49 protein-coding genes (2 of these 49 cut by a window edge) are annotated in these 57671 nt (G+C 35.0%); 3 read left to right on the top strand and 46 right to left on the bottom strand.

Annotated features, from left to right (window positions below; genetic code table 11):
* Both phnC and phnD read right to left on the bottom strand, forming a co-directional pair.
* Window positions 1–466, bottom strand: the 5' portion of a protein-coding gene (gene phnC, locus DFR79_RS05115; RefSeq protein ID WP_133514432.1) for a phosphonate ABC transporter ATP-binding protein. Its footprint begins 383 nt before the window's first position; only the first 466 of its 849 coding nucleotides appear in the window; its start codon is at window positions 464–466; the stop codon falls past the left edge of the window.
* 150 nt (window positions 467–616) lie between these two features.
* Window positions 617–1573, bottom strand: a complete 957-nt coding sequence (gene phnD, locus DFR79_RS05110) for a phosphate/phosphite/phosphonate ABC transporter substrate-binding protein (protein WP_133514431.1) — start codon at window positions 1571–1573, stop codon at window positions 617–619.
* A gap of 331 nt (window positions 1574–1904) precedes the next feature.
* Here phnD and DFR79_RS05105 point away from each other — a divergent pair, with 331 nt between their 5' ends.
* Window positions 1905–3719, top strand: coding sequence for a heme NO-binding domain-containing protein (locus tag DFR79_RS05105; RefSeq protein ID WP_133514430.1), 1815 nt, complete (start codon window positions 1905–1907; stop codon window positions 3717–3719).
* A 111-nt stretch (window positions 3720–3830) separates the two neighbouring features.
* Here the strand turns inward: DFR79_RS05105 and DFR79_RS05100 are convergent, their stop codons facing one another.
* From DFR79_RS05100 to DFR79_RS05045, 12 genes are all read right to left on the bottom strand, one after another.
* Window positions 3831–4289, bottom strand: coding sequence for a hypothetical protein (locus DFR79_RS05100; protein ID WP_133514429.1), 459 nt, complete (start codon window positions 4287–4289; stop codon window positions 3831–3833).
* 70 nt (window positions 4290–4359) lie between these two features.
* Window positions 4360–5160: a fumarylacetoacetate hydrolase family protein gene (locus DFR79_RS05095; RefSeq protein WP_133514428.1), complete on the bottom strand. Its 801-nt coding sequence runs from the start codon at window positions 5158–5160 to the stop codon at window positions 4360–4362.
* A 26-nt stretch (window positions 5161–5186) separates the two neighbouring features.
* A complete protein-coding gene (locus DFR79_RS05090) occupies window positions 5187–5969 on the bottom strand; it encodes an inositol monophosphatase family protein (protein ID WP_133514427.1) in 783 nt (260 codons plus the stop codon).
* Window positions 5970–6030: 61 nt separating this feature from the next.
* Window positions 6031–6474 (bottom strand): GNAT family N-acetyltransferase, encoded by a 444-nt coding sequence (locus tag DFR79_RS05085; RefSeq protein WP_133514426.1) that lies wholly within the window; start codon window positions 6472–6474, stop codon window positions 6031–6033.
* A 38-nt stretch (window positions 6475–6512) separates the two neighbouring features.
* The gene (locus DFR79_RS05080) at window positions 6513–8636 is read right to left on the bottom strand and encodes an EAL domain-containing protein (RefSeq protein WP_133514425.1); all 2124 of its coding nucleotides are present in this window, start codon (window positions 8634–8636) and stop codon (window positions 6513–6515) included.
* A gap of 209 nt (window positions 8637–8845) precedes the next feature.
* Window positions 8846–9130 (bottom strand): hypothetical protein, encoded by a 285-nt coding sequence (locus DFR79_RS05075; protein ID WP_133514424.1) that lies wholly within the window; start codon window positions 9128–9130, stop codon window positions 8846–8848.
* 99 nt (window positions 9131–9229) lie between these two features.
* Complete coding sequence (ahbB, locus tag DFR79_RS05070) at window positions 9230–9751, bottom strand: siroheme decarboxylase subunit beta (protein ID WP_133514423.1); 522 nt, start codon at window positions 9749–9751, stop codon at window positions 9230–9232.
* Window positions 9738–10211: a siroheme decarboxylase subunit alpha gene (gene ahbA, locus DFR79_RS05065; RefSeq protein ID WP_133514422.1), complete on the bottom strand. Its 474-nt coding sequence runs from the start codon at window positions 10209–10211 to the stop codon at window positions 9738–9740. The genes ahbB and ahbA overlap by 14 nt, the downstream gene beginning before the upstream one ends.
* A gap of 93 nt (window positions 10212–10304) precedes the next feature.
* Window positions 10305–10958, bottom strand: coding sequence for a hypothetical protein (locus tag DFR79_RS05060; RefSeq protein ID WP_133514421.1), 654 nt, complete (start codon window positions 10956–10958; stop codon window positions 10305–10307).
* Between the two features lie 106 nt (window positions 10959–11064).
* Complete coding sequence (locus DFR79_RS05055; RefSeq protein WP_133514420.1) at window positions 11065–12057, bottom strand: radical SAM/SPASM domain-containing protein; 993 nt, start codon at window positions 12055–12057, stop codon at window positions 11065–11067.
* A complete protein-coding gene (locus tag DFR79_RS05050) occupies window positions 12058–13233 on the bottom strand; it encodes a radical SAM/SPASM domain-containing protein (RefSeq protein WP_133514419.1) in 1176 nt (391 codons plus the stop codon).
* Between the two features lie 124 nt (window positions 13234–13357).
* Window positions 13358–14230 carry an aldose 1-epimerase family protein gene (locus tag DFR79_RS05045; protein ID WP_133514418.1) on the bottom strand — a complete coding sequence of 291 codons (873 nt, stop codon included), beginning with the start codon at window positions 14228–14230 and terminating at the stop codon, window positions 13358–13360.
* A 304-nt stretch (window positions 14231–14534) separates the two neighbouring features.
* On the opposite strand from DFR79_RS05045, the gene DFR79_RS05040 reads away from it, so the two are divergent.
* Entirely contained in the window at window positions 14535–16967 is a 2433-nt protein-coding gene (locus tag DFR79_RS05040; RefSeq protein WP_133514417.1) for a GH36-type glycosyl hydrolase domain-containing protein, read from the top strand.
* A gap of 140 nt (window positions 16968–17107) precedes the next feature.
* Here the strand turns inward: DFR79_RS05040 and DFR79_RS05035 are convergent, their stop codons facing one another.
* The 17 genes from DFR79_RS05035 to DFR79_RS04955 all read right to left on the bottom strand — a co-directional run bounded on the left by DFR79_RS05035 (window position 17108) and on the right by DFR79_RS04955 (window position 38429).
* Window positions 17108–19105, bottom strand: coding sequence for an FAD-dependent oxidoreductase (locus DFR79_RS05035; RefSeq protein WP_133514416.1), 1998 nt, complete (start codon window positions 19103–19105; stop codon window positions 17108–17110).
* A 51-nt stretch (window positions 19106–19156) separates the two neighbouring features.
* On the bottom strand, window positions 19157–20518 hold the full coding sequence (locus tag DFR79_RS05030; RefSeq protein WP_133514415.1) for a hypothetical protein: 1362 nt from the start codon (window positions 20516–20518) through the stop codon (window positions 19157–19159).
* A gap of 45 nt (window positions 20519–20563) precedes the next feature.
* Window positions 20564–20998 carry a hypothetical protein gene (locus DFR79_RS05025; protein ID WP_243727713.1) on the bottom strand — a complete coding sequence of 145 codons (435 nt, stop codon included), beginning with the start codon at window positions 20996–20998 and terminating at the stop codon, window positions 20564–20566.
* The gene (locus DFR79_RS05020) at window positions 20998–22380 is read right to left on the bottom strand and encodes a glycosyl hydrolase family 28 protein (protein WP_279512865.1); all 1383 of its coding nucleotides are present in this window, start codon (window positions 22378–22380) and stop codon (window positions 20998–21000) included. The genes DFR79_RS05025 and DFR79_RS05020 overlap by 1 nt, the downstream gene beginning before the upstream one ends.
* Before the next feature lie 91 nt (window positions 22381–22471).
* Window positions 22472–22717, bottom strand: coding sequence for a glycosyl hydrolase family 28-related protein (locus DFR79_RS05015; RefSeq protein ID WP_133514412.1), 246 nt, complete (start codon window positions 22715–22717; stop codon window positions 22472–22474).
* Window positions 22718–22798: 81 nt separating this feature from the next.
* Window positions 22799–23785, bottom strand: coding sequence for a Gfo/Idh/MocA family protein (locus DFR79_RS05010; protein ID WP_133514411.1), 987 nt, complete (start codon window positions 23783–23785; stop codon window positions 22799–22801).
* Between the two features lie 152 nt (window positions 23786–23937).
* Entirely contained in the window at window positions 23938–25443 is a 1506-nt protein-coding gene (locus DFR79_RS05005) for a UxaA family hydrolase (protein WP_133514410.1), read from the bottom strand.
* Between the two features lie 78 nt (window positions 25444–25521).
* Window positions 25522–26895, bottom strand: a complete 1374-nt coding sequence (gene uxaC / locus DFR79_RS05000; RefSeq protein WP_133514409.1) for a glucuronate isomerase — start codon at window positions 26893–26895, stop codon at window positions 25522–25524.
* Between the two features lie 97 nt (window positions 26896–26992).
* Window positions 26993–28516 (bottom strand): tagaturonate epimerase family protein, encoded by a 1524-nt coding sequence (locus DFR79_RS04995; protein ID WP_133514408.1) that lies wholly within the window; start codon window positions 28514–28516, stop codon window positions 26993–26995.
* An 80-nt stretch (window positions 28517–28596) separates the two neighbouring features.
* The gene (locus tag DFR79_RS04990; protein WP_133514407.1) at window positions 28597–30135 is read right to left on the bottom strand and encodes a tagaturonate reductase; all 1539 of its coding nucleotides are present in this window, start codon (window positions 30133–30135) and stop codon (window positions 28597–28599) included.
* A gap of 221 nt (window positions 30136–30356) precedes the next feature.
* Window positions 30357–31646 carry an NADH:flavin oxidoreductase gene (locus DFR79_RS04985; RefSeq protein WP_133514406.1) on the bottom strand — a complete coding sequence of 430 codons (1290 nt, stop codon included), beginning with the start codon at window positions 31644–31646 and terminating at the stop codon, window positions 30357–30359.
* A 16-nt stretch (window positions 31647–31662) separates the two neighbouring features.
* On the bottom strand, window positions 31663–32889 hold the full coding sequence (locus tag DFR79_RS04980; RefSeq protein ID WP_133514405.1) for a Gfo/Idh/MocA family protein: 1227 nt from the start codon (window positions 32887–32889) through the stop codon (window positions 31663–31665).
* 21 nt (window positions 32890–32910) lie between these two features.
* Entirely contained in the window at window positions 32911–33738 is an 828-nt protein-coding gene (locus tag DFR79_RS04975; protein ID WP_133514404.1) for a sugar phosphate isomerase/epimerase family protein, read from the bottom strand.
* Window positions 33739–33778: 40 nt separating this feature from the next.
* A complete protein-coding gene (locus DFR79_RS04970) occupies window positions 33779–34603 on the bottom strand; it encodes a carbohydrate ABC transporter permease (RefSeq protein ID WP_133514403.1) in 825 nt (274 codons plus the stop codon).
* Window positions 34604–34620: 17 nt separating this feature from the next.
* Entirely contained in the window at window positions 34621–35481 is an 861-nt protein-coding gene (locus DFR79_RS04965) for a carbohydrate ABC transporter permease (protein WP_133514402.1), read from the bottom strand.
* A gap of 61 nt (window positions 35482–35542) precedes the next feature.
* The gene (locus tag DFR79_RS04960) at window positions 35543–36895 is read right to left on the bottom strand and encodes an ABC transporter substrate-binding protein (protein WP_133514401.1); all 1353 of its coding nucleotides are present in this window, start codon (window positions 36893–36895) and stop codon (window positions 35543–35545) included.
* A gap of 502 nt (window positions 36896–37397) precedes the next feature.
* Complete coding sequence (locus DFR79_RS04955; protein WP_166637974.1) at window positions 37398–38429, bottom strand: LacI family DNA-binding transcriptional regulator; 1032 nt, start codon at window positions 38427–38429, stop codon at window positions 37398–37400.
* A gap of 244 nt (window positions 38430–38673) precedes the next feature.
* Here DFR79_RS04955 and DFR79_RS04950 point away from each other — a divergent pair, with 244 nt between their 5' ends.
* Complete coding sequence (locus DFR79_RS04950; RefSeq protein ID WP_076546212.1) at window positions 38674–38829, top strand: XapX domain-containing protein; 156 nt, start codon at window positions 38674–38676, stop codon at window positions 38827–38829.
* 99 nt (window positions 38830–38928) lie between these two features.
* Here DFR79_RS04950 and DFR79_RS04945 read toward each other — a convergent pair whose 3' ends face one another.
* The 15 genes from DFR79_RS04945 to DFR79_RS04875 all read right to left on the bottom strand — a co-directional run.
* A complete protein-coding gene (locus DFR79_RS04945; RefSeq protein ID WP_133514399.1) occupies window positions 38929–39474 on the bottom strand; it encodes an outer membrane beta-barrel protein in 546 nt (181 codons plus the stop codon).
* Window positions 39475–39639: 165 nt separating this feature from the next.
* On the bottom strand, window positions 39640–40719 hold the full coding sequence (locus DFR79_RS04940; RefSeq protein WP_133514398.1) for an aldose epimerase family protein: 1080 nt from the start codon (window positions 40717–40719) through the stop codon (window positions 39640–39642).
* A 128-nt stretch (window positions 40720–40847) separates the two neighbouring features.
* Window positions 40848–43031, bottom strand: a complete 2184-nt coding sequence (locus tag DFR79_RS04935; protein WP_133514397.1) for a glycoside hydrolase family 3 C-terminal domain-containing protein — start codon at window positions 43029–43031, stop codon at window positions 40848–40850.
* 15 nt (window positions 43032–43046) lie between these two features.
* Window positions 43047–45131, bottom strand: coding sequence for an alpha-glucuronidase family glycosyl hydrolase (locus DFR79_RS04930; protein ID WP_133514454.1), 2085 nt, complete (start codon window positions 45129–45131; stop codon window positions 43047–43049).
* Window positions 45132–45181: 50 nt separating this feature from the next.
* Window positions 45182–46249: a mannonate dehydratase gene (gene uxuA, locus DFR79_RS04925; RefSeq protein ID WP_133514396.1), complete on the bottom strand. Its 1068-nt coding sequence runs from the start codon at window positions 46247–46249 to the stop codon at window positions 45182–45184.
* A gap of 32 nt (window positions 46250–46281) precedes the next feature.
* Complete coding sequence (locus DFR79_RS04920; RefSeq protein ID WP_133514395.1) at window positions 46282–47304, bottom strand: ABC transporter ATP-binding protein; 1023 nt, start codon at window positions 47302–47304, stop codon at window positions 46282–46284.
* Window positions 47304–48311, bottom strand: a complete 1008-nt coding sequence (locus DFR79_RS04915) for an ABC transporter ATP-binding protein (RefSeq protein WP_133514394.1) — start codon at window positions 48309–48311, stop codon at window positions 47304–47306. Before DFR79_RS04915 ends, DFR79_RS04920 begins: the two co-directional genes overlap by 1 nt.
* A 32-nt stretch (window positions 48312–48343) precedes the next feature.
* The gene (locus DFR79_RS04910; protein WP_133514393.1) at window positions 48344–49468 is read right to left on the bottom strand and encodes an ABC transporter permease; all 1125 of its coding nucleotides are present in this window, start codon (window positions 49466–49468) and stop codon (window positions 48344–48346) included.
* Between the two features lie 13 nt (window positions 49469–49481).
* A complete protein-coding gene (locus tag DFR79_RS04905) occupies window positions 49482–50465 on the bottom strand; it encodes an ABC transporter permease (RefSeq protein ID WP_133514392.1) in 984 nt (327 codons plus the stop codon).
* Window positions 50466–50532: 67 nt separating this feature from the next.
* A complete protein-coding gene (locus tag DFR79_RS04900) occupies window positions 50533–52521 on the bottom strand; it encodes an ABC transporter substrate-binding protein (RefSeq protein WP_133514391.1) in 1989 nt (662 codons plus the stop codon).
* A gap of 306 nt (window positions 52522–52827) precedes the next feature.
* On the bottom strand, window positions 52828–53511 hold the full coding sequence (locus tag DFR79_RS04895; protein WP_133514390.1) for a GntR family transcriptional regulator: 684 nt from the start codon (window positions 53509–53511) through the stop codon (window positions 52828–52830).
* A 73-nt stretch (window positions 53512–53584) separates the two neighbouring features.
* Window positions 53585–55462 (bottom strand): sialate O-acetylesterase, encoded by a 1878-nt coding sequence (locus DFR79_RS04890; protein WP_133514389.1) that lies wholly within the window; start codon window positions 55460–55462, stop codon window positions 53585–53587.
* Window positions 55463–55529: 67 nt separating this feature from the next.
* Window positions 55530–56144, bottom strand: coding sequence for an aldo/keto reductase (locus DFR79_RS04885; RefSeq protein ID WP_279512864.1), 615 nt, complete (start codon window positions 56142–56144; stop codon window positions 55530–55532).
* A gap of 242 nt (window positions 56145–56386) precedes the next feature.
* Complete coding sequence (locus DFR79_RS04880; protein ID WP_279512863.1) at window positions 56387–56731, bottom strand: transposase; 345 nt, start codon at window positions 56729–56731, stop codon at window positions 56387–56389.
* A gap of 218 nt (window positions 56732–56949) precedes the next feature.
* Window positions 56950–57671 carry the 3' portion of a transposase gene (locus DFR79_RS04875; RefSeq protein ID WP_133514387.1) on the bottom strand. It continues 415 nt past the right edge of the window, so 722 of the gene's 1137 nt are visible here — the last part of the coding sequence; its start codon lies off the right edge, out of view; its stop codon occupies window positions 56950–56952.

Below are 57671 nucleotides of genomic sequence, written 5' to 3'. Positions count from 1 at the left end.
TTCCAACCCGCTGTCTCTGTCCCCCTGATAGATGGTCTGATCGTTTATAAACATGATCTTTTAAACCCAGCCTATCCAAAATCTGATAAGCCTGATTAATGTCTTTTTGGGGGAATTTGCGCAGCCAGGCTCTCCAGAAAGATAAATATCCCAGTCTACCTGAGAGAACATTTTCCATAACAGTTAATCTTTCAACCAGGGCATATTCCTGAAAAATCATACCCATTTTTCTTCTGGCATTTTTTAATTCTTTTTTATTAAGATTATTAATATTCTGATCTTGTAAAATTATTTCTCCTGCTGTTGACTCAACCAGACGGTTAATGCAGCGAATTAAAGTAGACTTTCCTGCTCCTGATGGACCGATCACTGCTGCAATTTCACCTTTTTTTAATTCAATATTGACTCCCTGAAGAGCTAAATCTCCCCCAGGGTATTCTTTATGCAAATTATTAATTTTAAGCATTTAACTTCACCTCTCTATATAGGTACCGGGTACCTGGATATTTTTTCCAGGTACCCGGTACTATTCTTAAAAGCAAAAGCGGCTCTTTTAACCGCTTCTGCCACCCCAGCATTATTAAGACAATCTATTTCAATTTAAAGTCAGTAATTTCTACTTATATTCAACTCCATTAGCTTTGTCAATTTTCCTAATAACTTCCCAGTATGTTTTATAATCAATTGGAATAAATTTATCATCTTCAAATTCTGCTGCTAAACTTGTTCCTGCCCAGTCAAAAGTAAAGAAAGCCTTTTTTATTTTCTGAGCCAGTCCAGGATGCAGATTATTTACATAAGAGTAAGCAGTTGTCGGGAAAGTTTGAGACTTATAAATTGTTTTAATCTTTGACATATCAATTACCCCACTGTCAGCCATTCTGTGCATTACAGAATTGGCAATAGCAGCAGCTTCGTAGTCACCATTATAAACACCCATAATCGAGTTATCATGACGGCCGCTAAATGTTGTCTGATAGTCTTCACCAGCTTCATAATCCATTTCGGATTTTAAAATTGCAGATGGAGCTTTGAAACCAGAGTTAGATGTTTGAGATACAAAAGCAACTGTTTTACCCTTTAAGTCTTCTAAACCTTCAAGTTTGCTATCCTGTTGAGTTATAATTTCCATTTCATAACCAAAACTTCCGTCTTCAGCTGCCATCATTGCAAAAGGTTTAACTCCTGCAGTATTTACTGCATAAGGAACACTACCAGTATTAATACCCGCAATATGAATTCTTCCTGCTCTTAAAGCTTCCAACTGAGCGGCATAGTTTTCAACTGCATAAAACATAACTTCTTTACCAGTCACTTCAGCCAGATGATCTAAAAAGTCTGACCAGGCCTTCTTATAGACTGAAGGCTCTTCGACAGGTGTATAGGAAAAAATCAGTGTATCAGGATTAATCCACTTTGATTCATCTGCAGGTAGGTCAGCAACTAAATCACCATCATAGTCCACAAATTCTTCTCCCAGGTCACCAAAGTTCATTTCGGCTGCCATCACAAATCCACTGAAAAGAAAAACTGAAAAAATTAGTACTGTCACAACTACTCCATATTTTTTCATTAATTATTACCTCCAAGTGATTTTTGTTTTCCTCTTGCAATTAATATAATGACACATCAAAGTTACGAGAGTATTTCTGAATTGTTAAAAAATTGTAACTAATTGTTAAGAGAACGTTAAGTGTTTTGTGAATTATTTCTTCTGTACCTGGTACCTAACGTTGGTACCTAACATTTTTTCATTTTAAAGAAGGTATTTATTACTTAACCACGAATTATTATTAATATAGCTTAATTTATTGAGCTATTTTTATATGAAATCTGTTTTTAAATAAAAACATAAAATTTTTTATTGAAACTTAGAAATTAAAATTATTACTGGAGGGAAGTATATGAAGGGAACAGTCGTTTCAACCTGGCTAAAAACTCTTACCAAAACTTATGGAGAAGAAGTAGTCAGCAGTGCAAAAAAGAAGGCAGGATTTAAAGAAGATTTAATCATCACACCAATGACAACAATTGAAGATCAAAAAACAAAGGATTTAATGAAATATGTAGGCCAGGAGGTAGGTAAAAAACCTGGAGAAATCTGGCATGATATGGGGAGGAAAAATATTGAAACTTTTTCAAACTGGTTTCCCTCGTATTTCAGCAATCGTACTTTAAAAAACTTTTTAATGCTGATGGATACAGTACATCTGCAGTTAACAGAAATGATTCCAGGAGCCAATCCCCCACGCCTGCGGGCCAAAGAATTAAATGATCATCAAATAGAAATGACTTATAAGTCTGAAAGAGGAATGTACGATTACTTTTTAGGGCTTTTAGAGGGTAGTTCTTCTTTTTTTAAAACTCCAATTGAAGTTGAAGAAATTGACAGAGGAACATTAGATGATGGTAGAGATTACTTAACCATTCATATTAGCTTTGAAAAATCGTTTAGAAATGAAAAAAAATACATATTCTCCAAAATTATAGGACTGGGCATATTCAAAAGTATTCCTGCTAAGATGGGGCTTACTGCTTTTGTTTTAAGCTTTGCCTTAACATCTCTACCTCAGTTTTCAGCCGGTTGGACAATTAATCTGGGTGCAGCTGCCGGACTGGGTATTGTATTAGCTTTAATCAGCAGACTTTTAATGTCTCCAGTTAAGGCAATTGATAATGAGTTAAGTAAAATAGAAGCACTTAATTTAGATGATGAAAATAGACTTAAAACTGCTGATGATTTTGAAAGACTGTTTAATAAACTACGTCAGATAAAAGCCAAATTGAGAGAGGACATCCTTTTCTTAAAAGGTGGAACTGATGATATGCACAACTTCACTAAAGATTTTGTTGAGCTGGCAGAGGATATGGGAGAAGTTTCTGACAGTATTTCAACCGTTGTAGATGAAGTTGCTCAGGGAGCTCAGGCTCAGGCCCAGGAAACTGAGGAATCAGCTTATATCGTCAATCAGAATGTAGAAGAAATTGAAAAACTGGTTGAAGCCGGACAGGACAGTCGTGAAAACTTAGAAAATGCGGTTTCAAATATTCGCTCATCTACTCAGGCAGTTGTGGATGTTAATCAGAGAATCAGTGGAGTTAGGGAAGCATTTGCCAATGTCAATCAGTTAGGAAAACAGCTTTCGGAAAAAATAGAGACCATCATGGAAATTGTAGATACAGTTGAAGATATTGCAGGTCAGACTAATCTACTTTCACTCAATGCTTCAATTGAAGCAGCCCGCTCTTCTGATAATGGTCGTGGTTTTACAGTAGTTGCAGAAGAAGTAAGAGAACTGGCGGAAGAATCTCAGCAGGCAGTAGAAACAATCAGAAAAAATCTGGGAGAGTTTACCGAACATGTTGAAACTCTTAGCTCCAGTATTAGTGAGCAGTTTACCAATCTTGAGGCAAGCAATCAGGCTCTAGAGGAAGTTGCTGAATCAAGTAATAGTGCCACCAATGATATTGAATCTGCTACTGACCAGGTTGTAGATATCGTCAGCAGCTTAAATACTGAGACCAAGAAAATTAGAGAAGTCATTGAAAACTTCAATAATCTGGCCGCAATTGCTCAGGAAAATTCAGCTTCCAGTGAAGAAATGAGTGCCAGTGTTAATAATTACTCTGAAAAGATTAAAGAAATGACAGGTTACATTGAGCAGATGGAAGACTTAACAGAAAACTTCCGCAAAAACCTTAAAGGTTACAATGTCTAAAAAAATATGATAGAATTAAATAAAAATAAATATGATAAGTAAAACAAATAAAAACCGCTCCCGGGATCTGCAGGCCTTATCCAGCCTCTAATCTTTAAGAGCGGTTTTATTTTATTCTTCCAAATTATCTTTTATTACCTGTTCCCAGGCGTGCATATTATCGAGAAGCCAGGCAGCTGAGTCTTTTTCTCCCTGCTGATTGCTGAATTCAACTTTTAATAGTTCTCTATTTTTACTCTTCCCCAGAAAAGAATTAACCCTCTCAACTTTTTCAATATTATCTAAAGGAATAACTATGTTCTTTTTGGGGACCCATTTTAAAAAATGAAGTTCATCAGGAGTCAATAACAGGGAACCATTACCCCGCAGCTGTGTTCTACCTTCTGATTTCTGACCAAAAAAATTAACCTCTTTGCTAAAGTAAATTATTCTATCTTTGTGGTAATTTGCAAATAGTTCTTCTGCCCTTTTTCTTTTAACAGCAGAAATTGTTCTGCTGATAATAAAATACAGGACAGCTAAGAGAACAGGGATTAATAAAATAAAGGTTTTCTGGTTGAAAAACTGCATAATAAACCTCCCTAAAGAGCTGATATAAATTTAATAAAAAAATGATTTTTAAATTTTTTGAATAACCCTCTTAATTAGAATTTTTTATTTCTTTTTTAACTGTATTTACTAGACTCCCTATCCCTTCAATTTCGATAGTAATTTGGTCCCCATCTTTTAAAAATACTTGATCCTCTCTTGCAAATCCAACTCCTTCTGGAGTTCCTGTCAAAATAACTGTTCCAGGCAGCAGAGTCATATTATGAGATAAATAACTAATCAGCTGCTCTATCTTAAAAATCATATCCGATGTCCTGGACTGCTGCATAATTTCTTCATTTAAAATAGATTTAATCTCTAAATCTCCAGCATCCAATTCAGTTTCAATCCACGGTCCAAGCGGGCAAAAAGTGTCAAATGATTTTCCTCTGGCCCACTGTTCATCTAATTTTTTCTGACAGTCCCGGGCGCTGACGTCATTGGCACAGCTATAGCCTAAAATATATTCATCAACCTCTACAGTTTCAATATTTTTAGCTTCTTTAGCGATAATAACGGCCAGTTCTGCTTCGTAATCAACCTCATCTGGAGCCAGTTTTGGTAAGGTTATCTCTGAATTTGGATCCGTTATACTGCTGGTAGCTTTCAAAAAAATCACCGGTCGCTCTGGTATTTCTGCCCCGGTTTCGACTGCATGCTGTCTGTAATTTAAACCGATAGCTATTATATTGGGCGGCACAATCGGTGCTAAAAGTTTAACCTCTTCCAGATCTGCTGTCTTTTTACCTCTGGAAAAATCAGAAAAAATATCTCCTACCAATTCGAATACCCTGTCATCTTCTAAAATACCTCTTTTAATCTCGTTATTCATTTGATATCTAATAATTTTCATCTACTGCTCACCTGCTTATTATATTTTTATAAATAAATACTTTCAATAATTTCTCTCAGCTCAGCAGCCAGTTCTCTGCTGCCGGCTATAAAAAGTGGTTCATCCTCTAACTCTGTCTGATAAACTTCTCCTCCTGCTTCCTTAACCAGTAATTCTCCTGCTGCATAATCCCATTCTTTAAGCTTAAACTCCCAGAAAGCATCAATCCGTCCTCCAGCCACAGCTACAAGATCAAAAGCAGCACTGCCGGAGCGCCTGATACCCCTTATCTCTTTTAAAATTTTATTAAAAGGAGCCAGATTATCAATTTTAGAATCTTTTTTATCATAGGGAAAACCTGTGGCAACCAGGGCAGAATTCAAGGCCGTTTTTTGAGATATATTAATTACTGTTCCTGATTTATAGGCACCTTTTCCCTTGATGGCGGAATAGATTTCATCTAATTCTGGGATATAAATAACCCCCATTACAACTTCAGATTCATATTTCAAGGCGATGGAAACACAATAAATTGGATATGAACTGGCATAATTATTGGTTCCATCCAGGGGATCAATAACCCAGGTATATTTACTATTTTTATCAGAGTAATCAGATTCTTCTCCCATAATATTATGTTCTGGATAATACTTTTCTATTTTTGCTCTAATCATATCTTCACTTAATAAATCAATTTCAGTTACAAGATCAGTCAATGTACTTTTAGTATCAATTTTAAAGCTTTCCTTTTTCAATTTTTCTTTCTGCATTTTCCCAACATTTAAAGCCCATTCTTTTGTCAGAACTGCTGCATCTACTAAACTTATCAAATTAAAAACACCTCCACTTATAAATTCTATTTAATATAATTTTATCAGATAAATTTTCTGATTACAATTTACAAATCATTTGATAGTGAGGAATATCGTCTTCTAAATAGCGATCTGAAACTACTTTAAATCCCAATTTCTGATAAAAGTTAAGTATATATTCCTGGGCAGAAATCCTGACTGCCTCTGAGTCAAAATTATTTTTTATAAAATCAACAGCAGCCTCCATCATTTTAAAACCCAAACCTTCTCGCCTGTATTCTTTTTTAACCAGCACCCTGCCAATAGAAGCTTCCTGATATGATATTCCGGGTGGAATGATTCTTAAATAAGCTGCAATCTTGTTTTGATCCAGATAAAATAAGTGAAAAGAATCCTGGTCCTTATTATCACATTCCTGATAGGGACAGTTTTGTTCCACCACAAAAACATTAATTCTGGCCTCAATAATCTTATATAATTCCTGTTTATTCAGTTCGGAAAAGCTTCTTATATTTAATTCCATAATCTACTCCTTTGTTAGATAAATCTCTTTAAGATATATTATTTACTAAAATATTTTTCAACATCAACACTTTTTTTGGCTCTGGAAAAATAATACCCCTGATAATAATTACAGCTATTTTTGATTAAAAATTCTAATTCTGCTTTAGTCTCTACACCTTCGGCTACTACCTCCAGATCTAAATTTCTGCCCATCATAATTATTGTCTTTACTATATTTAAATTGCTGCGGTTATGAACAAAAGATTTATCAATTTTTAATTTATCCAGAGCAAAACGATTTAAATATTCTAGAGAGGAATATCCCGTACCAAAATCATCAATAGAAATCCTGACACCTAACTTCTTAAGACTGTTTAAAATTTCTATAGTATATTCTATATCTTTAATTACTGTTCTCTCAGTTATCTCAAGCTCCAAATACTCTGAATCAAGCTGATGTTTTTTGAGTAATTTATCAATTTTCGAGACAAAATCATCCTCCTGAAACTGCTGAGGTGCAATATTAACAGCAGTGATTAAATTATCATAGCCTTTTTTATGCCAGATTTTGAGCTGACGTAGTGCTTCATTTAAGACCCAGTCTCCCAGTCTTAAAATCATTCCACTTTCCTCAGCCAGTGGTATAAATTCTGCCGGAGATATTCTCCCTTTTTCTGGATGCTGCCAGCGAATTAAGGCTTCTACTCCTATAACTTTATTTGTCTTAGTTTCAAGTTGGGGCTGATAGTGAAGTTCAAACTCTTCCTTTACTAAAGCCTTTCTTAACTGACTTTCTAAATTTAACCTACCCGAAAGTTGTCCCATCATTTCTTGATCAAAAAACTTAATATTATTTTTATCATCAACAAAATGCAGAGCCAGCCTAGATTTTCTGATTAATTCTGAACATCTTTCCCGGTCTTCATTGACGGCAATTCCGAGTTTCAATTTTAAATAAATTAGATTATTATTAACTTCGTAAGGTTCAGAGAGATTATTCAAAATTTCACCAGCATATTTTTTAATTTCTTCTCTGTCTTTTTCAGAGGCAAAGTAAAACACAAACTCTTCACTTTTACGGGCAATTGTCATTTCTTCAGATAAATTTTTGCCCAGCCGCTGATAAAGTTCCCGCAGGATTTCATTGCCTTTCTGATAACCATAATTACTGTTAATTAAAGTCATGTTGTCTGTAATCAGGGTAAATAAATAAATTTGTTTATCGTTTTCTATATTTTCCTTTAAACTTTCAGAAAGATTATTTTCCAGGAAATTTAAATTAGGGAGTCCAGTCAGTGGATCATTATAGGTTAGTTTTTTAATCCTTTTTAGCATTTGATTAAAGCCGGCTGAGAGACTGCCAAATTCATCTTTACTATTAATATTAAGTTGAAAATTAAGCTGTCCTTTTTCAACTCTTTTAAATGCTGAAACAATCTGTTTTAAATTTGAATTTATGTATTTTGAGATATCAAATATGATTAAAAATATAATTAAAATAATAATAGCAAAGGTAATTAAAAGAAGATATATAGTCTCATCTCTAATATCATTAATTTTAGCCAGAAGCCTATCTACAGTGCTGTAATAGCTGCTCTGATAACCGCCAGAACCTACAAACATATCAGTACCTTCAATTTTCTGGACATAACTATATTTAGTTTCCAGCATACCATTACGGGGATTATGATAAAGATAGCTCAGTCGACCACCCCCATCTTTTTGAATAATACTAATCATATTTTTTATTATCGAAACACCATTGATTTCTAAATTAAACCTATTTTTCCCTTCTAGAGCCTGTGTTGGTGGTAAAGAAACAGTATTACCCTCTAAATCATAGATATAAAAATAAACATCTTCAATATATATATCATCATTTAGTTCTGCCAGCAATGTTCTCATCTCTGATTCCGTTACTTCCTCACCGCTATCACTTTTTTCTTCAAGTCTTAAATGATAAAACTCAGATAAAATTTCTGCTCTGCTTTTAACAAGAGTCTCATATTTATCATATACTTTTTCTAATAATTCTTTTTCAATTAGCTTCTGATTTTCAGCCGCAAGATCTCCAAACTGAAAAACAATAATTGCCAGCAAAAAAATCATAGCTAAAATAAAGCTAAGCCCAATACCAAGTAATATTTTGTTTTGGATAGTTAAATCTTTTAGTATTTTCATTATTATCTCCTATTTATATATCCATTCGTTTATTTGAGAATTTTTATACGAATTAACTGATTTAATTATAACAGAAATAATTACTTATATCCATTGACAGGTTAGATTACTAAAACTTTCTACAAGTAAATAAGGGCTAAACTCCAATTTAATTTAAAATATTATATTTTTTATATATAAAAAACAGCCGCAGGGGCTGTTTAATAAACTTAATCATTTTTTTGATTTGAGTTTTCCTTGTTTTTCTCTTTAATTGCCTCTGACATCGTCTTTTTTAGTGTTTCCATCATATCTTCTTCACTATCAACACCCATAACTATAATATCCGGGCTGCCTCCAAAAAAATGATCGAAAATCTCAAATATTAAAATTCCAGCTAATAAAGCAGCAATTCCTAATTCTATTCCAAAATTTGTATATATCAGAGTAAAAGCCAGGGCCGAAAGAAAACCAATAATATATGACAGTTGATTTCTGTGCTGAGTAATAAACATTGAGAGAAGATCTTTTAAAACTGCTAATTTTTTCTTGATAATATCACTTCTCCTTTAAAAGTTTTTCCTTAGAGTACCTATATAATATCAATCTTAATTTTAATTGTCAAAATTAGAACCGAAATACTTCATACTGGTTTTCTTTAACTCTTCTGTTGAATATAAAACTTGATAATCTTCAATCTCATATTTTTCGACCAGCTGTTCAATCTTTGTTTCCAGTTCATCTTTATTTTTACCGTGCATCATCGCATAAAAATTATAGGGCCAATTTTGATAAGTCCTGCGCTGATAACAATGGCTTACTGTTTCCAGCTCCGAAATTTCTTTTCCCACTTCTTCAATTTTCTGTTTACTAAAATGACAGACAAACATTCCATTTGCCTGATAACCTGAATCCCTGTGGTGTAAAATAGCAGAAATCCTTTTTAAAATTTTTCTTTCTTTAAGTTTCTGCAGTCTTGTTAACAGTTCAGCTCGATCAATATTTAAATCCTCAGCTATTTTCTGATAGGGATTTAAGATCAAAGGTATCTCAGTTTCTAAAGCCTTAATGATCCTTTTATCAAGCTGATCTACAATTTCCCCAAATTCTTTATCGGAAATATTATTGATGGTCATCACCGGCTTCCTCTTCCATTTTAAAAAATACATTTAACTTAAAAAATTTTTCTTTTGGCAGTTGATAAAGTTCTTTTACTCCTGGTAAAGCTTTAATTTGTGCCAGAAAATTCTCTCGCTCAAGCTCACTGGCAGTTGAGAGGGTAAACCAGAGATTTAATTGATGATCTCTGCGGTAATTATGAGTTACACCTGAGTGCTGATTGATAATTTCAGCTACCTGATAAAAGTTTTCTTCCTCCACTTCTAAGGCTATAAGAGTACTTTTATAACCCAATCTTGAAGATCTAAAAACTCCTCCCAGTCGACGAATATAACCTTCTTTTTTAAGTTTTTTAATCCGCTGCAGCAGTTTCTCTGCTTCTATTCCCAGTTCTGCTGCCATTTTTTGAAAAGGTGAAGCTTCTAATTCTAAACCCATCTGCAGTCTATCTAGAATTTTCTTATCAATTTTTTCCATAAAAACAGCTCCTAAATAAAATAAGCTCAGCTTATGATTTTCTAAACTGAGCTTAATAATTATCAATTAAAGTATTTTAAACTAATTTATAATTTATGCTTTATTAGAGAAGATATCATTATAATAATCATTTTCTATCTCTCTTTTGTGAGCAAGAGATGGGTTTAGATTTTCAATAAATACTTCCAGCCATTTCGAATAAAGCTGGTGCATTATCCCCGGCTCAACATCGGTCTGCTGCCAGAATTCCTGATGCAGCCGACTCTGATGTTTCCAGATTATCTTTTTATCTTCTTTAACAGCTCCTGATAAGCGATCACAGGGCATTCTTTCTACAAAATGCTCATTTATAATTTCAAAAGCATCATCTAAATTAAACTCATCTACATTATCTCGTATTTTAGCCTTTTCTGCAAGTTCTTCTGCCTGTTCAGCATAAATATTTAAAAGTAAATCTTGATCATCATATTTATCAATTAAAGCTGCTGCAGCAGCTGCTTCTCTGCTCTGAGCATTACTAATTGCAGTTTCTAACCAGGGATGGATGTTACTGCCAGCAATTAATTCTGCCAGCGGCTTATCTTCCTTCAATTCTCCATACTGATCGCGGTAGGAAGAAATTAGATTATTAACCTCTTCTGGGGAATACTTGTCAGCAAACTGCTCAACAATTTTCGCTTCTCTTTTTTCTACTATCTGAATCTGATTATATAACCACATGTGGACTGGACCTAAAAATGCACTCATTATCAAAACTCCTTTTTTATTACTTGATTTATTAATATACTTGATTATTCTTCTCAAGTAATTATAGCATCTTTAAAAAGGAGTTTATATGATATGTATCACAGAACTACAGACCAGTGTTTTCTATTGAGCAGAAGGGATCTGCTTTCATGTAGTCACCGCTGTAATAATAAGCTCTGGCTCTACATCCTCTACAGCTGCTGCCATATCTGCAGCTGCCGCATTTTCCTTCCCAGTCTAGAGTTCTCATTTCATTTAAAATTTCATTATTTTCCCAGATAGATTTAAAGCTTTCTTCTTTAACATTTCCAACTTTAAGATCAAGATAGGCACAGGACTGAACATCTCCAACAGGATTGACAATACAGTAGCTTACTCCTGCCAGACAGCCGTTTCTAAAACGGGAGTTAATATCAAGCTGGTCAGCTGTGGCAATAAATTGCGGAGCACAGACAGGCTTAACTTCAATCTCTACCTCTTCCGATTTTCTCATAATTCTCTCTATAGCCAGCTGATATTCTTTTTTCGAAATCGCACTCTCTTCTATATAAGCTGCTCTTCCTGTGGGGACCATAAAGAAAATATGAGCTGCTTTGGCTCCAATTTGAGCTGAATAATCTATTACAGATTCTAACTCACCCAGATTCCAATCCATAACAGTCATGTGAGTCTGAAAAGGAATACCTACTTTTTTAAGTTCTCCAAATGCGTTTTCCACCCGTGCAAAAAGCCCTTCTTCTCCCCGGAATTGATTATGTTTTGCAGCATCGACACTATCTAAACTTATACCGGCTGCCAGAACACCGGCCTCTTTTAATTTATGAGCAGTCTCAGCATCAATCAAACCTCCACCTGTTCCCAGCACCGGCCTCAGTCCAATCTCTGAGGCATAGGCCATTAACTCAAAAATATCATTCCTCAAGAGTGGTTCACCACCAGAAAAAACCATTAAGTGAAAATTGGCAGCTTTTATCTGATCCAGCATTCTTTTGGCTTCAGCAGTATTTAATTCTTCCCCCATATCACTCCCTGCATCACGATAGCAGTGGGGACAGCTTAAATGACATTGATTTGTAGAATTCCAGGATATGATATTCATCTATAAATTACCTCCAGTTTCCTGCTCGTTTAAATAACAGCCGGGGTCTGCTCCCCATAAATCTCCCGCTGCATAAGCACGAGCTCTCAGATTACCATTGCAGATTTCTAAAAATCTGCAGTCCGCACAGCGCCCCTTAAGATATTTTTTTCTATTTCTCATCTTATTTAAAAATTCATTCTGCTGATCCTTCCAGATTTCAGAAAAACTATTCTCTCTAATATTACCAAGTGTTCTAAAACGGCTGAATTGGTCTACAAAAACATCCCCTTTATGATCAATATTGGCAATAGCACTGCCGCTGCGGTTACCTCCACTTTTTAAAAGCTGGCTGTAGATATATTCAGCCTGCTCCGGATCATTTTCCTCTGTTTTTAAATATAGATAGGCTCCATCAGCATGATTATCAACTGTTAATATTTCTCTGGGCTCTCCCTGGTCAATAAAATACTGAGCCCAGTTAATAATTTTATCAACTGTCATCTTTTTATCCTGATCACTTAATTCAGCTTCTTTAATATTTTCTCCTCGACCTGAGTAAACCAGATGATAAAAACAAATGCGTGGAATTTTTTCTGCTTCAATCAGCTGAAAAAGCTCATCAATTTGCTGATAATTTTCCTGATTTATGGTAAAACGAAGTCCTACTTTCTGCCCATATTTCTGACAGTTTTGGATACCCTCTAAAGCAGCATTGAAAGCTCCTTTTTTACCGCGGAATTGATCATTAACTGCTTCCAGGCCATCAAGGCTGATCCCGATATAGCTGACTCCGAGTGATTTGAATTCCTGAACCATTTTTTCTGTCAGCAGAGTTCCATTTGTAGAAATCACAACTCGTAAATTTCTGCTTTTTGCCTTCTTAATCAATTTAAATAAATCAGGACGCAAAAGCGGTTCTCCACCTGATAATAATAAGACCGGAACTTTAAAATCAGCCAGCTGATCAATTAAAGCAAAGGCCTCTTTAGTATTTAAAGTTTCGTCTTTTTTAGCTGCAGTAGAATTTGAATAGCAGTGTTTGCAGTTTAAATTACACTGAGAATTAATATTCCAGGCAGCAACAGGCCCCAGACCAGGCCGGGTACCAATTGGAGACTTGCTGCAGTCTTTATCATAACGCAGCTGATCTCCATAAGTATTAAATTCTGTTAACATCTTAGTTATATTAAACATATTTCACCTCTAAATTAGTATCTTCATAATTATTACTACTTATATATATTAAGGATAAAAGAAGCATTCCCTCTAATTTTAGAAAAAATGGCTCAGAATTAATATAATTTTTACCTGGTACCATTTACTTAATTGATATACTATAGCTGCAGCTGTGCATGTTATCAGGATTTAACTTAATTATTCCTTCTTTTTCTTCTATTTTACCGCTGCTATCAACAGAATCTGCAATTCCCTGCCAGGGTTCAATACAGATAAAAGGAGCCTCAGCCGATTGAGACCAGATTCCTAAATAGGGAAATTTATTAAATTCAACCTGAACTTCCCGCTTTGAGTTGCGGCTTTTTAAAGTTACTTTTTCTGATTTTAGATCCTTAAATACCAGAGCATCATCTTTAAAAATATCCGGCTGCAGTTCTAAAATGTTAGAATCACTAAGTATTTTTTCCTTCTCGTGATTTAACAGCCCGGACTCCAGTAAATATTTATTAACATTTTCTTCTTTTTCAAATTCTAAATAATAATCTTCCTTTTTTTCGTCGTCTTCCAGCGGCCAGTAAAAAGCGGGATGGGCTCCTATAGAAAAAAACATATCTTTTTGATCCTGATTAATAACTTGATAAGTAATTAGAAGAGAATTTGCTTGAATAGTATATTTAATCTCCAGTCTAAATTGAAATGGATATTTTTCTAATGTTTCTTTATTTTCTTCTAAAGTATAAGTTAAATAATTTTTTCCCTGGTCTACTAATTCAAACTCATTATCTCTGGCAAAACCATGCTGAGTCATTTTATATTTCTGTCCGTTGTATTGATATTCATCATTTTTTAAACGACCAACAATCGGAAATAAAACAGGTGCTCTTCTACCCCAGAATTTAGAATCACCGTGCCATAGATAATTTTTATCATCTTTTTTTAAAATTAATTTCTGCAGCTGTGCTCCCTGAGTATCTACTTCAATTTCAATTTCTTCATTTTCAAGCTTAGAAATCATAAATTATCCCTCCCTCTCTCACAAACGTTACGTCAAATCTAATATCAGTATATTAAAATTATATTATATCAATAGTAATTTGCAAGCTAATACATAAAATTTATCTATAATTTTAGGAATATAAGTTAATTATCAAGATTTTCTTCCAATCAGGCAGGAATTTTAACTTCTATGAGGAACTATATATAATAGCTAAAACGATTTCGAATAACTGATTTATTTTTCTGGCAAAACAATTTATAATTTTATAAGCAATTTTTAAAACTCAACTATTAATAGTATTTTTTTGAAAGGAGAATGAAAATTGAAATTTGGACATTTTGATGACAAAAACAAGGAATATGTAATTGAAAGACCTGACACTCCCTATCCCTGGATTAACTACCTGGGATCTGAAGAATTTTTTGGCTTAATTTCTAATACTGCTGGAGGTTACAGTTTTTATAAAGATGCCAGCAAACGCCGTCTAACTCGCTACCGCTATAATAATGTACCTACAGATGCTGGAGGCCGCTATTATTATATCTATGAAAACGATAACTATTTCTCACCCGGCTGGGCTCCCCAAAAATCTGAACTGGATAGTTATGAATGCAGACATGGAATGGGATATACTGTTATTAAATCTGAAAAGAATGATTTAAAAACTGAAATGAAATTTTTTGTGCCTCAGGGAGATAACACTGAACTGCATCAGATTAAAATTAAAAACCTAAATCAAAAGAAAAGAAAGCTTAAACTCTTTTCATTTTTAGAGTTCTGCCTCTATGATGCCGAGGATGACATGACAAATTTCCAGCGTAATTTTAATACAGGAGAAGTTGAAGTAGAAGGCTCAACAATCTATCATAAAACAGAATATAGAGAAAGAAGAAATCACTACACTTTCTTTACAGTTAATCAAAAAATTAGTGGTTTTGATACAGACCGGGAAAGTTTTTTAGGTTTATATAACAGTTTTGCTGAACCACAGGTTTTAGAGGCTGGAGAATCAAGTAATTCTATTGCCCACGGCTGGTCTCCAATCGCTTCTCACTCTTTAGAAATCGAACTGGAAGCAGGAGAAGAAAAAGAATTTATTTTTCAACTGGGTTATATAGAAAATAAAGATGAGGAAAAATGGGAAGACAAAAGTAAAGGGATCATCAATAAAGAAAAAGCAAAAAAATTAATGAAAAAATATAATACTTCTGAAAAAGTTGATCAGGCTTTTGTTCAATTAAAACAACACTGGGATAAACTGCTCTCTTCTTTTTCACTTGAACATCCGGACTCCAGATTAGAAAGAATGGTTAATACCTGGAATCAGTATCAGAATATGGTTACCTATAACTTAGCCCGTTCTGCCTCTTATTTTGAATCAGGTATCAGCCGGGGTATAGGATTTAGAGACTCCAATCAGGACCTCCTGGGTTCAGCTCATTTAATACCGGGGCGAGTTAAACAGAGAATCAAAGATCTGGCTGTAACTCAATTTGAAGACGGCAGTGCTTTTCATCAGTATCAACCGTTAACCAAAAAAGGAAATGACAAAATAGGCAGCGGTTTTAATGATGATCCCCTCTGGTTAATTTTTGCCGTTGCTGCATATATTAAAGAAACCGGAGATTATTCGATATTGGAAGAAGAAGTTCCATTTAACAGTGGTAAAAAAGCCACAATTTTTGACCATCTGGAGTCCTCATTTATGCATGTGGTTAATAATTTAGGTCCCCATGATCTACCTCTAATCGGTCATGCCGACTGGAATGACTGTCTAAATTTAAGTGCCTTTTCGGAAAAGCCCGGAGAATCATTCCAGACAGTAAGTAATAAAGATGATAGTCCGGCTGAATCAGTAATGATTGCAGGTATGTTTTTAACTGCCGGTCCTGATTTTGTACAGCTAGCTAAAAAAGCAGGTAAAAACGAATTAGCTAAAAAAGCAGAATCAGAGTTAGAAAAAATGAAAGAAGCCGTTAATCAAGCTGGTCGTGATGATGCCTGGTTTTTAAGAGCTTACGATTATTATGGAGATAAAGTTGGAGCAAAAGGTAATGAATATGCAGAAATCTTTATTGAACCCCAGGGATTCTGTATTATGGGTGGTATTGGGCTTGAAGATGGATTTGCCGAAAAAACTTTAAACTCAGTTAACAAAAGATTGAATTCTGAACATGGATTAATGATTTTAGACCCTACAATTAAAGAATATCAGATAAATCTGGGTGAAGTTAGTTCCTATCCTCCCGGCTATAAAGAGAATGGTGCTATCTTCTGTCACAATAATCCATGGGTTATGATTGCCGAAACAATTGTTGGTAATGGAGACCGGGCTTTTGAGTATTACAGTAAAATTGCACCTGCTTATCGTGAAAAAATAAGTGAGCTGCACCGCACTGAACCTTATGTTTATTCTCAAATGATTGCAGGTCAGGATGCGGCCAGTTTTGGTGAAGCTAAAAATTCCTGGTTAACCGGTACAGCTGCCTGGAACTTTGTTGCTATAACCCAGTGGATACTCGGAATTAGACCTGAATTTGAAGGTTTAAAAATTGATCCCTGTATTCCCGAAGAATGGGATGGTTTTAAGGTGCTAAGAAAATTCAGAGGCTGTGAATTTGAGATTGAAGTTAAAAACCCCGAGCATGTTAGCAAAGGAGTCAAAGAAATATTTGTTGATGGTGAGCAAATAGAAGATCAAACCTTAAGAGATTTCGATCAGAATAAAGCTAAAGTGAAAGTTATAATGGGATAAAATTAAATGGTTCTTCTCCGTTTCCGTTGGTGAAAAATAACTAAAAAGAAGAGCCTATGGCTATCATGATCCAGAGTATTATAAACTAAAAATCAAACAGGCGTTTCCAGGTGATTGACCAACTGTTTTGGAGAAGAACCTTATTTTATTACTTGATCATTTAGGTATTTATTCCAGACATTCTCAAACCAGTTATTGTCCTCAGGAATTGGCTTTACATCCTGCCAGCCAAATTCAAAATGTTCTCCTTTATATTTAATGCGCTGTATTTTTTTGCTTAAATTACCATCCTCTAAACTAAATCTAAAGTTATCGTCTAAACTTTCTAACGGGAGTTCTCCCTCTTCATCCTGAACAAGATAGGAGCCACGACTTCTGCCTCCAAGTTCAATATAATCTTTAAAGGCTGTTAGATAAACGTACTGAGCTAAAAGCAGATCATAGTTTTGAAAAGCCAGACTTAAATCTCTGCTGGAACTTAAACTGCTAATTTCTCCCAGTTTTTTCAATTCAGTTTCAGCCTCTTTTAAAGCAGCTTCTATAGAACTTAAATTTCGGATATGAGCACCAGCTCTGCTCATTCTCTCTCCCAATTTTTTTCTGATATCTATTACATTAGAATCACTTTCTTTTGCAAGTGACTGCAGAAATTTTCCACCGAGCTGAAGTTTCTTTTTAATCTGCAACTCAGCTTCAGCTTTAAATTTTTCTACAGCAGGTGCTTCTTCCTGATAGCGGGCAGTTATAAACTGTGCAGCTCTGGTACTTCCCACCTGGCCAGAATTTAGGGCAGTTCCACCTGGTCGATAAACACCATGACTTCCATTCACTTCTCCTACCGGGAAGAAATGAGCCAGATTGCTTTCCCACCAGATATTACCTTCTAAACCGCCATTGTTGTGCTGAGCACAGACTGCAATTTCCAGCATTTCATTTTCCAGGTCGATACCATTATCAACATATAAGTCGACTGCCGGCTGATTCATCTTTTTTAATCTCTCAATTGGAGTCCCAAATAAAGCATCAGAATTTTTAAGATACTCTGCGGCTTCTTCTCCCAAAAGAGAAAAATCTAATTTACCATTATCTGATGCAAATTGAGGATTATGGCGGTAGTCCAGCCAGACTCTTCTGCCTTTAATTACAGTTTCATTGTAAACCAAAATATCAATTAAAGAAGATCCAAAATCTTTAACTTTTCGGGGATCAAAGGGCCACTGATAGCCTTTAAGAAAAACTGCATCCAGCATTTTTCCGGGCTCAGCAAAATATTCTTTTAAAAATTCTTTTTTATCATTTCCATCCTGGTCGGTAGAAATGTAGGTAGGTAAAACCTGCTGGTAGGTTCCTGATAGATTCCAGCGAAATTTAATTGAGGCAATTCCGTACTGCCACTCAGTTAAATTTTTTCCCTTAACTCCTGCTTCAAAGGCAAGACCAGAAGCTCCTGTCTGGCTGCCTGGATAAACAGAGGTGTCATATAAACCTGCTGGGCCGCCGGTGGCATAAACAATATTTGTGGCATTAAATAAGGTGTAGCGTTTGCCTTCATTATCCAGCTGCTTTTTATTAAGAGTTAAAAGACCAACTGCATTTTCCTGATCTTGATCAGTTAAAACTGCTATTACCTGATAGTTATCAAAAATTTCAATACCTTTATTTTTAACCTCTTTTTCCAGTTTTTCAGTCATATAGCGAGAAGTCAGAGGTCCGGCTGATGTTGCACGTTTTCGGGGATCATGATCAGTTTTATAACCCACATACTCGCCAAAACGATTATGAGGAAAAGGTACACCAATATCAACCAGATGATAAAAAGAACGAGGGGATAAAGCCGCTTCTACCAGTGCAATATCTCCATCCATACTACCACCGGAAAATAAGGTTTCTGCCATGTCAAACACTGAATCCTGATCCTTACCACCTAAAGTTAACTTATAATATGTCTGTTTATCTGAACCCGTATTGCGGGAAGTTCCCATCTTAATACCTTCTGTAACAATTGCTATATCTTCTTGTCCAAAATTATAAAGTCTGTCTGCTGCATTAAAACCAGCAGCCCCAGACCCAACTACAACTGTATTTAAAGAATAAACATCTATCTTTTGTCCTTCAATTTGAAGCTGATCTTTTTTCATTGTTTCCTCCTCAAAAAAATTAAATTTATGGTATCATTTTAAGCTATTTGCTTAATAATTATCTGCATAAATTTTTTCTAAAACTTTGTTTTTGATTATAAAAAAGCTAATTGTCAGAGCATCAGCTGCTTCTCCAGCTGTTAGAGCAAGAGCAGCAATTATTGCTGCATTAAGCTCCATTGTTAAGGCTAAAATTAAAAAGACTAAAACTACAAAAATGAGCCCCACAATTTTAGCTGCTGCAATAATATTGGTAGTCTGCCGCTGCATCATTACTCCCCAGAAGGTCTCCCTGAAGGCTCTGATAATTGGAAATAAAATAAAAGCAAAAATCACCTTTTTGACTATTGCAGCAATTGCAGGAGAAACTGAAATTAGTCTGATCAAAACAAAATCTCCAACTTCTGTAAAAGCCAGAACGGCGAGAATTAAACTGACAATTGTTCCTGCTGCCAGCGAAAACTTCAATATTTTCTGCCAGTTATTCTGATTTAATTCTCGAGCATAAACAAGTGAACACTGATGCAGCTGATCGAGGGGACCAACAAAAATCATTACCAGAGTCCAGCTGACACCATAAGCTGCCAGATCATGAGTTCCAATACTGGTGCGCACAATTCCACTTTGAACTACCGGCTGAACAAAACGGGCCAGAAATGCCATTATTGCAATCGGTATAAAAAATTTAATTATTCTTTTAAAGTTAACTTTTTTACTTACATTGTCCGGCAGACTATCAATCACTCCACTAAAACTGCCAAAAGTATAACGTAAAGCAAAAGTAATAAAAAACATTTCAATTGTAATTCCAATTAACCAGACCCCACTGGCTGCAGTTACACCAGCCACAGCCTGATTTAAAGTTACCCAGAGCAAAATTAGAGAAATACTGATAATTCTGACTACCACTCCAGGAGTAATTAAGTTTGTTTTTTTGAGACTAATTGCCAGACCCTGCATAATATTTCTTATTGATTCCACCAGGGGGATAAAAGCCATAATACTCAGAGCCTGATAGGCAAATTTAATTTCCTGTGGATTTTTTAAACCAATAATCTTTTTAAATACAAATTCACCTAGAGGTGTATATCCAAGAGAGGCAATCATCAAAAAATATAGGACTCCAAGGCCAAAAATAAAGCGGCTGACAAATTTAAAGCTGCTGTGATCATCGACCAGTGAAGTCACAGTCTGTCTTGACATATGTATTGGAGATTTAATAATATTGGTTATGCTTTTAGCTACTGCATAAACAGCCAGAGTAATCTCCGGAAACGGAAGTCTGGCCAGACTGGCATTAATCGCATTGTGTGAGATTCCAATAATAAGCGGCATTACAGCAAGGGGTAGAAAAAATTTAAGTAAGTGCTGATATTTTATTGCTTCAATTTTATTTTTTATATTCTTCTGCATCAAATTCTCCTATTGGATTATTCTTATTTATAATAATACTAGACCTTATAATATTAGACCATAATCTTTATTTTTTTGATTATTTAAAAACTCTATAGCAGCTGCAGCCGAAACTGAATGCTCTGCATTTTTAATGATTTCCAGTGCTATTTTATTTTTTTTATTTAAAAAACGATAGACCTTTTCTATTTCTTGATATGCTCTTCTGGCAGAATCAACTGGAAATAGGTGATCTTTTTCTGCAGCCTGGATTAAAAGTGGTTTGGGAGCAATGGCAGAAATAATTGTCGGTAATTCCGCAATATTTAATACACCAGGCAAATAATTGTCCAGACAGTGACGCCGGGCCATGATACTGTCCTGATAATAAGAAGTATAACCGCTAATCACGGCTGCTTTTATATTATCTTCAAATAAAGCAGCTAAAATTGCAGCCGGTGCCCCTCCCGAAAATCCAAGACAGCTAATTTGTTCTGTCATTACATCACTTCTTGCTGCCAAAATTTTAACAGCAGAAATAATATCCCAGAGTCTGAGTCTGAGAATACTCTGACCATATAACAGAAGCTGCTGCTGATCCGATAACAGGAATTGGCTGTTGGATTTTCTTTTAAATCTGGATCTTTTTGATAATCCTCCTTCAATCTGCGCTCACCAAAACCAATTAGCTCCGGAACAAGAACAATATAACCTGCCTCTACAAAATCCAGAGCCAGATTATTGTGACAGGTCGCTTCCTTTAACTTTTCTTCGGTTCCATTTAAACCCAGTGTTTCTCGATTTCCATTTCCATGGCCGTGTGCTAAAACAATCGCCGGATATTTCTCTGCATTTTGATCGGGAATTAACATATAGGCAGGAATTTTAAGGTAGCCTTCAACCTGATAGGCAATTCTGATTCGACTGTAAGTTTTAAATTCACTTTTCTCCAGGATTTTTAGTTCAGTAACCCGGGAAGACTGAGGAATCCCACCAATTAACTCAGCTATTTGTGCCTTAAGTTTTTGCCGCCACAGACACCATTCTTCCCGGCTTTCAGCCTGAAACTGCAGTTCAGGCTTGTTTTCCTGACAGCTGCTGTTTTCAATATTTAAATTGTCAATATTTTTAAATTTAAACTGAGCTTCCGCTTTCAGCTTAAGCTTAATATTTTTTAAGTGCAGTCCATCTAAATCACTGGCACTTAGACCATCCTCACCACTTAGCTCGATATTTTCAAGAGTAATATCCTTCATTTTCTTTTCCGGCAGCCCTCTCAGTACAACCGGCTGCTTAATATTTTTACCCTTAATATTACGGACTGTTATATTTCTGAATAAAGGCGGCATTTCACTGCGGGGTTCAACTGTTGTCGCATCATAATACATATTTAAAATTATTCCCTGGTCACGTAAATTGTTAATTTCAATATTTTCAAAAAGAAGATTTTCTACACAGCCGCCCCGGCCGCGCATTGATTTTAAACGAACTCCCCGTTCTCCACCATTAAAGACGCAGTCATGAACATGTACATTTTTAACTCCACCAGACATTTCACTGCCGATTACAACTCCACCATGTCCTTCTTTAGCCTTACAGTTGCGAATCAATAAGTTTTCAGTCGGCTTATTAACTCTCCTGCCATCTTCATTAATTCCAGATTTGATGGCTATACAATCATCACCGGTTTCAAAATCACAGTCTTCAATCAGCATATTTTTACAGGAATCCGGATTTATGCCATCTGTATTTGGTCCATCTGTAATAATTTTCAAATTTCTAATTATTGTATTTTCACAGTAAACCGGATGAATGGTCCACATTGGTCCATCAACAATTGTAATCCCTTCAATCAAAATATTTTTAGAATTAATTGGCTGAATAAACTGAGACCTTAATCCTTCTTCTCTACCAAAAATTCTATCTTCAACTGAAATTCCATTATATTCAGCATCATATAACTCTTTAGCGGCGTCATGCTGAGTCTGCTTCCAGTTTTAAGTGAACATTACTCTTAAAATGAATTGGTCCTGTAAACCAGTCTCCTGCAGGAACAACAATTGTCCCTCCACCCGCTTGATAACAGCTAGCTATCGCCTCAGCAAAAACTTCAGTATTATCAAACTTACCATCTGGTACTCCACCAAACTCTTTAATATCAAATTCTCTATCTGGAAACTCAGGTCTTCTCACTTCTATTTCAAAATTATTTTTTAGCATTGTTACCTCCAATATACAATTAATAATCTTTTAAAGATGCTTAAGATAAATTCAAACTCGAATAGATTTTATAATCCCTTTTTAAAATTGAATTAGCTGTTTCTTATCTGCTGATTCTCTAGCCTGCAGAGCAGCCTCAGTTACTCTAAAAGATTCTTCCGCACTAATTAAGCATTCTCCCTGACCTTTAACCCAATCTAAAAAGTCAGCAAATATTTCTTTATTTGCGACTAAAGGAAGTTCTCTGCTCCCTTCAATCTGATCATTAATTAAATAAACTTTTTCTTTTAAGACCTCAATAACTCCCTTATCACCAGCTATTCTAATCCGATCATCATCATGACTGGTAGCATTCTGAGGTCTGAGATAATCGATATTTACTGAACCAAAAATCTCATCTTCAAAATTAAAATGACAGAGAGCAGAAACCTCGAGTTCCCCGTGATTCTGGTTGGCTTTAGTTGAATGAGAGGCATACACCGATTTGAAATCTTTACCGCTCAACCACTGCATCCAGTCAATAGCATGACTTCCAACCCAGGGAATAGTTCCACCATATGTTTCTCGTTTTTTATAAAATTCAGCCCGCTGACCTAAGCGGTATGATTTTTGAGCATTCATTAATCTTACCTCTCCAATTGCTCCTTCTTTTATATATTTATAGACAGTTAAAAACCAGGGCTTATAGCGAATTCCAAACATAGAAACAAGTTTAGACTCACTTTTTTCGTAAGCAGATTTAACATCATCCAGTTTGGCAAGAGTGGTGGCAATTGGTTTTTCTACAAATAAATCAATATTTCTATTTAATACTTCAACTGCTGCATCTGCATGATCCCCAAAATGACAGGCAACAGCAGCCACATCTGGTTTCAGATCATCCAGCATTTCTTTATAATCATTATATTTTTCTATTTCATAGTCTTTTGCTAACTTTTGATATAAGGAATCTACATTTTCTCCTTCTGATCCAGGAGCAATTCCTACAATCTGATCTTCATAATTATCCTTAAGTCCATTAACAACATAATTAGTATGACCGGTTGATCCAATTAACACTATTTTCACAGCTAACACCTCTTTTATTATTTTGTGGAAAACAATTTCCGATAACTCAAATGTGAATATTAAGAAAAACATAGTTAAAGCTTCTCCAGCTTAAATTATATTTAATTTTTGCACAGAGAAGCTTGAATTTAAAACCTGGATATTAAAAATAATTATAAAGTAACTCCATCTTTAAAGATTGCTATTTCTCGATAATCATTAATTTCATTTTTGGTTTTAGTTTTCTTAGAAGCAAGGTCAAGCAGATATTCAAAAAATTCTTCTGCCAGAGAGTCCATTTTTCGACCTTCAAGCAGTTCGCCTGCATTAAAATCAATCCAGTTGCGCTTCTGATTATACAAACGATTATTAGTTGAAACCTTAACTGTTGGCACCGGACCACCAAAGGGTGTTCCTCTACCGGTAGTAAACAGCACCATATGGGCTCTAGATAATGAGAGAGCAGTTGTCGCTACTAAATCATTTCCCGGACTCTCCAGTAAGTTTAAGCCACTACCTGTAACCTGGTCACCATAAAAAAATACATCTTTAACAATTCCCGTTCCACCTTTTTGGGTACAGCCTAGAGATTTCTCTTCTAAGGTAGTAATTCCACCCTCTTTATTTCCCGGTGATGGATTTTCGTAAATTTCCTGATCATGAGAGAGGAAATAATCTTTAAATCCATTGACTAGCTCAACTACTTTTTCAAAAGTTTCTTCATCTCTGGCTCTATTCATTAAAATAGTTTCGGCACCAAACATCTCTGGAACTTCAGTTAAAATACTTGTTCCACCATAACTGGTAAGTTTATCAGAAATTCTGCCCAGTAAAGGATTAGCTGTTACTCCAGAAAAACCATCTGAGCCTCCACATTTTAAACCAATCTTTAATTCTGAAACTGGAACTTCTTCCTGCTTAAAATCTTTAGCGTAATTTACCAGATTATCTAAAATTGACTCTGCTGCTTTTTGATCATCCTGTACATCCTGCAGATTGATAAACTTAACTCTCTCTGAATTATAATCGCCGATATATTTTTTGAAATCCTCAATTAAATTGTTTTCACAACCCAGACCAACAACCATTACAGCTGCTGCATTGGGATGATTAACCAGACCCGCCAGAGCTTTCTGAGTCATCTCTAAATCATCACCAAGCTGAGAACAACCATAGGGATGAGGAAACGCATGAATACTGTCAATAACTTCATTTTCTATTAATTCTTCGTATTTCATCTCAGCTTTTAAAGCTATTTTTTCCACTACTTTATTGATACAGCCGACTGTGTTGATAATCCAGATATCATTTCGAATCCCAACTTTACCGTTTTCACGTCTGTATCCCATAAAAGTAGGCATCTTATCTGGTTTTTCTTCCTCAGGTAGATCAGGCTGATAATCATAATCCAGTTTTCCTTCTAGAGCAGTTTTTAAATTATGGGTATGGATCCATTCTCCTTTTGTTATTTCTTCAGTTGCTTTACCGATTGGAAAACCATAACGGATTACCTTATCACCTGCTTTAAAATCTTTTAAAGCTACCTTATGTCCCACAGGGATATCACTTAAAATCTTTATTTTTTCTCCTCTGACTTCAATTACTTCTCCAGCATCTATTTCTTCAACTGCAATCACAATATTATCATTATCATTAATTAACAAAACTCTGGCTCCCATAAGAACCTCCTCGATTACAAAATAACCTGGAATAATAAATCCCAGGCTATTTGAATTTATATTTTATTATTTCTCAGCTTATTTTACGTTTTTAAAAAAAAGTTTCTTTGGTCCATAGTAACTTACATGTGCAACCAGATCTGAAGCTACACTGTAAGGCATTCTACCACGATCAACCTGACGGCCGACAACATTGGCTAAGGTTCTTCTAAACATTTCTGAACGAGAAGAATAAGACATTAATTTTCTGGAGTCTGTTACCATCCCTGCAAGATTATAAAATAAATCTACAGTTGTAACCTGCTGCAGCTGTCTTTCCATCCCAAAGGGACTATCAGTTAACCACCAGGGAGCTCCTAATGAAACATTTGGAAAAGCTCTGGAAATTGTAGAAGCTGTAAACCAGTGAGTTGGCTCCATTGTATAAAGTACAATGTCTAACTCAGAATCAAATTTATTAACAAAATACTTTAAATTCTCAGCCAGCTCAATATCACTATTAGAAATATCCCCACCTGTATCAGGGCCTAAATTTTCATAAAGGCTGTCTCGATAGTCTCTAACAGCTCCAATATGCAGCTGGGTTACCCAGCCGCTTTCCTTATTTAATTTAGCGAATTCAACTAAAGTAAAGGCTTTAAAATCTCTAATTTCCGCTTCAGTTAATTCTTCACCATTAACTGCTTTTTTATAAATCTCAGCAGCCTTTGATTTCTCAACTTTATAAGAAATCGGCTCCACAATCCCGTGGTCACTGGCTACACAGCCCATTTCATCAAAATAATCGTGAGACTTTTTAAGAGCAGTTAAAAGACCATCTAAATCGTTAACATCCTGTTCATAAGCATCTCCTAATTTTTCAACATATTCAGACCAGTTTTGGTGTTCAATATTCATTATTTTATCAGGACGCCAGGTAGGAAGAATCTTTACTCCTTCTACCTCTTCTTTTGCTTTTTTATGATTTTCCAGGCGAGAATATGGCTCATCTGTAGTACACATAATCTCAACATTCATTTCTTTTAATAAATTCTGGGGGCTCATTTCTTCTTTAGCCAGCATATTCTTAGTTTTTTCCCAAATCATCTCTGCTGTATGCTCAGAAATAGGCTCTTCAATTCCAAACCGTCGTTTTAAATCAAGATGAACCCACTCATAAGTTGGATTTCCTGCAATTTCTGGAAAGATTTTTGCTAAAGCCATCCATTTTTCTTTATTGGAAGCATCACCGGTAATTTTTTCTTCCGGAACACCTCTTTTACGCATCATCTCCCAGACATAGTGGTCAGTTTCAGCTTCAACCTCCCAGATATCATTCCAGCCTTCATTGGCTAAAATTTCTGGCACATCTCCGTGGTTGTGTGCATCTAAAATCGGTAAATTTTCAATTTCTTTGTATAATTTTTTTGCTGTTTCACCTTCAAGTAAATAATTTTTATCTAAAAAAGACATTTTATTCCTCCTAATGTGATATTTAACTTTTGAAAATGTTTTCATAATCATAATATCATCTATTTTAATTAAAATCCATAACTAATCATAAAATAAATTATTTTTTGTAAAAACCGAGTTTGCTCAGATGTTTGCCGATATGTCTTTCTAAAGCTCGGCGGTATTCCTTATCATGTTCATCCCAGAATTTATATAATTTATCTCTAAAAAGATAACGTCCATCTTTTTTATCCTGAAGTATAAAACCATAGGTAATATGCAGCAGCTGTCTTACTTCATCAATTTCTAATAACTCTCCCAGTTCCTGGTCACTAAGCTGTGCCAGCTCCGGTAGTTGTGAAAGATCAGTAGTCACATGATAGAATTCTTTAGCTGCTTCAAATTTTTCTAAAGCATAAGCATGAATATCCCGATATAATGAAGGGTCGTTTTCAGCAACTACTCTAATTGCCTCCAGCCAATTAGTACCGGCAGTTTTAACATGGACTCTCCCCTGAGTATGACGGCCAATAATTGGGAAAACACTAAATTTATCACTACCAGAATGGATACTTAATTTATAGCCAAAACGTTCTGCAATATCGGCATGAATTTTAAATTCTTTTTCAAACTGCTCCAGATCACCCATATAATCAATACCCTTCTGGAATTCCCCCACAAAACGTGGAGCCAGAGAATTAACATCAATATTATTTCTTTTTAATTCATTGGCTACAAAGAAATGGGCTTCTGGTGTAGTAGGAGTTGAAGTCTCATCAATTGAAATTTCAAAGTCTACATCTTTATCTGATTTTTTGATCAGGTGCTGAATCTCCTTAGCAAAATCGAGCATCTTATAATAAATCAATACTATTTTTTTGAAATTATCCTGATTATATTCAAGCTGATAACCGGAATTGAGTACAAAAGTTTTATCTAAATACTGATCTTCCAGACCATCTCTTAGATAATCAGGTACTTCCTGATAGGCCTCTTCTATTTCAGCTTCAGACATCTGATCAAGATTATCATTGATATATTCTGTGCAATCTAAAGTAAGCATACTATAACCAAGATCCAGCGCTTCTTGAATATCAGGTTTTTCTTTTAAATGATCAGCATCAGCAGCAAACCCATCCTGATATCCTTCCTGAAAAACAGCCCAAGTGACATCATCAAGCACCGATTTAAATGTCCGACCAGTCAAATTGAGTTCTCTTACTGACTGCTGGGCAAAGACAGGTAGGGCAGCACTATCCTTAACAGCTTCAATGTGCCCGGGAGTTGCAATACCCAGTCGATCTCCAAGCCCAATACTGGGTGTCTGATTTCCTAAAGCTTGAGGAGCAGTAAAAGGAAAAACTTCTCGCAATAGATCTGCATTATAGTGGCTTAAAGGAGCAACTTTTGATTTAAAACCTGCCAGTTCCTCGGTTTTACCCTGAAACAGTTCGAAATTTTTACTTTTGTTTAAAATCACCAGTTTCTTTTTCTGATCAATTTTAGCCAGAAAATAAAATGACTTTCCTTCTTTAATTATAGAACGAGGGTAAATTCGATAATCTTCTGCATATTCAGCTACCTTTTTAACAGCCTCTTTTGAAGTTCCAACAAGTTCTTCCGCAAAATCTTTCCAGGACATAATATTACCTCCTTAAGATTGAGAAACAATATTCAGCCAGATTATCCTCACTATAAAAGTGAGGATATTAGTAACTTTATCTATTTAATTAATTTCTCTAAACTTGTCTTCATTCCTTCTTTTTTAATCATTTTTAAATTATTAGTTAAGGAATCAGTTAATCCTGGAAGTTCATTTAAATTTCTGGCCCAGAAATCTTCATTTGCCAGTACATCTTCTCCTAATTCAGCCAGAGTAATTTCTTCAGCTTCATATTTAGACCAGAGATCCACAAAATATTCCAGTGCCTCTTGATCATCCCTGATTAAATATTTTTCTCCATTACGGAAAGCTGCAAGTTTACCTTCTTCTAACTCTGTGCCATGATAGAAATGAATCAGGGAAGCTAAAGCAAAACTTAAACGCTCTGGAACTTTATCCAGCTTTTCAATATGCTGGACCAGTGATGGCAGAACTCGAGTTTTGAATTTAGAAGTTGAATTCAAGGAAATATCAAGCCATTTATGATCAATATATGGATTTTTAAATCGTTCAAATATCTTAGATGCAAAATCTTCTAATTCATCTTCATCTGCATCCAGTGTAGGAATAATATCTTCGAAAACTGCCTGCCTGATAAATTCACCGACTAACTCATCATTAACTGCATCTCTAACCAGATCAATTCCTGCTAGATAGGACACAGGCACTGTTGAAGTATGAGCACCATTTAAAATTCTAACTTTGGTTGTCCGGTAAGGAGTTAAATCATCAACCCACTTAACATTTAAACCAGCTTTATGGAAGGGTAGTTTTTCTTTTAACTTTTCATCACCTTCAATCACCCAGAGGTGGAAAATTTCGCCGGTGTCCAGGTTCTGATCATGATAACCTAATTCTGCTTCCAGATCATCTATTTCATTGAAAGGATAACCGGTTACAATCCGATCAACAAGTGTATTGAGGAAATGATTTGATTCTTCAATCCACTCGGAAAATCCGGCTTCTAATTTCCAGTTCTCAGCTAACTTTAAGATAATTCTTTTTAAATTATCTCCATTACGGTCAATTAATTCAACCGGAATAATTACCATCCCTTTATCTTGAGCACCATTAAAGGTCTGATAGCGGCGGTAAAGATAGGCAGTCAGTTTACCAGGATAAGATTCTGGAGGTGTATCAGTTAATTTATCATCTTCATTATAGGCAATACCTGCTTCTGTAGTATTGGAAACTACAAATTCTATTTCAGGATTTTCTGCCAACTTTAGATACTCTTCCCACTGAGCATATGATTCAAGACCGCGTGAAATAGCTGTCATTATTTCTTTTTTATTTACTTCTTCTCCATTTTCAATCCCTCTTAAGTATAATGTATATAAGCCGTCCTGATCATTTAAATTAGAAATTCTTCCCTCTCTAATTGGCTGAACCACAACCGCTCTTCCTTTAAAAATCCCCTTTTTATTCATGGTATGAAACATCCAGTCAACAAAAGCTCTTAGAAAATTCCCTTCACCAATCTGCACTACTTTTTCTGGATAATCAAGAATTTCAGCTGGAAAATCAGCTAATTCTGTACCCAGCAGTTCTGACTCTAAATATTTTCGATCTATGCCTGGTAAATTATTTTTAGACATTATTTGCCCCCTTTAAATTCATAAAAAAACAAAAATTTTATTTGACCTTTTAACTTATCATACTAAAAATATACTTCAATAACAATAAATTAACTTGTCATTTTATTCAATAATTAGTGATATTATTTAAACAGATACAACTAATAATCATAGTAATCCTTAATATATAATAGAAATAGCCACAAAGATTGTGGCTATTTCTATCAGCTTAATTTTTTTATTCAAGAAGTTTTTTGAGTTTTTAATTGTTTATAAATAGGAAGATAAATTTCTGAATCTCTGACTACACAGCCTGCTTTCATTTTATTAGCCTTTAATTCTGCACATTTACTGCAGCTGATACAGACTTTAGTTTTATCCATTTCCCCGTTTTCAAAAATATCATTGGCAAAATTAGGATAAGCAAATGCCTGACGACCAAAACCAGCCAGATCTGTCCAGCCATCTTCAATCATTCCTGCAGCAGTATTACCTCCAAATTGCCTGAGCCAACTGAAACCAGTACCAACAACTAATGTTTTAGTTAATTGTTCTTTAGTAAATTTAGTTAATTCAAGTAACCTTTTCACTCCAATTAGGGGGTGTTCTGAAGGAATATATTCGCCATTGTCATAGGGGCGATTAATATGTGGTTTTAAATAGGGGGTGCTTGCAGTAATATTAATTATTTGAACTCCAATTTTCTCTAATTCTTTAATTAATTTAGCTGTTTCTTTTAAATCAGGCTCACCATTCTGATCTGTTGACCATCCCCCTGGAATGGCATCATAAATATTTAATCGTACTGTGATATCAATATCAACATTATCTCTAATTTTTTGTATTGTTTCTTTAAGAAAACGTGTTCTGTTTTCATAGCTTCCACCATATTTACCTTCCCGATCATACGCTGCAAGCAAAGAAGATAATAAGTATCGATGACAGCTTTTAATATCTACAGCATCAAAACCGGCTTCAACCGCTAATTTTGCTGCCTGTAAATAATCAAGCTGCAGCTGATCAAGCTCAGAATCAGTTATTATATGAAAATCATTTTCTTCTATTGAAATAGAATCAATGTATTTATCTCTAAAAGCTATGATTTTATTTTTTCCAAATCGACCTGAATGAGTTAGTTGAGCCACCAGATAAGGATCAACTTTTGATTCACTATTTATAAGATCAACTAAACGCTTAAAAGGAGACAAATTATCTTTATTTAAGTAAAGCTGACTATTATTTGCTCTACCAGAATCGTTTACAGCAATTGCCTCCAACCAGATCAAACCAGCACCACCATTAGCAAAGCGCTTATACCTTCTTCTGGTCAAATCAGAAGGTGTTCCATCTAAATTAGCATCTGCCCCTTCCATCGGATGAATAGCAATTCGATTTGGAATATCCAAATCGTCTAATTTTATTTCTTTTTTTAATATCTCTACGTTCTCTGTTAAGGGCAGTTCAAAATCAAGCTCAGACAAATCCGCCCGCAGCTCTTTTAGAGAACTATAATTAAATTTTTTATTATACATTTAATCAAATCCCTTCCTAATTAAACGGATTAAAACCAGGATAGTTCTCTACATTAACCCATTTTGTTTTAACTGCCCAGTCAATTTCTAAGTCAGATAATAATTTTCTTTCTGCAAAAGCACGGTCAATTAATTTATCAATACCAGGTAATACAGTCTGATATTCACCATCATCATTGGTGAACTCTTCTATTAAATCCTGAGGAACAGCTTTAATCTTTTGAGCCGAATCATAAGCACCATTAATTGCTACCACAAAATTTCTTGTGTTTTCTGGTGTACAGTATAAATTTTTTATTTCTCCAAGTTGTTTCCTGGCAACTACTCTAAATTCTTCTTTATAGGGGTCTATATTATTGTTATCAAATTGAATTACTTCGTTATTTTTTAATTCAATAACTGTTTTTTCATTTTCCATATTCCATTTTATTCTTCCTTTTTCTCCTATTATCTCCATATAAGGATGTCTTAATTCTTCCGGTGCATGTGTAACGTAAAAATATATACTAACTCCATTAACTGTTTCTATTTCCATACATGATGTATCATCAGCTTCTATGTAAGAATGGGCTCTATATAATTCTGCCCTAATTCTTTTTAAAGAGGCAGATTTATTCATCTCAGAGCTAGCAATAAAAATCATATTATTTAAATAATGAGCAAAGGCATTATGCATTGGACCATCTAAAACAAGTTGTCCCATTGCTATACTTTTTCCGGCCCAATCATTACGATCATAATACGATTTAAATCGGGGCCAAAAACCTTTAGCAGCAATTTCTTTAATCTCACCTAATTTACCCTCTAAAATAAACTGCTTGATCTTTCTAATTGTATGAGAATGGATAAATTGAAAACCTATTGAACAAAATCTACCTGTTTCTTTCTCAGTTTTAATTATTGCATCTATTTCCTGTACTGTTGGTGCAGGTGGCTTTTCTAAAAGTATATTATAACCTGCATTCATTCCTTTAATTGCCATTTCTGCATGAGTTGGGATTGAGACAGGTAAACCAATTATATCTACACATGATTTAGCATCTTTAAGCAAACTTTCATATGAACTATATACTGCAATACCTTTATGTCTTAACTCTCTAACTTTATCAGCATTATTTACCTGATCATGTATTACAACAGCTGTAAGTTTAATTTGTTCTTCAGACTCTAGTTCTGCTATTTTATCTAAATAAAATTCTGCAAAATTATTTACCCCAACTACAGCCAAACCAACTTTTCTCATATTTAAACCTCCAATATTTTATTACAATTTATTTAAATTATTATTTAAATAATAATTTCTCATTTTTTTAGAATATTGCTCTATAGCGATTTCTGATTCCTCAATCTCAGGATGCCATTTTTTTTCCCATTCTAAAGATAAATAACCATTATAATTTATATTATTTAGTTCTGATAAAAGTTTTAATAAATTTAACTCTCCTGCTCCTAATAAAACAAAATAATCTTCCTTCTTGCTGGGAATACTAATCCAATCCTTTAAGTGAATATGATAAATATAATTCTTAAGATATTTTATAGTTTTTTCTATTCCTTCACCTGCTCTAATTGAATGAGCAACATCCCACAAAATTCCACAGCTTTTCAGATCTGAATTATCAAAGATTTTAATTAGATCTTTACCTTTACAGAGTTCATCATGACTTTCCAACAAAACTACAACTCCCTTTTTTGATGCATAATCATCGATTTCTATAAAAGATTCCCTAATCCACTCTATTATTTTTTCCAAATTAAAAGAATTATCAGGATCTGGACCAAATGTCCTGATATATTTAGCTCCAATATCAGAAGCCAGGTCAATCATCTTTTTTAATTCCTTAATATTTTGCTGACGTAAACTATAATCCTGATAACCAAATCTTGTATAAGCGGTAATACAGGGTATTTCTAAATTATTTTCTTTAAACTTATTTTTAATTTCTTTTCGTTTTTGTTTATTATAATTTACACTAATATGTGGTTCTTTCCCTCTTAATTCAACCCCATCAAAGTTGTTTTTTAATGCAAAATTGATTATCTTGTCTATATTCCAGTCGGGACATGACAAAGTACTAAATGATAGTTTCATAATAAACTCCTTATAATTCTTTAATAAATAACTTTGATATTTAGTCTTCTGCTCCAGCAGCCAAACCCGAAATAAATTGCTTTTGTAAAAATAGAAATGCAATTAATATAGGTAAAACAGTTATTAAAGCAGCCGCAAACATCAACCCATAATCTACTACATAAGGATCTTTAATCAAAGCATTCAACCATATTGGCAAAGTGAATTTAGATTGTGTTCTTAAAATAGTTAAAGGCCATACGAAAGCATTCCAGGCTGCAACAAAATCAACTATTGCAACTGCAGCAAAGGCAGGTTTTATAATCGGAGTAACAATCTGCCAAAAAATTCTTAGTTCAGAAGCACCATCTATTCTTGCTGCTTCCATAAGAGAATCTGGAATTTCTAACATATATTGTCTCATTAAAAACACAGCAAATGGTTGAGCAAAAAATGGCAAAAATAAAGCTATTCTATTATCAAATATACCAAGCTTTTGTGATACTAAGAAAAGTGGTATAATTAAAGCTTGAAAAGGGATTAACATCCCTGCAATAATAATAGAAAAAATTATTTTTTTTCCTCTAAAATTATACTTAGCTAAAGCAAAACCTGCCATTGAACTAAAAACTAACACCCCTAACACATGGAAAAAAACTGTATAAGCACTATTAAAAAAATAAGTATAAAAAGGAATATCTCTTTCAAACAAATTCAAAAAATTATCTATATTAACTTTTTCGGGTATAAAATTGGGGGGATATGCAAATATATCACCTGATTTTTGTATCGAGCCAATAAATAGCCAGTATAAGGGAAAAATAATAATTATAGCTACTAAAATTGCAATTATAAAAAATATTAATTTATTAATTTTTTTGTTCATTTTTTATCACCTCATCTCTAATTATTTGAACCAATTTTTATTTGAATATATGATAATACAGCTAAAAATACAAATAATACCACACTTACTGCTGATGCCATACCAAATTCAAAATTATTTAAACCGCGACTAAACATATACTGAATTATAGTAAGAGTTCCATTGCTTGGTCCTCCATTTGTAATCATATATGGAATAGTAAATATTTGAAAAGAAAAAACTGTGCTGGTTATAAAAATAAATAATGCAATAGGTTTTAACATTGGAACAGTTATAAAAGTGAATTTTTGCATTAGGTTTGCACCATCAATATTTGCAGCTTCATATAATTCAACTGGTATATTTTGTAGACCAGTTAAAAAATAGATCATCATAAATGGAATAGAAATCCATGACCTTATTAAAATTATTCCCAACTTACCATAAAAAGAACTTTGCCACCAGGGAATGTTTTCTGAAATTAAACCTAAATTTCTTAAAATATAATTAAAAACCCCATAATCTGTATGAAGTAAAATTAAAAATATAACTCCACTAACAGATAAAGCAATTACTCTTGGCATAAAATATACAACTCTAAAAAACCCTTTGAAAGGTAATAACTCACTATTTATTAATAAAGCTAACAAAAGTGATATGGGAAGGCTTAAAGCTAAAGTTCCACCAGCCATAATGAAAGTATTTATCAAAGCAGTTGTTGCTACTTCATCTTTGAAAATATTTATAAAATTTTCAAAAGCAACAAAATTGAAGGGGCCAATTCCCTGCCAATTGTGAACACTTAAAAAAAATGCATAAAAAATTGGTATTAATAAAAAAATTATATAAAAAATTAAAAATGGTGTTAAAAACATTAGTGGTACATATTTTTTATTCATTTTGAAACCTCCATTTATTTTAGCTGCACAGATTTCAATCTGTGCAGCATCCAAGCTTTAACTAAAGTTCATTCTGAAATTCAACAATTTTATCTAACCATTCCTTAACATCCATCTCAGCTAATTCATTCATTCTATTCCTAATTTCGGCATCAACACTTGCAAAACCAGGTCCGATATTAAGTGCAGGGAGTTCAGAAGTATATTCTGCATATAATTCTCCAACCTTTTGTTCCCCATATACATCGGGAAGTGTATAGTTAATTACTGCATTTGAATGTAAAGCACTTTTGACAACTGGAAGATAATTTGTAGTTTCAAATTTTCTGATTTGATTTTTAGAAGATAGCACAAATTTAATATAAGCTTCTGCAATATCTGGATATTCAGTTTGGGACTCAACAATAGAAAGCCCTGTACCACCCCAAGTTGATGTCTGATTAGAACTATTATCGAATTTAGGTAACGGTGCTAAACCAAATATAGGATCATCAATTTTATTAAAAAGTCTTGAACCCGGGAACCATAAAGGCGCAACCATTGAGGCAATTTGATCTTGGTGTGAACCGACTAAACGTTGTTGAGTTAATGGATTGTCTGGTTCAGCATCAACAGCAATTTCATATTTATAAACCATATCCTTAATCATTTTAAATACTTCTTGACCTTTTTCATTATTTATTATTAACTCATTATTTTCGTTATAAATAGGATTACTATTTTGTACAATTAAAGATAATGGCATCCAACTACCCCAAGTTATATTTTTTAATGGAAATAAAGTAATTGGAACCCCAATTTCTTTTTTCATTTTGAGCCCTGCATCAATAAATTCATCCCAGGTTTCAATTGGCATCTCAATTCCTGCTTCTTTAAATAAATCTTTCCGATAAAACATAAATACCGGGTGTGGACCAGCACTTTCAACTGCTAATAATTTACCATTAGCAGTGTATGGTTCCTGCTTAATTAAATCAGTTTTTAAATAATTACTTAATTCTATTTCTTTAAACTGGTCAACAAAAGGTTCAACGAAAAACCTTGAGGTTTGTCCAATTTCCATAGCTGTTATATCAGGAGCTCCTTGACCCGCCATTAGTGAAGTTGCAAGTGAATTCCACATTTGATCAGAAGGCATCTGCTGTAAGTTTATAGTAAGATCAATTTCTGGATAAAGTTTCTCAAATTCTCTTGCAAATGGTTTTAAATATTTTATTTGTCCTTGTGAAAAATGCCATAAAGTTAATTCAATTTTTTCCCCCTTATAATTGCTAAAATCAGGTTTTGCACCTAATTGTTCCTCTGGCCAACTTGGATTTTCAATTACTTCAATTTCAGCAAGGGCTACAGAACTAAAACTAATAGTTAATACAATTATCATTATTACTGAAAATAAACTTTTTTTATTAAACATTTAATTTCCTCCTTGGAATTTAATTGATTCTTCATATGTTCGTTTTCTGAGTGATAAATTAAAATTCTTATAAACTTATGATCTTTCTCGGTTGAAAGATTAGAGAAAATCACTGCCCCCCTTTTTTAGATGGTTTAAAATAAATACAGTCTTATATCCTTATCCCAATATATTATCTGTAAATCTTATTTAGGAAAATGTTTTCCATTAATTAAAAAAATATTATAAATTTTTAGATAAATAGAAACTTTATTAGATCTCTAATTAGAATTCGACAAGCAAATTTATTCTCCTAAGATAAAAGTTATCATATAATTAATAATATTTAAGTTTTGGAAAACAGTTTCCTTAATTCAAATAAAAAAAGCAAAAAAAATTTACTCACTGTTCATATTATAAATGATTGTCTGTTAATTGTCAAACAATTTTCAAATATTTTTTATTTTTTCTCTTTTCAGTCCTTTCTAAATCTGCTGTTACGACTGGAATATAAGTAATAATCTTATATGATTTTTTTAACAGATTTTCTTTTAATTAATTTCATCTCAACACTTTCTAAATCTGAACTCTGATCATTGGTTAAACTTTTCAGTAGATATTTACCTATATTTGTCCCCAACTGATAAATCGGCAGAGAAACTGTTGTCAGTGGTGGATAAGAATATTTTGCTTCTGGTAAATCATCTATTCCAACAACAGAAATATCTTCAGGTACTTTGATCCCCTGATTGTTGAGCTCCCAGATCAAGCCAAGTGCTGTAGCATCATTAGCAGCCAAAACTGCTGTTATCTCATCAATTTTCTTTAATAATTCCAAAGCTGCCTTTCTGCCTCCTTCAAAACTAAAGTCTCCAGAAAAAATCAGCTCATCGTTTAAATTCAAATTATATTTGTTAAGAGATTCTTTTAATCCCTTTCTTCTTAAATAACTTGTATATAAATTTTGAGGTCCATCTACAAATGCTATTTTTTGATGCCCCTGCTCTATTAAATATTCTGTTATCATGGCTGCAGCCTTTTGGTTGCCTAAATTAATATTTTTTATTTCAAATGGATGAGGAGTAACTCCAAGCAGAACTGTGTTTTGACTTTTTAACTGCTCAATTATAGTATACATTTTTTGCTCATATTCTTTGTCCATCAGTGCACCACCAGCAAAAACAATGGCATCAGCTCGATTAGCCTTTAACATATTAACTGCGTGCAGTTCTTTTTCTACACTGCGGCTGGTGTTATAAATATTAACAATGTATTCATGACCGGAAATGAATTCCTCTATCCCTTTGACCATCTGAGCAAAATATGAATCACAGATATCATGAACAATCACACCTATTATATTTGACTTATCACTCTTTAAACCCTGAGCAATTCTATTTGGTGAAAAATTTAATTTTTCAATTGCCGCCTGAACCTTCTCAGCAGTATCCTGACTAACAGGGTGATCACTATTATTTATAACCCTGGAAACTGTTGTAGGTGAACATTCAGCAAGTTTTGCTACATCTTTAATGGTAATTTCTTTATTTGCCATGATAAACTCCTTCCAAAAATATCTCATTTATCAAAATAATTTTAACATAGATTAGCTCTGCTTTCAATAAATAACGGAAAACGTTTTTACTATAATTTCTTTTTGCTTCTTTGATTCGATAGATGAAGTTTCAAAAAATAATTTTGACAAACTAACTAATATATATTAAAATAAATGATGGAGATATTTGTCTGACGTCTAACAAAGTAATTGCTGAATTTAAAAATATAAAGGAGAATCAACTATGAATCAAGCTTTTCTTGCTGCTATTTCAGGTTTAATTGTAGGAGGACTTTTTTCTTTTCTAAAGTTACCTATTCCCGCTCCTCCAACTCTATCAGGTGTAATGGGAATTGTAGGAATCTATGTCGGCTTTATGCTGACCAAAACAATTTTTTAATAATTTTATTTAAATTAAACTAAAGCAAATTAAAACTCCCTCTTAATTAAGAGGGAGTTTTTTGATACATATATATTTAACTAATTTTTATTATTAGTCTTAGAACCTCATACCGACTGAAACTGTAAATTTAGAATAATCTGCATCACTAGTTCCACCTTCTGTATATTCAATTTCTCCACTGTTATTAGTGTATAAAATATCTGCTGTGTACTGATCTGTTATATACATACCAGCACCTAAGGCATAATAAAGCCCTCCACTACTGTTCTCAACCTCTGGATGATTAACTCTAAAAGAAGCAAATCCCAGGTGGCCTATAAAATAAAGAGGGCCATCATCCATAGTATACTCTGCCAGTCCATAAATAGGAGTGAAACCAAAGTCACCATCATAATCTTCAAAATCTCTATCCATCTGTAGAGTTATTCCGGCACCAAGGTCAAATCCATTTCTATAAGGCATAATATATTCACCAGTTACGCTATATCCCATTTCTGTATCATATGATTCTTCGTCAACATCCATTTCAGAAGCAAAATCAATCCCAAGCTTCACTGACCAGCTGCTCTGAGCCTGAGCAAAGACATTAAAACTAAACAGCATAAATGCCATAACAATTAAAACTACCATCAATTTTTTCATAAATATAATACCTCCTTATTTTTTTATTTAATCTATTGTATATATTCAATATTAGTTAAGAATTTCCTGCAAAAATTTATAATATTAATAATATTTTATCAAAAAAGAAAATCCCCGGCATGCAGGGATTTATAATGAATATTTTTTTAGATAGTTTTACTGACATTAAATTAAATCAAAGTGAAATTCTGTTACAGTTTTATACTTTTCACCAGGTCTTAAGACTGTGGAAGGAAAGTTATCATGGTTGGGGGAATCAGGATAGTGCTGTGTCTCCAAACAGAGACCTCCCCTTTTCTTATAACTCTTATTTTCTTTTCCAGCCCCATTTGTATCTATTCCATTACCACTGTAAAACTGAACACCTGGCTCTGTTGTCCAGACCTCCATCTGTCTGCCGTTATGAGTTTCTATAACTCTTGCAGCCAGCTCTAATGCCTCTCCTTCTTTATTTAAAACCCAATTATGGTCATAGCCACCGGTAAAGCCAAGCTGCTCAATATCTGTATTTATGTCTTTACCCAGCTCTCCAATTGCAGTAAAATCAAAGGGAGTATCTGCTACTTCTCTAATTTCACCAGTTGGAATCATTCCTTCATTAACCGGGGTAAAATGATCCGCGTTAATATATAATAAATGATCTTCAATACTTCCATTACCATGACCCTTTAAATTAAAATAGCTGTGCTGAGTTAAGTTAATAACTGTCGGCTGATCAGTTTCGGCCCGATATTCAACTTTTAATTTATTATCCTCAGTTAAAGTATAAAAGACTTCGGCTTTTAAATTGCCCGGAAAACCACCTTCACCATCTTCACTCAAATGTGTCAGCTTTAAAGCTTTATTATCATTTAAAGTGATCTCTTCTGCAGTCCAGAGCATAGAATTAAAACCTTTATTTCCTCCATGAAGACAGCAGGGATGACCGGCCGGCTTTTCGTTTATTTCAAGCTGATATGTATTACCTTCAAGTTCAAACTTGCCGTCTGCTATTCGATTTCCATAGCGTCCTATCAAAGCTCCAAAATAATTAGGATCATCAAAATACTGCTCTAGATTATCATAGCCTAAGACTATATCTTCTATTTCCCCTTCCCGATCTGGTACAAAAAGTCGAACAATTATACCACCATAATTCGTTATTTCAACCTTCATTCCATTTTCATTTTCAAGTATATATAAATCTGCTTCTCTGCCATCATCCAATTTCCCAAATGCTTCTTTACTTTTTTTAATTTTACTCATCTAATCTACCTCCAATTATATTTTCAAAGATTTAATTTTCAAATTACCCACTAATAACATATTAGTGTTAAGTTGCAAAAATCCTGCCAGAAATTTATTCCAGCAGGAAATAATTTGATTATACCTTTTTAATATTCTAATTCTATATTGCTGCCGGTAACTTTTATCTCTGTTTTTAAAACATTATTACCAGTTAAAGCCTGACTGTATTTATCGGGCTGACTGCCACCAAGATAAAGCTCAAACTCTCCTGGTTCTAAAACAGCTTTACCTTCTTTATTGATTAGAGCAAAATCTCTTGGAGTCAATATAAATTCTATTTCTTTTTCTTCTTCAGCGTTTAATTCTACTGTTTTAACACCGCGAAGTTTATATTTGGCTACAGGTACTGATGCTTCTAAATCTTTAAGATATAATTGAATAATTTCCGTTCCCTGGTATTGACCGCTATTTTTAATTTTTACAGCAACCTTAATTTCTGTCTCAGAATCTGTAGAAAAAGAGTCGGCAGACAATTTAAGATCACTGTATTCAAAACTAGTATAACTTAAACCAAAACCAAAAGGATATAATGGATCTGATTCCATAAATCTATAAGTCCTATTCTGCATCGAATAATCTCTAAAATCAGGCAGCTGATCCATCGACCTAACAAAAGTAACCGGTAATTTAGCAGATGGATTGTAGCCGCCAAATATAATATCGGCGACAGCATTGCCACCTTCCTCACCTGGGTACCAGGCTTCTAAGACCACTTCTGCTTTTTGGTCAACAAAATTTAATTCAACCGGGCTGCCATTAGTAATTACTGCAATTATTGGTTTACCTGTTTCAGCAACCGCTGCCAGCAGTTCTTCCTGCATACCAGGAAGAGCAATATCAATTTTATCACCACCACCATCTGAATTGGCAACTGCACCTTCTTCCCCTTCCAATTCGGGAGAAATACCCAGACAGATAATTACTACGTCAGATTTTTCCGCAGTGGAAACTGCCTCTGCAAAACCTGCATCAGGCTGATTTCCCCAGTAAGAAGGCTCAGTTGTTCTTAAATCACAGCCTTCTGCATAGTAAACACGGGTCTGATCATTAAGAGCATTGTGAATTCCATCAACTAATGTGACATATTTAGAAGCTTTACCGCTGTAGTTTCCAATCAGTACTGGCTGGCTGTCAGCATTAGGACCAATAACTGCTACAGAATCAAGTTCTTCTTTATTTAAGGGAAGAATATCATCCTGATTTTTAAGCATTATAATTGACTGCCTCGCGGTCTCCCGGGCCAGCTCTCTATTTTCTTTACTGTCATTAACTTCAAAGGAGATTTCATTAAAAGGAACCTCTTCTTCGGGATCAAACATTCCTAGTTTAAATCTGGTCTTCAACAGCCGCTTAACTGACTTATCAATGGTTTCCTCAGTCAAAAGTCCCTTTTCTACTGCAATTTTCATACTCTCATAAACTCTGCCGCAGTTTAAGTCACAGCCTTTATTAACTGCCGCTGCTGCAGCTTCTTCAGGGCTGTCCTGGACTTTATGTCTTAGGTAAATATCCTCTATTGCACCACAATCAGACACATAGTGACCGTCAAAGTTCCATTCTCCGCGCAGGATATTTTCCATTAATTCTTCACTGGCACAGGCTGGCTCACCATTAACTCTGTTATAGGCGCCCATTACTGCTTCAACTTTTCCTTCTTTAACAGCATCCCTAAAAGCAGGTAGATATGTTTCGCGCAGATCTTTTTTGTTAACTACCGCATCAAAATGATGACGCTCACTTTCAGGACCGCTGTGGACTGCAAAGTGTTTGGCACAGGCAGCTGCCTTTAAGTATTTAGGGTGATCTCCCTGCAGACCTTTAATAAAAGCAACACCCAGACGTCCGGTTAAATAAGGATCTTCTCCATAAGTTTCCTGACCTCTGCCCCAGCGTGGATCTCTAAAAATATTGATATTGGGAGTCCAGAAGGTTAACCCCTTATAAATTCCGTAGTCGCTCTTTTTCTGAGCCTGATTGTATTTTGCTCTGGCTTCATCAGCAATAGCAGCAGCAACATCATGCAGTAATTCTTCGTTAAAAGAAGCTGCCATTCCTATTGCCTGGGGAAAAACAGTTGCTGTTCCTGCTCTGGCTACTCCGTGCAGGCATTCATTCCACCAGTTATATTTTTTAATATCCAGTCTTTCAACAGCCGCTGCATCGTAAATCATCTGTGACATTTTTTCTTCTAAAGTCATTCTTGAGACTAAATCCTCTACTCTTTCTTCTAAGGGAACAGAAGAATCTTTATATTTCATTTCTTCAGTCATAATTATCCTCCAATATTAATATATTTTGCGGTCATACTGATCATCAATCCCGGAAATCCTGTGGAAATAAGTATTTACCTGATCTCGCCATTCAACTGCATTATCAAGCTGCATTTTAAGCCTTGTTTCTACATTTTGATAAATCTCTGGATCAACCTTCTCTTTAATTTTTTCCCAGTGGCCCTGCAGTTCTTTAACTGCTGCTACACCTCTAAAGTGGCTGTCATAAATATGCTGAATTACAGTTTTCCCGGAATCCAGCTCATGGGTATAAGGCACATGGTGGAAGAACAGCAGTAGTTCATTCGGACAGTTTTCTATTGTCTCATATTTTTCCGCATTTTCTTCAAAATACTGCCCTGCATAGCCGGTTCCAGTTGCCACACTGCGGTCAACACCTATCCCTTCATGGTCAGCTCTGTGATAGGTTCCCCAGCGGGAATATTCATAACCATTAACATTTACTCCATAGTGGTGGCCGGGATTTACCATCCAGCCAATCCCAAGGGGAGATGTATAATCTTCGTAGATTGTCAAGGAGTATAATAACATTCTGAGCAGACTCTCCATTACTTCCTGATCCAGACCGAAGGTAATTTTAATCCACTCTTCTGTGATTTCAACTGCCGATAAATCGGGATCCCAGGCCAGACGACCATAGCCATATAAATTGGACTGTGCCAGATGATGACCGGTCCAGTTCTGGTCATTTCCCACATTAACCACAGCTGCAAAACCAGTATTAGTTTGATCATATAATGAACCATCAACAATTCTTTTAACCGGTGTATTTTCTCCCTCAGCATAAGTATCAAAATCAGTAACCTTCTTCCACTGCGGAATTAAATAACAGAGGTCTTTCTGCTGACCTGTATATTCTTGAGTCACCTGCAGTTCAAGCACCTGATTGGTCTTCGGCATTGCCCCAAATAGTGGGGTTACAGGTTCTCTCACCTGAAAGTCCATCGGTCCATTTTTAATCTGTAAAAGCACATTTTCTTTAAATTCACCATCTAAATCTTTAAAATTATCATAAGCTGCCCGGGCCCGGTCTGTTTCTTTGTCCCGCCAGTCCTGCTGACAGTTGTAGACAAAGCAGCGCCAGATAAGTAATCCTCCGTAAGGCTCGAGTGCTTCTGCCAGCATATTAGCTCCATCAGCATGGCTGCGGCCATAAGTAAAGGGACCAGGTCTACCTTCAGAATCTGCCTTAACTACAAAACCACCAAAATCAGGAATCTGCTCATATATTTCTGCAGCCTTTTCCTTCCACCAGAGCCTAACCTTCTCATCAAGTGGGTCAGCAGTATCAATGCTGCTCAGCTGCATTGGAGAAGCATAGTTGGCACTTAGATAGGTAGTGATACCGTAGTCTCTTAAAATATCAGCAATAGTAATTACCATATCTATTTTGTCATCTATCAGGCGAGTTTCCTCATAAGAAACATTAACATTATTAATTGAAAGGGCGTTTATTCCAATTGAAGCGAGCAACCGGGCATAGTCTTTAATTCTATTTAAATCGTTTACCAGATGATTATCCGTATAAAAAATTGATTTGCCTGCATAACCGCGCTCAATGCTGCCGTCTAAATTATCCCAGTGATTTAACATTCTTAGATTATTTTTAGGGTTAGATAGAAGATCAAGCTGCTCTAAGTTATTTTCCTGCTGAATCTCTCTTAAGAGTGCAAAAGTACCGTATAAAAGTCCCTGATCACTTTTTGCAGTAAGCAGGAGTAGATCTTCCTCTTTAAAATATTTAATTAAATAGCCCTCATTATTTAGTTCAGAAAAATTGATTTCCCTTAACAGAAGAGCTATTGATTCATTATCAGCTGCAATTTCTTTAAGTTCTTTTTCGGCAGCTATTAAAATATTATTCTGAAACTGCTGATTAAAATTCAAATCAAAATCTGATGCTAAAAGCTCTGGCATTGCTCTTTCTATTTCTTCTTTGATTGAAGCATTTAAATTGGTCTTTCCATAAACAGAGATATTACTCAGTAATTCTTTATATTCTTTTAAGTAACTATCACTCAGTTTTTTATAGCTGAGCCAGGCCTGATAGGCCTTAGAATTTTTATTAACAACTTTCATTTCAGACATTTTTGGCCTCCATTCAAAATTAAAAAGTTAAAGTATAAAATTTAGCTGTCCATTTTTGTAATTGCTTCCCACAAGCCATTAATATATGTAGCTCCCAGGGCCCGATCATAAAGTCCATAACCAGGTCTTGCCTTTTCTCCCCAGATCATGCGGCCGTGGTCAGGACGTAAATAACCATCAAAACCGGAATCATAATAGGCCTTCATTATTTCAAATAAATCCAATGAACCATCTGTTGACAGATGAGATGTCTCATGAAATTTACCTTTCCCATCAAAGTTAAGGTTTCTAACATGGGAAAAATGAACCCTGCTGCCAAATTCCCTGATCAGTGCTGGCACGTCATTGGCTGGATTGGATCCTAAGGAACCGCTGCAGAGTGTTAGACCATTATAAGGGTTATCAACCATTTCTAGAATTGTTCTCAGATTTTCTTTGCCGGTTACAACTCTGGGCAGACCATAGATTGGCCAGGGTGGATCATCGGGATGAACTGCCATTTTAATATCATTTTCCTCACATGTCGGCATAACTGCCTCCAAAAAATATTTTAAATTGCTAAGTAAATCTTTCTCTGAAATATCTTCATACTGCTCCATAATGCCTTTTAATTCAGCCAGCCTCTCCGGCTCCCATCCCGGCAGAGAAAAGCCTTCTGAGTTTTCATCAAATTCCTCCACCAGTTTAACAGGGTCTGTGCTGTTAATCCAGCTTTCATCATAAGCCATTGTAGTTGAGCCATCTTCCAATTCTTGAGCCAGATCTGACCTCAGCCAGTCAAAAACCGGCATAAAATTATAGCAGACAACTTTAATCCCCTCAGCCGCCAGATTTTTAAGAGTCTTTTTGTAGTTTTCTATATATTTATCTCGACTCTTAAGCCCCAATTTTATATCTTCATGGATATTAACACTTTCTATAACTTTCAGTTCCAGTCCTGCCTGATTAATTTCATTTTTTAATTCTTTTATTTTTTCCTGCGGCCAGACCTCACCTACCGGAATGTCCTGGAGGGCACTAACCACTCCAGTCATTCCAGGTATCTGTTTTATTTCATTTAATGTAACACTATCATCATTTTCGCCAAACCAGCGAAATACCATTTTCATTTAAATCACCTATTCCCTTAACCATTCATTCTCTATTTTAATTTAACACCCATCAATTCAATTTCATCCTTACGATGACAGGAAACCCAGTGGCCACCACCTATATCTACTAACTCAGGTTCCTTGTTTTCACAGATATCTTTAGCATAAGGACAGCGAGAAGCAAAATTACAGCCTTTTATCTCAGCTGAAGGATCGGGAACTTCTCCTTTTAGATTTTCACCCAGCCATTCCATATGAGGATCTGCTTCCGGAACAGCAGTCAATAGTGAAGCTGTATAGGGATGTTTGGGGTTAGTATAAAGTTCTTCTGTTTCTGCAACCTCAACAAGTTTTCCTAAATACATTACTGCAACTTTATCACAGACATAGCGGATTACACTGAGATCATGTGCGACCATTAATAAAGTTAAATCCATTCTTTCTTTTAAATCATCTAATAGATTTAAAATCTGAGCCTGAACTGAAACATCAAGGGCAGATACCGGTTCATCAGCAACAACCAGTTCCGGTTCTAAAGCCAGGGCTCTGGCAATACCAATTCTCTGTCTTTGACCACCGCTAAAAGCATGTGGATAACGAGTCATATATTTTTTATCAAGTCCTACCAGATCAAGTAATTCTTCTACTCGTTCTTTATATTTTTGTTTGGACCAGCCCTGAACAACCAGCGGTTCTGCAATTATATCAAGTACAGACATCCTGGGATTTAAAGAGGAAAATGGATCCTGAAAAATCATCTGAATCTCACTTCTAACATCTTTCAACTTCTTATAATCAAGCTCTGCCAAATCAACAACATTTCCATTTTTCCTTCTAAAAAGAACTTCACCTTCAGTGGGATCAATAGCTCTCAAAATTGAGCGGGAGGCGGTTGTTTTTCCACAGCCTGATTCTCCAACCAGACCCATTGTTTCACCTTTATTTAAAGTAAAGCTAATATCATTTACAGCTTTTACATCTCCAACATGTTTATTAAAGAATCCTTTAGTAATTGGAAAATATTTTTTTAATCCATCAACTTTTAAGATTTCATTTTCAGCTAATTTTGCCATTATTTATCACCTAAATCCTGATGCAGATAACAATTTACATAATGATCTGCTGATATTTCCTGTCTCTCTGGATAAGCTCTTTCACAAACCTCTCCAATTTTTTTCCGACAGCGGGTATGAAAAGGACATCCTTTTGGTAGAGAATAAGCATCGGGAACTGCCCCTTCAATAGAAGCAAGTTTTCCTTCATTTCCAGTCATCCTCGGAATAGACTTTAATAAATCCTGAGTATAGGGATGAGCAGGATTATCAAATATTTCTTCTACAGGACCTGATTCTACAACTCTTCCCAAATACATAACATTAACATAATCAACCATGTGGGCAATTACTCCCAAATCATGAGTAATTAAAATTAAAGAAAGATTGTAGTCTGCCTGCATCTTTTTGATCAGTTTTAGAACCTGAGCCTGAATTGTAACATCTAAAGCAGTTGTTGGTTCATCAGCAATTAAGAGCTGCGGCTCACAGGCCAAACCCATTGCAATCATTGCTCTCTGCCGCATTCCACCACTGTACTGAAATGGGTATTCATCAATTCTCTGCTCTGGTTTGGAAATACCAACTTTTTTTAATAACTCTAAGGCTTTTCTTCGTGCCTCATCTTTATCTATATCTTCATGATAGAGTAATTTTTCCATGATCTGATTACCAATTGTATGAACTGGACTAAAAGCCGTCATCGGCTCCTGAAAAATCATTGACATTTCTGGTCCTCTAATTGAGCGCATATGCTCTCCATCTGCTTTTAAATTAATTATATCATGCTGTTTCTTATTTTTATCATAATATTTAATTGTTCCAGCTGCAATTTCTCCCACACCTGGCAGCAGACGCATCACCGAAGTTGAAGTAACTGATTTTCCACAGCCTGATTCTCCAACTATTCCAACTGCTTCTCCTCTTTCAACTTTAAAATCAACCCCATTTAAGGCGCGAACAATTCCTTCATCCGTATGAAAATGAACATTTAAATTTTCAACTTCCAATATATTATTATTTGCCATTATATTCACCCTGTCTTTCACTAAAAATTTCCTTACTTAGAATATGGATCTGCTGCATCTCTGATACCATCTCCTAAAAAGTTAAATGCCAGAACTGTAATAATTACAAATAAACCGGGCAGCATTAACCAGGGAGCATTTGCGATTGTATAAAGATTCTGCGCTTTTTGTAATAGAACACCCCAACTAATAACAGGAGCCTGTAATCCAATACCAAGGAAACTTAAAGCTGTTTCTCCTAAAATCATTCCTGGAATAGCAAGAGTTAACGAAGCAATAATATGACTTAAAAAAGAAGGAAGCATGTGAATAAAAATAATTTCTAAAGGATTTCTCCCCATCAAACGGGCAGCTATTACAAATTCTTCTTCTCTCAATGATAAAAATCTTCCTCTTACTACTCGGGCCAGACTTGTCCAGCTCATTAAAGATAAAATTATTGTAATCGCAAGATAGACCTGAATTGCAGACCAACTTGAGGGTAAAGCAGCACTCAAACCCATCCAGAGAGGTAACTGGGGAATAGACCTTACTAACTCAATCATCCTCTGAATAAATAGATCAATTTTTCCACCAAAATAGCCACCGATTCCTCCAATTAAAATTCCTAAAAAGAGACTTACGGCAACACCAATTAGACCTATAGAAAGTGAAATCCGAGCCCCATAAATAATTCTGGCAAATAAATCTCTTCCTAATGAATCAGCCCCAAAAATAAAGACCGGTCTGTTTTCATCACCTGTACCAAAAAGATGAATATCAGTTTCAAAAAGACCCATAACTTCGTACTCAAAGCCCTCTACAAAAAACTTTATCGGGGTTGGTTTTGAGGTATCTTCTGTATAAATATCTTCAAAAGTTTCCATATCAACTTCTTTGCTGTAGGGATAAATCATTGGTCTTAAACTAAAATTACCATCTGCATCTTCAAAATGAAGCTGATGAGGTGGTGCTTCCTTATAGGAAACTCTTCTCTGATGTGGGTCCTGAGCAGAAAAGAAAGGTGCAAATATTGCCAGTGCATACATTATAATAAGTACAATTCCTGCTGCCATTGCCAGTTTATGTTTTTTAAAGCGCATCCAGATTAATTCTTTTTGCGAAGCAGCATAAATTTCATTTTCGTAATTTTCATTTTGATTATTTTCTTTTGCCATTTACTCACACCTCCTAAACATATCTAATTCTGGGATCTACCAGAGCTAATAAAATATCAGAAATAAAAGTACCAATAACTGTTAAGACACTCAAGAGCATGATAAAACTGCCGGCTAAATACATATCCTGACTTTTTAACGCATCTAATAATAAGGGGCCTGTAGTTGGTAGGCTTAAAACAACAGCAGTAATTGTTGAGCCTGAAATTAATTTTGGTAGCTGCCAGCCTAAAGTTGAAATAAATGGATTTAAAGCAATACGTACAGGATACTTTAAAATAACCTTATAATTTGGGATTCCTTTGGACTTAGCAGTAATAACATATGGTTTTCCGAGCTCATCTAAAAGGTTAGCTCTCATAATTCTTACTAGACCGGCTGTTCCTGCCGTTCCGACAACCACTACCGGAATCCATAAATGCTGCAGTAGGTCTGTAATTTTACCTATTCCCCAGGCTGCATCAGCATATTCTGGAGAAAATAATCCACCAACATTAATCCCGAAATATTTAAAACTAACATACATTAAAACAAGGGCCAATAAAAAGTTTGGTGTAGCTACACCAATAAAACTTAAAAAAGTAAAAAAGTAATCACTGAGAGAATTCTGTCTTAATGCAGTATAAATTCCGATTGGGAAGGCAACTATCCAGGTAAATAAAAGTGAAGATATTGAAATTACCAGGGTTAATCCCAGTCTCTCCCAGACAAGTTCATTAACGGGACGATTCCAGGAAAAAGAAAAACCCATATCTCCTGTTAAAAAGTTACCGATCCATTTAAAATATTGAACATATACCGGATCATCAAGACCATACTGTTCCCGTAAATATTCTATCTGTTCATCCGAAACATCTGTACCCATTGATCTTAACTGAGTAATATAAGATGTTAAATAATCACCTGGGGGAAGCTGAATAATAATAAATGATAATATTGAAATAATTACAAGGGTGACAACCATAAATAATAATCTGTGCATAATGAATTTAGACATCAGATGACCTCCTTTAATTAAAGCTGTACTGCAGTTTTAAAACCACAGTACAGCTTTATAAAATTACTTACTTAGTTGTAAACCACTGTTCTGGTTTTGTAATCTGCCATGCACCTGTTGCATTAGAATAAGGAGCAGTTTCTGGTACATTGTGCAGAGTATCAGCTACAATGGCAGGAGCCATTGGACGAGCTACAGTACCAATTACATAAGTCTGATCCATATAATACTGCCAGATATCTCCCAGCATCTTATTCATTGCTTCCTGACTTGGAGCAGATGAATATTCATGAATCCTTCTCAACTGTTCTTTAGCATGTTCAGGTGGTTCTATACCCTTTAGTGGTTCTTCACCTTTGCGTCCAGTTTCATCCCACATTCTCCAGGTATCCCACTGAGCCCATTTAGTAGCATATCGAGTCCCGTCAGAGTCAAAGCCAAATGCATTAATATCACGAGTTACATTTACAGGCCAGACACCTACATCATGCTCTCCTGCATCAGCGCGCTGCTGATATAGCTCACGTGATAAAGTTTTTAGATTAACTTTAACTCCAACAGCTTCCCAGTAAGCCTTAACTAATTCTGCTACCTGACCAAGCTGAGCTGTACCACCAACAGAACCAGGAGCCGGAATTTCTAAGTCTATAATTAATGTTTCACCATTTGGTAAAACTCTAAATCCTTCACCATCTTTTTCATCCAAACCAATTTCATTTAATAATTCTTTTGCCAGTTCTGTATCATACTGAGCATAATAATCCAGCCATTCTTCTTTAAAGTAGGGAGCACCTGGTTTGGCAGTTGCCTGAGCAGGTTCAGCTAAACCACGATAGGCAAATGCATTAATTTCATTTCTATTAAGTGCAACTGACATTGCCTGTCTAAATTTTTTGTTGGAATACACTTTTCTTTTAGCTTCTTCAGGATGGTTAACATTAAATGTTAAACCAATTTGAGCCTGAACTGGGTTATTATAAGCATAAGTAGTATAGTTACCAACCTCTTCATTCTGCTTGTACATTGGGAACTCACTTGGGGTTAAAATACGAGCAGCAAAGTCAATATTACCCTGAAGGGCATCAACCTTAGCCACCTCAGCATCAGATTTAATTGTTATTTCCCACTCATCAACATATGGTAGCTGATTTCCTTCTGTATCAACTTTGTAATAATATGGATTGCGAACAAATGTTTTTCTAGATGAATTGATATCTTCTAAAACCCAGGCTCCCATTGTCGGTAATTCGGTATTTGTCTGGACTGGTCCAACTTGCATTTTATTGGTAAAGTACTGTACCCAGTTACCAAAGCCTTTTTCTTCAGCTATTTCTTCTACTTCAGGATTATAATCAGCATGGAACTGCTTTAAATAGTGCTTTGGAGAAAAGAAGAAACTCTGCTGACTTCTCCACCAGGTTAAGGTAGTATCAACAATTGTTGGGTTGGATCTAGGAAATTCAATTTTTAAAGTATAATCATCAACAGCTGTAAATTCTGGGGCAACCCCATCCATTTTCCAATTCCACTGTGTCCAGTGATTAACTTCTTCATGCATGGCAACATCTTCCCACCAGAAAATAATATCTTCTGTAGTAAAAGGATGGCCATCAGACCATTTAAGTCCTTCACGAAGGTGAATTGTTAAAGTTTTAGCTTCATTTGTTAACTCAAAACTCTTTGCAATATCTGGTACAGCATTTGCCATTGATTTATCCAGTTGAAACATCCAGGGGCGCATAACTGTCCCATCTGATTCAGTGCTTGGTCCAATAGCTGTAGAAACAACCTTCCCTCCATACTGACCTACTTCTTCAACCGGTTCAATTACCTGCAGATCTTCAGGTACTGGCAATCTTTCTTCTACAGGTGGAAGTTCACCACTCTCTACTTTTTTATCCAGAATAGGAGACTGGTTAAATTCTGTGATTCCTGCTTCAGCTGCTGTCTGTGGATCAGACCAGCTGTCAGGTATTTTAGCAGCACCTACTGTGACAGTCATTAAGGCAATAATCATAACTACTAGTGAAAAAACAACCTTTTTTGATTTAAACATTTTTTTCCTCCCTCATAGTGTTAATATATTACCTATATTTTATAGACTTATATCTTTATAGATTATTATTATAGATTTTATATTTTTTAAAATTTAATTTTGCTGCAAAGAACAATTATAACTTTCTTCACCTCCTGTTTAGGGTTTTTATCTGTTATAAAGTTATAATTAAATAAGACAAAATTTATAGAAACCGGTTTTTTATAAAGCTAAAAAATTATTAATGCCCGGTTTTTAGTAATTCTAATTATACTAACATGTTAGTATAAACAATAAAAATAGCAGTCTTAAAATTAAAATCTACTTCTAAACAAAATAATCAGGATAATCTCTTTTCAATTTTTCCTGATCAAATTGAATTCGACTAATATGAGATTTCATTGTATTTTTGGCCTTTTTGGGATTCCTGCTTTCAATTGCATTAATAATTTTCATATGATCTCCAATTACATCAGACCGGTTAAAGTCAGCTGATAAACTGAGCATTCTCATCCTATTTAGATGGGTGCTTAACTGTTCAATTGCTGTCCAAATATTAGCCATATTACAGCTTGCAAAAAGCATTTCGTGAAACTCATTGTCATATTCAAAAAGTTTTTGATAATTATTTTGTTTTAAACTTACCTTTTGAATCTGCAAATTTGCCTCTAAATCAAACATTTTTTCCTCCGGAAAAATATCACAGGCAAGTTCAACTATTTTGATTTCTAGAGCTTCCCGCATAAACTTGGCTTCCTGTACCTTGTCTAAATCTATATATGAGACAAAAGTACCTTTCTGAGGATAAACATCAATTAAACCTTCTTCTTTCAACTTTACAAAAGCTTCCCGAATTGGAGTCCGGCTGACTCCAAACTCCTTTGCTATCTCTTTTTTGCGCAGAGTTGTTCCAGGTTTCAAAGAAAGGTTCATAATATTTTCCTTTAAAACATTATAGACATAATCCTTCATATTTAAATTTTTGTATTCATCATGTTTAGCTAAATTCATAAACTCACCACCAATCAATATATTAATAATACTAACATACCAGTTTAGAGTTGTCAAACAATTAACAAATATTTTACAGCTTTTCTAAAAAAGTTCCTGCCGGAAAATCTAGCTGATTATATAAATTGGCCTCTTCGGGATTATCTTTCCAGGCATAACGGAGATATCTAGGATCCTCTACTTCTTTAGTATCGATAATAACCTGATTATTATTTAATTCAGCTTTGGCTATTTTAAATTTCTTATCTGCTGCTGCCAGTTCAAATCCCTTTAACTGCTCACCTTTAACTTTTAAGCCTCCAGCAAGATTGTTGAATTCCAGAATTATTTGCTTCTCTTTTTTAGTTAACTTTTTTAATTCCGGTCCACTGTAGATCACATCCTCTCCATAAGCAAGCTTACGGGCTGCTAAATAAAATCTGTGAGTCACATCTTTTTTATTTAGAGGATGAAGATCATTCCACTCTCCTAAGTCAAGATTAACAGTCATTGCAGTATTTTCTAACTTTAAAGCATCACGCTGTGCATTACGGAAGGCTGCCCAGATTTCTCTTTCATTTTCCTCAGGTGGCTCAAAGTTTGGCAGTTGGGCATAAATAAAGGGAAACTTGCCCTGGTCAAATCTCTGGCGCCAGAGTTTGATCATTTCAGAAAACAGGTCTTTATATTCCTCTTCCCGGCCGGTATTTGATTCACCCTGATACCAGCAGACTCCTTTAATCTTATAATTTAGCAGTGGAGCAATCATTGCATTAAATAAACCGGTAGGCTGCCACTGAATAAAAATCTCTTCTTTTTTATCTTCTTTAATCACAGCAGCAACTTTGTACTTCCATTCACCCTTCAGATCTATTTCATTCTCTCCAAGGAAAAGCTTATATGGTTTATCAGCTACAAACTCCCCCTGACCGTTATTAACAACAACTCTCAGTGCAATTAAATTCTTACCAGCTTTTAAAATACCTTTTTTAAGCTTATATTTGCGGGGTGGATATTTGTAGGTTACTGCTCCCACTCTTTTACCATTAACATAGGCTGTATCTGCATCTACAATCCTTCCCAACCAGAGTTTAGCAGGTTTTTCTGCTTCAGCTTTAGTCAATTCAATCTTTTTTCTAAACCAGACAACACCATTTTTGTTGGCAAAGTTGAGCCGGTCAAATTTAGTTGGAATCCTAACAGTCTGCCAGTCAGAGTCATTATAAGCTGGGTCAAAATATGGCGGCTGATTATTTAAGCCCCTATCATTTTCATAAACTCTTTTAGCCCATTCTTTATTAACCTCAAGATTATGTGCTTCTACTTCTTTAATCTTATCCGGCTGAGCAAATTCAGCTGCCCTTTTTAAATACTCTGGATAGGCTGCCAGTGATTTTCTGCTCATCCAGGCTTCAACAGGTGAGCCACCTACACTTGCATTTAAAATACCCACTGGAACTTGATATTTTTCATTTAACTTTTTGGCAAAGAAATAAGCTAAAGCTGAAAAGTCGCTGATAGTCTTCTTCGAAACTTTCTTCCAGCTGGCCCCCTTAATATCGTTATTTTCATCTTTAAAATTATAAGTTATCGGCAGTTTGAATTCTCTAATTTGATCATTTCCTGCAGCTTTTATTTCCTCAGCATAGCGATCTTTAACCCGCTGCATCGGTAGTTCCATATTTGACTGACCCGAACAGAGCCAGACTTCGCCAATTAAAATATCACTGACTGTAATTTCTTCTGCAGCAGCTCTAATTTTCATTTCAAAAGGGCCACCCGCTCTTTGGGCTGGTAAAAATAGAAACCATTCGCCGTCACTGTTTGCTTCGGCTGTATATACCTTTTCTTTAAAATAAACTTTAACTTCCTCCTGAGGCTGAGACCAGCCCCAGATTTTAATTTCTTCATTTTGCTGTAAGACCATTCCCTTAGTAATTAAAGATGGTAATTTTAAATTTTTATTCTGCATTTATTTATACTCCTTAAGATTATGTATTGAAAGCAGGATAAAAAACTATCCTGCCTAATTTATTTTTTTAAAATTTAGCTTCAGTCATTGCTTTTAGCATGTCTTCACTTAACTCAAGTTCCAGACTGCCAACAGCCTCTTCAAACTGTTCATCTGTAGTTGCTGCAATTAAAGGGATAGCATTTGGTTTTCTATTCATCAGCCAGTAATAGACAAGCTGATTGCGGGTTGCTCCCGTTTCGGCAGCAATTTTATCCAAAATTGCCAGCCTTATATCTGTATCCGGTCCCTGATACTGTTCTTTAAATTCTTTGTTAGGATTGGTATAAGCTCCCTGAAGCAGTGGAGAATCGGCCACAAGAGAGATGCCTGTATCCTCTATAAATTCAAATAAATCCTGATTTGCTGCTACCTGATCCCCAAAATCCCAGCCGCTTTTGGGCCTTAAGTAGGAATAACGCTGCTGAATAGCACTATAACTCTGCCGGTGATTTCTCTCAGCTATCTGGCGCGCCCTTTCCAGACGCCAGGCTTTAAAATTGCTGGCTCCAATTGCTCTAACCTTACCTTCTGTTATCAATTCATTAAATGCTTCCAGTGTTTCCTCCATTGGTGTATTGACGTCATCAGTGTGAGCATATTGACATCCTCCCCGCCCGTTCCTATAGTCACGAACGAGGATTCCTTAAAGAAACTTTCACCGAAACTCTCTTTTGTATTATGCAATGACAGTTTCGGCATTAGGCCATCAAGACCTTAACGAGGTTGTCGAATGATTAGAAGGCAGTCTATTTCTAGTAACCCAATTCGACTTCGACTTCAGGCTGTGCCATCAGCCCTCCTGAGATAGCCGACTATACATTTCAATAGTATAATCCTAACATTATGCTAATATAGGCACTCAGGCACTTAGACTATTACCATCTAAGCAGATTGTTGTTCTAAATATTTATTGGCTATATTTCTGCTTGCATTTAAATCAGAGTGGATATGATTACCACACTCGCAAGAGTATAGATTAGCTTTGCGGTTGGATTTTTTAACTTTGTTGCATTTAGAACAACTCTGGGAGGTATATTTAGGATTTATATATTCTACCTTAATCCCAGCTAATTCAGCTTTATATTTAATAAATTGTTGTAGTTGATAGAAAGCCCAGCTATGGAGGTTTCTATCTACTCTATTAAGACTATTAGCAGTATTTCGGATATTTTCTAGATTCTCCATAATTATAGTGCCAACTTGCTCCTGCCGTCTTACGCTCGGCACTTTTTCCGCCTCGCTGCAGACACTAGGAGCCTCAGACAAAAATATTTTACAATAAAAATTTTGAAAGGTCCTATGCCTTTTTTGTTTTCCATAATATAGAAAAGTTAAATTTGGGTATAGAAAACTTAAGCATCATATTGATACTTTTTTTAAAATCAATATTCTTCTGTCCGTACTATTTTAAATTCACCTCCTGCAAACCGGATTATTAATATCTTTTATATAACATTATCCAGGGGAACAGTCCCCATTTTTATAATTGTATTTCGAGCTGCTGTATTATTGGCGAATACTTTAAATAGTTTCCGTAAATTATGCATTACACATCGAAGCTTAAATTCTTTACCTGCTTTATCTAACCCACGATAATGTAATTGTACCAGGTCATCACGCTGTTTCATATTACCCCAAACAGGCTCTGGAACACTTTTTCTCATCCTGAGTATTTCTCTACCTTCTGGTGTTAGTGCTTTTTCTTTAGAAATTTCACGAAGTTTGTCTTCTGCCATTTCTCTAACTATCTTACGGATACCGTCTTTAGCTTTAGTACACCTGCTTTGAGAAGGACAGTCAGGACAGGACTCAGTCTTATAGACTGTAGTCTTAGTTCCTTTACGAGCATTTTTACCCGGCCTTAATATCCTATCTTCAGGACAGATATACCAATCATTTTCTGTATTATAGGTGAACTTATCTTTAGCGTAAGAACTGTTAGATACCGGAAATGATACAAAAAAGTCTATATCATTTTTAATGCTATATTCTATATTATTAGCCGAGAAAAAACCTGCGTCTGCTCCTATAGTAATTCTTTCCGGTAGAGTTGATATACTTTCAGCATGTTCTACTGTGGGAATAAAAGCCTGTTTGTCTCCAGGAGAATTTGTGGTATAAGCTCCTGTGATTATATGGGCTTTATCATCAACTAGAGCAAAATTAT

Source organism: Halanaerobium saccharolyticum, from assembly GCF_004362045.1.
Classification (GTDB): domain Bacteria; phylum Bacillota; class Halanaerobiia; order Halanaerobiales; family Halanaerobiaceae; genus Halanaerobium; species Halanaerobium saccharolyticum_C.
Note: the sequence above shows the minus strand (reverse complement) of the source record. Positions and strands in the feature narration are given on the sequence as shown.

Excerpts from the sequence above, each read along its gene's own strand:
- DFR79_RS04910 (WP_133514393.1), bottom strand. The coding sequence starts at position 49,468 with ATGGCAAAAGAAAATAATCAAAATGAAAATTACGAAAATGAAATTTAT.
- DFR79_RS04935 (WP_133514397.1), bottom strand. The coding sequence starts at position 43,031 with ATGACTGAAGAAATGAAATATAAAGATTCTTCTGTTCCCTTAGAAGAA.
- DFR79_RS05080 (WP_133514425.1), bottom strand. The coding sequence starts at position 8,636 with ATGAAAATACTAAAAGATTTAACTATCCAAAACAAAATATTACTTGGT.
- DFR79_RS05035 (WP_133514416.1), bottom strand. The coding sequence starts at position 19,105 with ATGAAAAAAGATCAGCTTCAAATTGAAGGACAAAAGATAGATGTTTAT.
- DFR79_RS05085 (WP_133514426.1), bottom strand. The coding sequence starts at position 6,474 with ATGGAATTAAATATAAGAAGCTTTTCCGAACTGAATAAACAGGAATTA.
- DFR79_RS04960 (WP_133514401.1), bottom strand. The coding sequence starts at position 36,895 with ATGTTTAATAAAAAAAGTTTATTTTCAGTAATAATGATAATTGTATTA.
- uxuA (WP_133514396.1), bottom strand. The coding sequence starts at position 46,249 with ATGAAAATGGTATTTCGCTGGTTTGGCGAAAATGATGATAGTGTTACA.
- DFR79_RS04980 (WP_133514405.1), bottom strand. The coding sequence starts at position 32,889 with ATGAGAAAAGTTGGTTTGGCTGTAGTTGGGGTAAATAATTTTGCAGAA.
- DFR79_RS05095 (WP_133514428.1), bottom strand. The coding sequence starts at position 5,160 with ATGAAAATTATTAGATATCAAATGAATAACGAGATTAAAAGAGGTATT.
- uxaC (WP_133514409.1), bottom strand. The coding sequence starts at position 26,895 with ATGTCTTTTTTAGATAAAAATTATTTACTTGAAGGTGAAACAGCAAAA.
- DFR79_RS05055 (WP_133514420.1), bottom strand. The coding sequence starts at position 12,057 with ATGAATATCATATCCTGGAATTCTACAAATCAATGTCATTTAAGCTGT.
- DFR79_RS04970 (WP_133514403.1), bottom strand. The coding sequence starts at position 34,603 with ATGAACAAAAAAATTAATAAATTAATATTTTTTATAATTGCAATTTTA.
- DFR79_RS04990 (WP_133514407.1), bottom strand. The coding sequence starts at position 30,135 with ATGTCTAAAAATAATTTACCAGGCATAGATCGAAAATATTTAGAGTCA.
- DFR79_RS04900 (WP_133514391.1), bottom strand. The coding sequence starts at position 52,521 with ATGTTTAAATCAAAAAAGGTTGTTTTTTCACTAGTAGTTATGATTATT.
- DFR79_RS05105 (WP_133514430.1), top strand. The coding sequence starts at position 1,905 with ATGAAGGGAACAGTCGTTTCAACCTGGCTAAAAACTCTTACCAAAACT.
- DFR79_RS04930 (WP_133514454.1), bottom strand. The coding sequence starts at position 45,131 with ATGAAAGTTGTTAATAAAAATTCTAAGGCCTATCAGGCCTGGCTCAGC.
- DFR79_RS05005 (WP_133514410.1), bottom strand. The coding sequence starts at position 25,443 with ATGGGAGCCAGAGTTTTGTTAATTAATGATAATGATAATATTGTGATT.
- DFR79_RS05060 (WP_133514421.1), bottom strand. The coding sequence starts at position 10,958 with ATGAGTGCATTTTTAGGTCCAGTCCACATGTGGTTATATAATCAGATT.
- DFR79_RS05075 (WP_133514424.1), bottom strand. The coding sequence starts at position 9,130 with ATGTTTATTACTCAGCACAGAAATCAACTGTCATATATTATTGGTTTT.
- ahbB (WP_133514423.1), bottom strand. The coding sequence starts at position 9,751 with ATGACCATCAATAATATTTCCGATAAAGAATTTGGGGAAATTGTAGAT.
- DFR79_RS05030 (WP_133514415.1), bottom strand. The coding sequence starts at position 20,518 with ATGCAGAAGAATATAAAAAATAAAATTGAAGCAATAAAATATCAGCAC.
- DFR79_RS04940 (WP_133514398.1), bottom strand. The coding sequence starts at position 40,719 with ATGAGTAAAATTAAAAAAAGTAAAGAAGCATTTGGGAAATTGGATGAT.
- DFR79_RS04945 (WP_133514399.1), bottom strand. The coding sequence starts at position 39,474 with ATGAAAAAATTGATGGTAGTTTTAATTGTTATGGCATTTATGCTGTTT.
- DFR79_RS05100 (WP_133514429.1), bottom strand. The coding sequence starts at position 4,289 with ATGCAGTTTTTCAACCAGAAAACCTTTATTTTATTAATCCCTGTTCTC.
- phnD (WP_133514431.1), bottom strand. The coding sequence starts at position 1,573 with ATGAAAAAATATGGAGTAGTTGTGACAGTACTAATTTTTTCAGTTTTT.
- DFR79_RS04950 (WP_076546212.1), top strand. The coding sequence starts at position 38,674 with ATGAATCAAGCTTTTCTTGCTGCTATTTCAGGTTTAATTGTAGGAGGA.
- DFR79_RS04895 (WP_133514390.1), bottom strand. The coding sequence starts at position 53,511 with ATGAATTTAGCTAAACATGATGAATACAAAAATTTAAATATGAAGGAT.
- DFR79_RS04905 (WP_133514392.1), bottom strand. The coding sequence starts at position 50,465 with ATGTCTAAATTCATTATGCACAGATTATTATTTATGGTTGTCACCCTT.
- DFR79_RS05025 (WP_243727713.1), bottom strand. The coding sequence starts at position 20,998 with ATGACAGAACAAATTAGCTGTCTTGGATTTTCGGGAGGGGCACCGGCT.
- DFR79_RS04985 (WP_133514406.1), bottom strand. The coding sequence starts at position 31,646 with ATGTATAATAAAAAATTTAATTATAGTTCTCTAAAAGAGCTGCGGGCG.
- DFR79_RS04965 (WP_133514402.1), bottom strand. The coding sequence starts at position 35,481 with ATGAATAAAAAATATGTACCACTAATGTTTTTAACACCATTTTTAATT.
- DFR79_RS04915 (WP_133514394.1), bottom strand. The coding sequence starts at position 48,311 with ATGGCAAATAATAATATATTGGAAGTTGAAAATTTAAATGTTCATTTT.
- DFR79_RS04920 (WP_133514395.1), bottom strand. The coding sequence starts at position 47,304 with ATGGCAAAATTAGCTGAAAATGAAATCTTAAAAGTTGATGGATTAAAA.
- DFR79_RS04995 (WP_133514408.1), bottom strand. The coding sequence starts at position 28,516 with ATGTCCTGGAAAGATTTTGCGGAAGAACTTGTTGGAACTTCAAAAGAG.
- DFR79_RS04890 (WP_133514389.1), bottom strand. The coding sequence starts at position 55,462 with ATGCAGAATAAAAATTTAAAATTACCATCTTTAATTACTAAGGGAATG.
- DFR79_RS05015 (WP_133514412.1), bottom strand. The coding sequence starts at position 22,717 with ATGCTAAAAAATAATTTTGAAATAGAAGTGAGAAGACCTGAGTTTCCA.
- DFR79_RS05045 (WP_133514418.1), bottom strand. The coding sequence starts at position 14,230 with ATGATTTCTAAGCTTGAAAATGAAGAAATTGAAATTGAAGTAGATACT.
- DFR79_RS04975 (WP_133514404.1), bottom strand. The coding sequence starts at position 33,738 with ATGAAACTATCATTTAGTACTTTGTCATGTCCCGACTGGAATATAGAC.
- DFR79_RS05050 (WP_133514419.1), bottom strand. The coding sequence starts at position 13,233 with ATGTTTAATATAACTAAGATGTTAACAGAATTTAATACTTATGGAGAT.
- DFR79_RS04955 (WP_166637974.1), bottom strand. The coding sequence starts at position 38,429 with ATGGCAAATAAAGAAATTACCATTAAAGATGTAGCAAAACTTGCTGAA.
- ahbA (WP_133514422.1), bottom strand. The coding sequence starts at position 10,211 with ATGGAAAAAATTGATAAGAAAATTCTAGATAGACTGCAGATGGGTTTA.